The sequence below is a fragment of the Modestobacter lacusdianchii genome, assembly GCF_054177765.1.
In genome coordinates this window covers 56,064-112,162 of sequence record NZ_JBJJTJ010000004.1, presented here as the reverse complement: position 1 = coordinate 112,162, position 56,099 = coordinate 56,064, and the positions used below count along the sequence as shown (strand labels likewise).

Genomic DNA, 56,099 nt, shown 5'->3' with positions numbered 1-56,099 from the left:
CGGCCGGGTCAGGACGGGTCGGGCACCAGCGCGCCGGAGATCCGGTGCAGCACCCCGCAGACCGCGGCACCGTCGTGCGGCACCCCGGTCTCCGGGAGCCCGCTGAGCAGCTCCGTGGCCTCCCGGGCGGCGGTGGGGGCGTCCGGGGCCCCCGCGCTCACCGTGGCCAGCAGCGCGTCGTACCAGCCGTCCAACCGGTCGCCGCGGTCGTAGCCGCTGACGGCCACGACCTCGGTGTCGCCGGCCTCCCGGCGCGGCGGCCGGTCGGGCAGCGGGCCGGTCACCCGACCGGCGGTGCCCGGCGGCAGCGTGGAGCGCAGCTGCACGGCCAGCGCTGCCCGCGGCGCGGCCGGCTCGGTGCCCGGTCGGCTCCCGGCACCGGCCCCCACGGCACTGCGCAGGCTGAGCTCGACGGCGTCCACGCCGTGCGCGCGCTCGAGCACGGCCATGTCCAAGGAGAAGCCGGCGGCGACCTCGGCCAGCTCCCCCTCGGGGTCGATGCCCACGGTGACCAGCCCCCGCCACCCGACCTCGGGCAGCCGGCGGGCCGCGGCGGGGAGCGGGCCGAGCCCGGCGGGCGGCGTCCAGGAGACGCGTGGGGTGCCACCGGCACGGTCCCGCAGGACGGGGGTGACGTGGTGCAGGCCCTCGGCGGTGACCCAGGCGAGGAACCCGCGCTCGCTGGCCGGCTCCACCCCGTCACCACCCAGGCGCTCGAGCACGTCGGGGTCAGGCCCCACCCACGTCAGGCCCGCGGCGGCGACCGCCGCCGCCAGCCGGGCACTGCCGGCCAGCACCGGGGGCACCGGCAGGACCGCGTCGACGCGCGTGCGGCGAGCGGCCTCGACCAGGCGTCGCTCGTCCAGGTAGGACTCGGTGGCGGGCGCCGGGCCCAGCAGCACCGACTCGTCGGCCATCCGCACGTGCCGGGCGTCGCGCTCGGCCTCGGAGCAGACGGCCACCGACTTCACGCCCAGCCGCCCGCAGGCACGGATCACCGCGCAGGCCATCGGCCCCCGGCCGGCGACCAGCACGCTCTCCACTGCCTGGACCACGTCTCCCCCGTCCCCGGCTCCCGCCGGACCACCGCCCCTGCGCCGGCCCCGTGCACCCGCACGGACCCGTGCCGACCCGTGAGACCCTTGCAGGGTCAGCTTGGCCGGTCGAGGGGCACCCCGCATCCTGCAGGGGCCCCGCGCCGGCCCGATCAGCAGCTGGGCACGACCCCGGCGAGCACACGGCCCGCCGAGGAGCACGGCCCCGTCGAGAGCACGTGAGAGGAGGGCAGCGATGTCCAAGCGTGGACGCAAGCGGCGTGCCCGTAAGAAGAGCGGCGCCAACCACGGCAAGCGCCCCAACGCCTGACGACACCGACGAGGCCCCGTCCTCGGCACCCGCGACGTCTCGGGTGCCGAGGACGGGGCCTCGTCGTCGTCCTGGCCGGCGCCGGAGGGGCTAGGAGCGCTCCTCCGGGAGCCGCTCGGTGTAGGTCTCGACGCTGGCCCGCTCGACCCGCACCTGGGTGCCGTCCTCCTCGAAGGAGACGCTGGTCAGCTGGACCTTGATCCGGTCGCGCAGACCCACCGGGGTGGGGTCGCCGCCGCAGCGGCGCCGGACCAGCGCCTTGAACTCCTGCTCGATGCCGAACTGCCGCAGGCAGGGCGAGCAGTCCTCGAGGTGCTCGGCGATCACCGCGCGGCGGGCGTCGTCGGTCTCGTGGTCGAGGAACTCGAAGACGTGGGACAGCACGTCGTCGCAGGAGGAGATGTCGTCACCGTGGACGCCGTGCCCCTGGACGTCGTGCCGCGCGCCGTCGTGAGCGTCGGTGCTCATGAGCGGGTCGCCTCCTCCGCGGCCCCGGCGCGGACGAAGCCGCGCTCGCGGGCGTAGTCGGCCAACAGCTTCTGCAGACCGCGACGGCCGCGGTGCAGGCGGGACATCACCGTGCCGATGGGCGTGCCCATGATCTCGGCGATCTCCTTGTAGGCGAACCCCTCCACGTCGGCGAGGTAGACAGCCAGCCGGAAGTCCTCCGGCAGCTGCTGCAACGCCTCCTTGATGTCGGAGTCCGGCAGGTGGTCCAGCGCCTCGATCTCGGCCGACCGCAGCCCGCTGGAGGTGTGCTCCTCGGCGGCGTAGAGCTGCCAGTCCTGCACCTGCTCGGTGGGGTACTGCTGCGGCTGCCGCTGCTTCTTGCGGTAGCTGTTGATGTAGGTGTTCGTCAGGATCCGGTACAGCCACGCCTTGAGGTTGGTGCCCTCGGCGAACTGGTGGAAGGCCGAGTAGGCCTTGACGAACGTCTCCTGCACCAGGTCCTCGGCGTCGGAGGGGTTGCGGGTCATCCGCAGCGCTGCCGGGTACAGCTGGTCGAGGTAGGGCAGCGCGTCCCGCTCGAACCGGGCGTCGCGCTGGGCCCTGGTCTCGGCGAGCTCGGCGCGGCTGCCGTCGGCGCGCGCCTCGGGGGTCTGCTCGGGTGCCCCCGTCTCGACGACGGGGCTGTCGACAGCGGGATCTTCGGGCACCGACCGTCCTCTCTGCGGCGCCCGGGAACGGGCGACCACGTCGGTCGATCCTAGCCGGGAACGGGCCGGTCGGCCGGGGGGACGGCGGACGGGCGCGGAGCCGCGCGCTGTGCGCGCCGGGGCGCCCGGGACTGTGCTGCTCACGGTCGGTGCAACGGCGGCCGCCCGGGGTCGATTCCCCGATGCGCCCCTCGATCACGCGCGCCCACCTGCGGCCTAGGCTGCTGCGCCGTGGCGGCGACACCGGCGGTGCGGGCTCTGGAGAGGGCCCGTGTCCCGTTCTCCCTGCACGAGTACGACCCGGCCGACGGCGCCGACGGGCACGGCTGGGGCGGCGTCGCCGTGGCGGCTCTGGGGGCCGACCCGGCGCAGGTGTTCAAGACCCTGGTCACCCGGGTCGACGGCGCGCTCACCGTCGCCGTCGTCCCGGTCGGCGGCCAGCTGGACCTCAAGGCGCTGGCCGCCGCCGCGGGTGGGCGGAAGGCCGCCATGGCCGACCCGGGCGACGCCGAGCGGAGCAGCGGCTACGTGCGCGGCGGGATCAGCCCGCTGGGTCAGCGGAAGGCGTTGCCGACCGTGGTGGACGACAGCGCGCTGACCTTCGCCACGGTGCTGGTCAGCGCCGGGCGACGCGGGCTCCAGGTCGAGCTGCCGCCGGCGGACCTGGTGCGGCTGACCCGGGCACGCACCGCACCCGTCACCCGCTGGTGACGGCCCGGCGGTCAGCGGGCCGTGGTCGGGTAGGGGGTCAGCAGCTGGTCGACCGGCGCGAAGTCGTCGGTGAGCACGCCGGCGTCCCCGACGAACTCCTCCAGCTCGGCGCCCTCGGCGACCTGCCAGGCCAGCCCACGGTCGGCCATCGCCGCGGCGATCTCCGCCGCCGGCAGCGGGCGCTGGGAGGCCACCGCGACCACGTTGCCGCCGTCCTCCCCCGCCAGCACGGGCGCGCGGGCCAGCAGCAGCACGTGGTCGAACACCTGCCGCATGGTCGCGAGCTCGGCCCGGACGAACGACAGCGGCGGGTGGTCGATGAGGTTGACCGCGTAGACGCCGTCGGCGGTCAGCGCGTCGTCGACCAGGCGCAGCGCCTCGACCGTGGTGAGCTGCCACGGCACCGACAGCCCGCCGAAGGCGTCGCCGACGACGAGGTCGCGCTGGCCGGCGGGCTCGTCGTCCAGCCCCACCCGCGCGTCGCCGACCCGTACCTGCAGCTCCGTGGAGGTCTCCAGGCCCAGCTCCTGCTCGTCGATCGCGACGACGCCGGGGTCGACCTCCAGCACCAGGCTCTCGGTGCCCGGCCGCACCTCCGCCAGGTACCGGGGCAGGGTGAGCCCGCCGCCACCGACGTGCAGCGCCGAGAGCGGCTGACCGGCCGGTGCCATCGCGTCGGTGACCGAGGCGATCGCCTGGACGTAGGAGAACTCCAGGTGGGTCGGGTCGGCCAGGTCGAGGTAGGAGTGCCGCAGGGTGTCCAGCAGCAGCACCCGGCCGGTCTCGCGTTCGGGGTCGGCCACCACCCGGGCGCAGTGGTAGGCGGTCTCCCGCTCGCAGGGCGTCGGCGCGACGGCCGCCAGCACCGGCGCGGCCACGGCCAGGGCCAGCAGCCCGACCGGCAGCCGGCCGGTCACGCCCGGCGTCCGGCGTCGCAGCAGCACCGACAGCGCCACCCCGACCAGGACGACGAGCAGCCCGGTGCCGACCAGGATGACGCTGCTGGGCAGCACCGCGACCAGCACGAAGCCGGTGGCGAACGTGGCGACGATGCCGCCGATGGTGCCGATGCCCGACAGCCGCCCGACCACCGAGCCGGTCTGGGCCAGGCTGCCCAGCTGCAGCGCCACCACCATCGGCGGGACGGCGGACAGCAGCGCGGCCGGCACCACGACGGCGACCGCGGCCAGCAGCAGCACGTTGCCCGCGGCGGCGCCGGTGAGCAGCTCCCCGGCGAACCGGACCAGCGGCAGCACGGCGACCACCAGGGCGCCGCCGGCGACCATCAGCGGCGCGATCAGCCGGCGGGGGTCGGTGCGGTCGGCGGTCGCGCCACCGGCCCAGGCGCCGACCGCGATCGCGGCGAGGGCGAACCCGATGACCGCGGTGCTGGTCTGCAGGGTGATGCCGACGTAGGGCGCGATCAGCCGGAGACCGACGATCTCCAGCACCAGCACCGCCCCGGAGGACAGGAAGGTCACGCCGGCGGCGATCCAGCCGGGCAGCGCCCGGGACCCGGGCTCGGGCGACGGGGCGGGCGGGGCGGTCGGTTCGGGGTCCAGCGGGCTCACCTCGGGATCGGGGGGACTGTCAGAACAGGGCCGGCTGGTCGGCGGGCTCGCTGACCGACTCGACCCGGGCGGTCAGCTGCGGCCCGTTGTTGGTCACGTTGCCCACCGCCGGGCCGACCGGGCGGATCTCCAGCCGCTCGACGACGCCGGCCGGGGTGGGCTCGGCCAGCGCGGCGACGTCCTGCTGGGCCGGGTCGAGCCAGTCGGCCCAGCGGTCGCGGGGCAGCACGAGCGGCATCCGCGGGTGCACCTCGGCGAGCGCGCCGACGGCCGGTGCGGTGACCACGGTGCAGGTGTAGAGCCGCTCCTCACCACGGCCCCACACCTCCCAGAGACCGGCGAAGGCCAGCCCGGAGCCGTCCTCGGGCGTCACGTAGAAGGGCTGCTTGCCCGGCCGGTCCTGCCGGGGCGCCCACTCGTACCAGCCGTCGGCGGGCACCAGGCAGCGCCGGGTGGCCGCCGCGGTGCGGAACGCCGGCTTCTCGGTCAGCGACTCGACCCGGGCGTTGAGCATCCGGTTGCCGATCGACACGTCCTTGGCCCAGGAGGGCACCAGCCCCCAGCGGACCACCCGCAGCTCGCGGTGGCCACCGCCGGTGAGCGCGCCCTCGGCGTCCCGCTCCTTCTTGTGCCGGACGACGTACACGTCCTTGGTGGGCGCGACGTTGTGGTCGGCCGGCAGTGGGGGCTGCCCCTCGGCGACGACGGCCTCGAACTCCAGCACCAGGTCCTCCGGACGGCGGCTGGCGGCGTAGCGACCACACACGGCGCTCTCCTCCCCGGCCGCCCGCGGGGAGGGCGGCCCAGCTGCGAGCGTAGGTGCGCCCACCGACGTCCTGCGCCGGCAGCCGCCGGGAGCCCCGGGGTGCAGGCGGGCACCGGGGAGGGGTAGGACGGGGACAGCAGACCCGACGAACCGCGACGACGCACCACGGAGGGCACATCTCGTGACGACCACCCAGGCTCCCTCGACCGAGCAGCCGAAGACCGCGAGCGACGCAGGGGCACGCCCCTACGCCACGGTGAACCCCTACACCGGGGAGACCGAGCAGGAGTTCCCCTTCCTGGAGACCGACGCCATCGACGGTGTGGTCGCGCAGGCCCACGCGGCCTTCGGCGACTGGCGCCGCCGGTCGGTGGCCGAGCGCGCCGCCGTCGTCGGCCGGGCCGCGGAGCTGATGCGCGAGCGGCAGGACGAGCTCGCCGCGCTGATCACCCGGGAGATGGGCAAGCGGATCCAGGAGGCCGCCGGGGAGGTGCAGCTGGCCGCCAGCATCCTGGAGTACTACGCCACCAACGGCCCGCGCTTCCTCGAGCCCAGGCCGATCGACGTGATGGGCGGCGGCGAGGCCGAGGTGGTCAACGAGCCGATCGGCGTCCTGCTGGCCATCGAGCCGTGGAACTACCCGCTGTACCAGGTGGTGCGGGTGGCCGGCCCGAACCTGACGCTGGGCAACACCGTCCTGCTCAAGCACGCGGAGAACAACCCGCAGTGCGCGCTGGCGCTGGAGCAGCTGTTCCGCGACGCCGGGGCCCCCGAGGGGGTCTACACGAACCTGTTCCTGCGGATCGCCGACGTCGAGCAGGTCATCGCCGACCGGCGGGTGCAGGGCGTGACGCTGACCGGCAGCGAGCGGGCCGGGTCGAGCGTGGCCGCCCTCGCCGGCAAGCACCTGAAGAAGTCGGTGCTGGAGCTGGGCGGCAGCGACCCGTTCATCGTGCTCGACGCCCCGGACCTCGGCCGCACCGTGAAGGCCGCGACCATGGCCCGGATGGCCAACACCGGCCAGGCCTGCATCGCCGCCAAGCGGATCATCGTGCTCGACGACGTCTACGACGAGGTCGTCGCCGGGCTGCAGCAGGCCTTCGGCACCTTCACCCCCGGCGACCCGGCCGACCCGGCCACCACGCTGGGCCCGCTGTCGACCGAACGGGCCGCGCAGGACCTCGCCGCGCAGATCCAGGACGCCGTCGACAAGGGCGCCACCGTGCTCGCCGGCGGCAGCCGCCCCGAGCACGAGGGGGCCTTCGTCGAGGCGACGCTGCTGGCCGACGTCACCCCGGAGATGCGCGCCTACCACGAGGAGCTCTTCGGCCCGGCCGCCGTCGTCTACCGGGCCAAGGACGCCGACGAGGCCGTCGCGCTGGCCAACGACAGCGACTTCGGGCTGTCCGCGGCGGTCTACAGCGGCGACACCGAGCGGGCCCGCGAGGTGGCCGACCGGCTGGAGTCGGGGATGGTCTGGATCAACCAGCCCTCGGGCTCGTCGGCCGAGCTGCCCTTCGGCGGGGTGAAGCGGTCCGGTTACGGCCGGGAGCTCTCCGAGCTGGGCATGTTCGAGTTCGCCAACCGCCGGCTGGTGCGCACCATGCCGCCGAAGAAGCAGGCCCAGCCGGCCCAGCACACCGGCGGGTGAGCGCGCGCTCCGGGTGCTGTCGCCACAGCACCCGGAGCTGCCATCCTCACCGGCCATGAGGTTCTCCACGACCGTCGAGCTGCACGGGAAGACCGCCACCGGGATGGTCGTGCCCCCGGACGTCGTCGAGGCCCTGGGGGGCGGCCGGAAGCCGGCCGTCACCGTCCGGCTCAGTGCGCACACCTACCGGACGACGGTGGGCAGCATGGGCGGGCAGTTCCTCATCCCGGTCAGCGCCGAGAACCGCGCCGCGGCCGGGGTGTCCGCAGGCGACCCGGTCGAGGTCGACGTCGAGCTGGACACCGCCCCGCGGGTGGTCGAGGTGCCTGCCGACCTGGCCGCCGCGCTCGACACCGAGCCCGCGGCGCGGCAGCGCTTCGACGCGCTCTCCCACAGCGCGCAGCGCCGGCACGTGCTGGCCGTCGAGGGCGCCAGGACCGAGGCCACCCGGCAGCGGAGGGTGGCCGCCGCGGTCGGCACGCTCCTGGAGGAGGCCGGCAGGGCAGGATGAGCGGCATGGTCGAGGTCTGGCGGACGCCGTCGCGCGACGCCCCCGTGGACGCCGTCGTCACCCTGCCCGGCTCGAAGTCGATCACCGCCCGCGCGCTCGTGCTGGCCGCGGTCGCGGACGGACCGAGCCGGCTGGTCCGCCCGCTGCGCGCCCGGGACACCGAGCTGATGGCCGCCGGGCTCCGCGCGCTCGGCGTGCGCATCGACGCCGACGGCGACGACTGGCTGGTCACCCCGGGCGAACTGCGCGGCCCGGCCGAGGTCGACGCCGGCCTGGCCGGGACGGTGCTGCGCTTCCTCCCCCCGGTGGCGGCGCTGGCCACCGGCCCGGTGCGGCTGGACGGCGACCCGCGGCTGCGCGAGCGGCCGAACGCCGGGCTGATCGGCGGGCTCCGCGGCCTGGGCGTCGAGGTCGAGGACGGCGGCCTCGGCCGGGCACCGTTCACCGTGCACGGCACCGGGAGGGTCCGCGGCGGCGCGGTGACCGTCGACGCCAGCGAGTCCAGCCAGGTGGTGTCCGGGCTGCTGCTGGCCGCCGCGCGGTTCGACGCCGGGATCGACCTGACCGTGGCCGGCAGCCTCCCCTCGATGCCGCACGTGGCGATGACCGTGCGCACGCTGGCCGAGCACGGCGTGCAGGTCACCCGGACCGACGGCGGCTGGCGGGTGGCGCCCGGCCCGATCGCCGCGCTCGACCGCGTGGTGGAGCCGGACCTCTCCAACGCCGCGCCGTTCCTGGCCGCCGCGCTGGTCACCGGCGGGCGGGTGACCGTCCGCGACTGGCCGGGCGACACCACCCAGCCCGGGGCCCAGCTCGACCGGCTGCTCACCGCCATGGGCGCCCGGGTGCGGCGCACCGACGCGGGGCTCGAGGTCACCGGCGGCGCACGGATCGCCCCGCTGGCGGCCGACCTCGGCGAGGTGGGCGAGCTGACCCCGGTGCTGGCCGCGCTCTGCGCGCTGGCCGACGGCCCCTCCCGGCTGACCGGCATCGCGCACCTGCGCGGACACGAGACCGATCGGCTGCAGGCGCTGGACGAGGTGCTCAGCGCCGTCGGTGCCCGGGTCGAGCAGCTCCCCGACGGCCTGGTGATCACCCCCGGCCCGCGTCGTCCGGCCCGGCTGGACTCCTACGCCGACCACCGCATGGTGCACGCGGCGGCGCTGCTCGGGCTGGCCGTCGACGGCGTCGAGGTCACCGACCCGGCCGCGGTCGCCAAGACGCTGCCGGACTTCCGCGAGCGCTGGGCCGGGTTGCTCGGCGAACCGGCCGGGGTGGGCCGTTGACCGCCGGAGCCCGGCCGTGAACCACCGGACGGGCGTGCGATGAGCCGGCGGATGGACAAGCGGTCCGACGAGGACGACGTCCGGGTCCGGCCGACCCGGCACGGCTCGCGCCCGCGCACCCGCACCCGGCCCGCGCACGAGGACGCCGCCCCCGGCCTGGTGATCGCGGTCGACCGCGGCCGGATGCAGGTGCGGATCGCGGACCCCGACGGCGCCCCGGTCGAGGTGACCGCGATGCGCGCCCGCGAGCTGGGCCGGCACGGGGTGGTCGTCGGCGACCGGGTGCGCATCGTGGGCGACACCTCCGGCCGCCCGGACACCCTGGCCCGGATCGTGGTGATCGAGGACCGGGTGACGTCGCTGCGACGCACCGCCGACGACACCGACCCGACCGAGCGCATCGTGGTCGCCAACGCCGAGCTGCTGGTCGTCGTCACCTCGGTGACCGACCCCGACCCCGCGCTGGGCTTCCTGGACCGCTGCCTGGTGGCCGCCTACGCCGGTGGCCTGGCACCGCTGCTCTGCCTGACCAAGACCGACCTGGCCAGCCCCCAGCCGCTGCTGGACCGGTACGCCGGCCTGGAGGTCGAGGCGGTGCCGATGTCGCGCGAGGCGTCGCTGGACGAGCTGCTGGAGCGGCTGACCGGGCGGATGAGCGTGCTGGTCGGCCAGTCCGGCGTCGGCAAGTCGACGCTGGTCAACCGGCTGGTGCCCGACGCGTTCCGGGCCACCGGCGACGTCAGCAAGATCGGCAAGGGCCGGCACACGTCGTCCTCGGCGGTGCTGCTGGACCTCCCCGGCGGGGGCACCGTGATCGACACCCCCGGCATCCGCTCGCTGGGGCTGGCGCACGTGACCGCCCAGGACGTGCTCGCCGCCTTCGACGACCTGGCCGAGGCCGCCGTCGACTGCCCGCCCGGCTGCGGGCACACCGCCGAGGACCCGGACTGCGCGCTGGACGCCTGGGCCGCCGACGGCCCACCCGCCCGCGCCGAACGGCTGGGCAGCTTCCGCCGGCTGATCACCGCCGTCGGGCAGCTGGCCCCCGGTCACTGAGGAAGGACCCCCTCTCCCCCCACGCCTCGCACGCTCGGCGCGGGCCCCTGAGAGGGGGCCGGTCCAGCACGTCACCACACTCGCCGCGGGGCCCTGTGAGGGGGCCGAACCGCAGCGAGTACCGCGAGACGTCGTCAGATCCGCGATCGGCGGGTCGGTCAGATGGCCCGCGGGGTGATCGGGCGCTCGAGCACGCCGCCGGCGCCGTCCGGGTCGACCCGCCAGGCGCGGGCGCCCGGGCGGACGGTCACCGCCTCGGCCAGCTCGGTGCCCAGGTAGTGCAGGCCGACGCCGTCCTCGGTGGCCAGGCCACCGGGCAGCTCCCCCGCCGCCACCATCCGGCGGTACGCCGCCCGCCGCGGCTGCTCGGTCGAGTCGTCGTGCACCGCGTTGCTGTGCGGCAGCAGGGCCAGCCCCTCGGTGAACGGCGCCAACCGCTCCGACCAGGCGTCGGTCGGCCCACCCACGTGCCAGCACAGGCTGCCCGCGCTCGGTCCGGCCAGCAGGACGCCGGCCTCCCAGCACTCCCGGAGCACGTCGGGGAGACCGTGCGCCCGCCAGACCGCCATCAGGTTGACCACGCTGCCCCCCTCGACCAGGACGACGTCCTGGGTGAGCAGGTGGCTGCGCACGTCGGGCACGCTCGGCTGCGGGAAGAGGGTCAGCACGCTGAGCACGACGTCGTCCCGGCCGCCGAAGACCCGCTGGTACGCCGAGACCGCGGCCGGGTCGTCGCCCACCGCCGTCGGCACGTAGCAGAGCCGCACCGGGCCCGCCTCCTGCCGCCGTGCCGCACCGAGGGCGAGCACGTGCTCCAGCAGCGGCCGGTTCCCCCGCTCACCCGGCCGTGGCGTCAGCACGCCCGAGAAGGCGAACACCTGCCTGCGCACCCTGGTACCTCCCGTTCTCCGCCCGGTCACCCACGGTGCCGGCCGGACTCAGACCTCGACGTAGCCGCCGCTGCGCCAGTAGACCCCGGACCCACGGGTCAGCAGCCCCTCGTCCACCAGGTGTCGGCGGAGCGCGGCCACGTCGGGGTGCCAGGCCGCCAGCAGTGCGTTGACCTCCCGCTCGGGGTACCGGACGCCGGGCTCGAACACGTGCACCAGGTGCCCGAGCACCACGAGCCGCTTGCTGCGCTGGGCCGGGACGGAGACCAGCCGCCCGTCCCGCAGGAAGGCGCGCAGCACGGCGTCCTCCTCCGGGTCCGCCGACAGCGGCTCCACCGGCGGTGCGGTCGCGGCGGCGGCCCGCGCAGCGGCACCGAACTCGTCGGTGTGCAGCGCCAGGACGTGCCCGTCACGGTGCACCAGGCCGGCGCGGGCCAGCCGCCGGGCGGCCAGCGCGACGTCCTTGAGCGACAGGCCCGACAGCCCGGCGACGTCCTCGATCGAGCCCGCGCCCAGCGCCAGGGCCGCGACGACCTTCAGCCGCACCGGGTCCGCGAGCAGCCCGACGATCGTCCCCGCCTCCATCCCCCGACGGTATCCGGGCCCGGCCACGCATCGCCGCAGCGCCCGCGGGGTAGGTGCCCGGCATGGTGAGCCCGATCGACATCCAGAAGGCCCTGTCCGGCATCGACTACCCGGCGAAGAAGGACGACGTGGTCAAGCACGCGGAGTCCAACGGCGGCGGTGACGACGTCCTCGAGGCGCTCAAGGGCATCGACGACCAGGAGTACGACACCCCCGCCGCAGTGAGCAAGGCCGTCTTCGACTGAGGAAGGACCCCCTTCCTCCCCACCCTTCGCGAGCTCAGGGCGGGCCCCTGGAAGGGGGCCGGCCAGCACGTCACCACGCTGGGGGCGGACCCCTGGAAAGGGGGCCGTTCCAGCACGTCACCACGCTCGGGGCCGGCTCCGGAGCAGAGGCCGGTCCAGCACGTCACCGGTGGTGGTCGGGGGTCGGGCGGCCCCCGACCGCTAGGTTCGGGCCATGACGGCTGGCCAGCGGGGGTACAACGAGGACATGCGCCTGGCGCACGTACTGGCCGACCAGGCCGATGCGATCAGCCTGGACCGCTTCCGCGCGCAGGACCTCCGGGTCGAGACCAAGCCCGACCTGACGCCGGTCACCGACGCCGACCGCGCGGTCGAGGAGCAGCTGCGCAGCACGCTGGCCCGGGCGCGCACCCGGGACGCGGTGCTCGGCGAGGAGTTCGGCAGCACCGGCCGTGGTGACCGCCGGTGGGTCATCGACCCGATCGACGGCACGAAGAACTTCGTCCGCGGAGTGCCCGTGTGGGCCACGCTCATCGCGCTGCTCGACGGCGACGTCCCGGTGGCCGGGCTGGTCTCGGCCCCGGCGCTCAACCGGCGGTGGTGGGCCGCGGCCGGCACCGGGGCCTGGACCGGCCGCCGGCTGGAGAACGCCACCCGCTGCACCGTCTCGCGGGTCGGCAGCCTGGCCGACGCGAGCCTGTCCTACTCCAGCCTCTCCGGCTGGGAGGAACGCGGCCGGCTGGACCCGTTCCTGGACCTGACCCGGGCGGTCTGGCGCACCCGGGCCTATGGCGACTTCTGGAGCTACATGATGGTGGCCGAGGGCGCGGTGGACGTCGCCTGCGAGCCCGAGGTCTCGCTGTGGGACCTGGCCGCCCTCGACGTGATCGTCCGCGAGGCCGGCGGCACCTTCAGCGACCTGGACGGCAACGCCGGGCCGGCCGGCGGCAGCGCCGTGGCCAGCAACGGCGTCCTGCACCCCGAGGTGCTGACGGCGCTCGCCCCCCGGGAGGGACGAGCGCCGTCGGCGTGAACCGGACCGGTCAGCGCACCGGGCCCGAGCCGCCCCGGCCGCCCTGCAGCCGGCGCCGCACGTCGTCGATCCTCGCCCGGTTCTTCGGGTCGCTGGCCAGCTGCTGGGCCTTCTCCGTCGCCTGACGGATCACCTGCTTGCCCTTCGGGCTGTTCGCGAACTGCATGACCTTGCCCATCAGCGACGCCATGACGCGTCCACCCCCTCGTCTGCACGTGGGGCCCGGTGTGGGCCCCGCTCATCGCCGGACAACGGTGCCAGCGCCCCGGGCGTTCCGCACGGCGACACCGGTTCAGCCGGTCGCCCCGGCCCACCGCGCCCGGACCCCCTGCGCCGCCGGGTCGCGCGGCTCGACGACCGGTCCGGCCGCGCGCCGGGGAGCCAGGTGCTCCCCCACGCCGCGCGCCGCGAGCCCCGCGGCCCCGGCAGCGGAGGCGCTGCGCACCTGGACGTGCTGCACCGGCCGGCCCAGCACGTCGGCCAGCAACTGCTGGACGCCGGCGTCCCTGGCACCGCCGCCGGTGAGCACCACCAGCTCCTCGCCGGGTGGCTCCAGCAGGTCGAGGCCGGCGGCCACCGCGCAGGCCACGCCCTCCAGCGCGGCGCGGGCCAGGTCCGCCCGGGTCGTGTCGGACGACAGCCCGGTCCACCCGCCCCGGTCCTGCGGTCCGGCCACGCCCCCGCGCTCGCCGGTCAGGAAGGGGCGGAAGACCACGCCACCGGCCCCCGGCGGGGACGCGGCGAGGCTGCCGACGAACGTCGTCCAGTCCAGGCCGAGCACCGACTGCACCCAGCTCCAGGCCGTGCCCGCGTTCTGCAGCGCCGCCATCGCGTACCAGCCCTCCCCCGCGTCGGCGTAGCAGTGGACGACGGGGTCGAGCACCGGCCGCGGCGTCACCCCGGGCCGGATCACCTGGGCGCCGGAGCCGAGGTTGACCTGCACACCGGCGCGGGTGCCGGCGGCCAGCAGCGCGAGTGGGGTGTCCGCGCCACCGACCACCACCGGCACCTTGCCGACCGGCAGCCGCGCCGTACCGACCACCTCGTGCCCGGGGAGCACCGCCGGCAGGAGGGCGGCATCGACGCCGGCCGCCGCGACGGCCGCCGGCGACCAGCGCTCGCCGGGCACGTCCCACAGCAGGGTGGCCGTGGCGTCGCTGCGATCGGTGACCGCCGGGGCCGCGCCGGGCACCAGCGTGGCCCGCACCGCGTCCTTGGGCAGCAGCACCGCCGCGGCGCGGTGCACCAGGTCGGGCCGGTGCCGGGCCAGCCAGGCCAGCATCGGCCCGGTCATGCCCGGGGTCAGCGGGTTGGCCAGCGCCGCCCGGTCCGCCTCCGGGAGCTCCCGCCAGCGGTCGAGCTCGCTCACCGCCCGCTGGTCGGGCCACAGCAGGGCGGGGGCGAGCGCCGTCCCGGCCTCGTCGACCAGGACGGCGCCGTGCATCTGGCCGGACAGGCCCAGGGCGGCCACCGTCCGGCCGCCCAGCTGCCCGGACAGTGCGAGCAGGGCGTCGTCCAGGGCACGCCGCCAGCCGGCGACCTCGGCCTCCGCCCAGCCGGGCTGCGGGCGGTCGACCGGGTAGGCCGCCTCCACCTCGGCCACCGGCGCGCCGTCCGGGTCGAGCGCGGCGAGCTTCAGCCCACTGGTGCCCAGGTCGGCGCCGAGGACGACGGTCATCGTCTGCCGGGGCGCTGCGTCATGCCCCGATCCTGGCCTCGGCCCGAGGTCACCGCGCGCCGGCTCAGCTGCCGCGCAGCACGCCGGTGGCGGCCAGCTCCTCGGCGACGTCGCGCAACTTGACGTTGCTGCGCTGCGAGGCGTGGGTCAGCAGGGTGAACGCCTGCTCCGAGGTGACCTTGTAGCGCTCCATCAGGATGCCCTTGGCCTGCTCGATCACCGCGCGGGAGGCCATCGCCTGGCGCATGTTCGCCACGTCGTTGGTCGCCCGCGCGGCGGCCTCGGCGTTGCCGACGGCGATCGCGACGAAGGCCGCCACCTCCTCGCCGAGCGTCACGTCCTCCTCGCCGAAGGCCCCGGGGTGCCGGGCGTGGTTGTTCAGCGCGCCGATGGTGGCGCCCTGGAAGGGCAGCGGGACAGACAGCGAGCTGAGCACCCCCAGCCCCGCGACCTGCCGTGCGTAGTCGGGCCAGCGGTCCTCGTGCCGCATGTCCTGGATGCGGAAGACCTCCCCGGACCGCCCTGCGTCGAGACACGGGCCGTACCCGCGCTCGTACTGCAGCTCGTCGGCGTCCATCGCGATCTGCCCGTCGAAGGCAGCGGTGAAGGCGCGCTCGTCACGGATGAGCGTGATCGAGGTGGCCTCGGCACCGGGGATCGCACGGCGGGAGATCTGGACGATCTCGGTCAACACCTCGGGCAGCTCCCGCCCCGCGAGGACGACGCCGGCCAGCTCCTGGTGCAGTGCGCCAAGGCTCTCGGCCATCGTCCCGGGGGTCCCTCTCCACAGCGGCGGATCGGCCGTTGGTTCGACGTCCGCCTCGCCGGGGGCCGTGCCCGACCGGCCGGACGAGCGTATACGCCGTAAAGGGCCGGGCCGCACACCGAGCCGTCCCGGGCGCCACCTGCCACGGTGTCGCCACCGCGGGCGTCTGGTGGGATGGTCGGGTCAGCCGGTGGGCGCGATCCGCCGCCGGCCCACCCGCAGAGCAGGAGACCCCGTGCAGTACGCCGAGTCCGTCGTCGAGCTGATCGGCGACACACCGCTGGTCCGCCTGAACTCCGTGACCGCCCACCTGGGGCCGGACGCGCCGCTGGTGCTGGCCAAGGTCGAGTACGTCAACCCGGGCGGCTCGGTGAAGGACCGGATCGCCGTGCGGATGATCGAGGCCGCCGAGGCGTCGGGGGCGCTGCGACCAGGCGGCACCATCATCGAGCCGACCAGCGGCAACACCGGCATCGGCCTGGCCCTGGTCGCCCAGACGCGCGGTTACAAGTGCGTCTTCGTGTGCCCGGACAAGGTCGGCCAGGAGAAGATCAACGTGCTGCGGGCCTACGGCGCGGAGGTGCACGTCTGCCCCACCGCCGTCGACCCGGCCGACCCGCGCTCCTACTACTCGGTCTCCGACCGGCTGGCCCGGGAGACCGAGGGCGGCTGGAAGGCCGACCAGTACGCGAACCCGAACAACCCACGGTCGCACTACGAGACGACCGGGCCCGAGATCTGGGCGCAGACCGACGGGAAGATCACCCACTTCGTCACCGGAGCCGGCACCGGCGGCACCATCTCCGGCGTCGGCCGCTACCTCAAGGAGGCCAGCGGCGGCCGGGTGCAGGTGATCGGCGCCGACCCGGAGGGGTCGGTCTACTCCGGCGGCACGGGCCGGCCCTACCTGGTCGAGGGCGTCGGCGAGGACTTCTGGCCCGAGGCCTACGACAAGTCGATCGCCGACGAGATCGTCGCGGTCTCCGACGGTGACTCCTTCGCGATGACCCGGCGTCTCGCCCGCGAGGAGGGGCTGCTGGTCGGCGGCTCCTGCGGGATGGCCGTCGTGGCGGCGCTGCGGGTGGCCGAGCGGCTGACCAAGGACGACGTCCTGGTCGTGCTGCTGCCCGACGGCGGCCGCGGCTACCTGAACAAGATCTTCAACGACGAGTGGATGGCCGACTACGGCTTCCTCACCGAGGCCGGCGGGGAGACCGTCGGCGAGCTGCTGTCGGCCAAGGCACGGGGCGGGGCGGGCGAGACGCCGGACCTGGTGCACACCCACCCGACCGAGACGGTGCGCGATGCGATCGACATCCTGCGCGAGTACGGCGTGAGCCAGCTGCCGGTGGTCAAGGCCGAGCCCCCGGTGACCGCCGGGGAGGTGGTCGGTTCGGTCGCCGAGAAGACGCTGCTGGACGCGCTGTTCACCGGCCGCGCCACGCTGGCCGACCCGGTGGAGCGGCACATGTCCGCCCCGCTGCCGATCATCGGCTCCGGCGAGCCGGTGTCGGCCGCGGTCGGCGCGCTGGGCGACGCCGACGCCCTCCTGGTGCACGTGGACGGCAAGCCGGCCGGCGTGGTCACCCGCCAGGACGTGCTCGGCCACCTGGTCGACATCCCGGCCGCGGCGGGTCAGTCGTGACCGGCTTCAACACCCGGGCCATCCACGCCGGGCAGGAGCCCGACCCGGCCACCGGCGCGGTCATCCCACCGGTGCACCTGACCACCACCTACAAGCAGGACGGCGTCGGCGGGCTGCGCGGCGGCTACGAGTACAGCCGCAGCGCCAACCCCACCCGGGACACGCTGCAGACCGCGCTGGCCTCGCTGGAGCAGGGCACCCGCGGGATGACGTTCGCCTCCGGGCTGGCCGCCGAGGACACCCTGCTGCGCACCGTGTGCCGGCCGGGTGACCAGGTGGTGCTGGGCGGGGACGCCTACGGCGGCACCTACCGGCTGATCTCCCGGGTGCTCGAGCCGTGGGGCGTCACGCACACCCCGGTCGACCTCAACGACCTGGACGCCGTCCGGGCCGCCGTGGCTCCGGAGGCCGTCCGGGTGGTCTGGTGCGAGACGCCCAGCAACCCGCTGCTCAACGTCTCCGACATCGCCGCGCTGGCCGAGATCGCGCACGCCTCGAACACCCTGCTGGTCGTCGACAACACCTTCGCCAGCCCCTACCTGCAGCAGCCGCTGACCCTGGGCGCCGATGTCGTCGTCCACTCCACGACCAAGTACCTCGGCGGGCACTCCGACGTCGTGGGCGGGGCGCTGGTGGTCGCCGACGCCGACCTCGGCGAGCGGCTGGCCTACCACCAGAACGCGATGGGCGCGGTCAACGGCCCGTTCGACGCCTGGCTGGTGCTGCGCAGCCTCAAGACCCTCGGCGTCCGGATGGACCGGCACAGCGCCAACGCCGGCCGGATCGCCGAGTGGCTGCTGGAGCACCCTGCGGTGGGCGACGTGCTCTACCCGGGGCTGCCCCAGCACCGCAACCACGAGATCGCGGCCAGGCAGATGTCCGGCTTCGGCGGGATGATCTCGTTCCGGCTGAGGGCGGGCGAGGAGGCGGCCCTGCGGGTGTGCGAGCGCGCGCAGCTGTTCACCCTGGCCGAGTCGCTGGGCGGGGTGGAGTCGCTGATCGAGCACCCGCACCGGATGACCCACGCCAGCGCCGCCGGCTCGCCGTTGGAGGTGCCCGCCGACCTGGTCCGCCTGTCGGTCGGCATCGAGGACGTCGACGACCTCCTCGCCGACCTGGACCAGGCGCTGGCCTGACGCCGTCGTCCTTGGTCACCCAGTGCTGTCTCCCCGAGCGGGACACCGCACTGGGTGACCAACGACGGCTCACCGCGGGGCGGTGAGGATCCTCGGGCCGTCGGCGGTGACGGCCACCGTGTGCTCGACGTGGGCGGCGCGGCTGCCGTCGGCGCTGCGCAGCGTCCAGCCGTCGGCGTCCACGCGGTAGTCGTCGCTGCCACCTGCCAGGAACCACGGCTCGATGGCGATCACCAGCCCGGCGCGCAGCGGGACGCCGCGACCGGCCCGGCCCTCGTTGGGCACGCTCGGCGCCTCGTGCATGGACCGGCCGACGCCGTGGCCGCCCTGGTCGGTGTTGATGCCGCAGCCCCCGGCCCGGCCGACCGCGCCGATGGCGGCGGAGATGTCACCGATCCGGTTGCCGACCACGGCGGCGGCGATGCCGGCGGCCAGCGCTCGCTCGGTCGTCTCGACCAGCTGCAGGTCCTCCGGCCGCGGCGTGCCGACCGGGTAGGTGCGGGCGGCGTCGCCCACCCAGCCGTCGAGGGTGGCACCGGCGTCCACGCTGAGCAGGTCGCCGTCCTCGAGCTCCTGGGACGTCGGGGTGCCGTGCAGCGCGACGTCGTTGACCGACAGGCAGAGCACGCCGGGGAACGGCGGCGTGCTGCGCAGGGGCGCGTAGCCGAGGAACGGGGAGGTCGCGCCGGCGTCGGCGAGGACCTGGCGGGCGACGGCGTCCAGCTCGGTCAGCCGGACCCCTGGCGCGGCCAGGGCGTGCACCGCGGCGTGCATGTCGGCGACCACCGCACCGGCGGCGCGCATGGCGTCGATCTCCCCGGGTGTGCGCAGCTCGATCATCTGGAGTCCTTCCGGGATTGGTATCCCGGTATTACTATCACGGCCATGGTCCGACCGCCGCTGAGCCCCGAGGAACGCGAGCGCGGCCGTCGGCTCGGTGCGCTGCTCCGCGCCGCGCGCGGTGAGCGGTCCCCCGCCGAGGTCGCCGCCGCCTCGGGGGTGAGCCTGGAGGCGCTGCGCAAGATCGAGTCCGGCCGTGTGCCGACCCCGGCCTTCTTCACCGTCGCCGCCCTGGCCGGCGCGCTCGACCTGCCACTGGACTCCCTCGTCGCCGCCCTGCACGGCCCGGCCGAGGGCGCTGCGCTCACCGCCTGACGTGGCCGGTCGCACACCCCCGTTGCCCGCCTCCACGTGCGTCCGCCGGATGGACGGGTAGCTCGTCACCGTGGACCAGCAGCGGGTGAGCGTCGTCATCGCCACCATGGACCGGCGCGAGTCGCTGCTGCGCTCCCTCGACCGGCTCGACGCCCCCGGCGGCCCACCGGTGATCGTGGTCGACAACGCCTCCGCCGACGGCACCGCCGATGCCGTACGGGCCACCCACCCCCGGGTCGACGTGCTCGAGCTCCCGGCCAACGCCGGCGCGGTGGCGCGCAACCGCGGCGTGGAGCGGGCCGGCACCCGCTACGTGGCCTTCGCCGACGACGACTCCTGGTGGGAGCCGGGCTCCCTCGATGCGGCCGCCGACCTGCTCGACGCCCACCCGGAGGTGGCCGTGGTCGTCGGGCGGGTGCGGATGGCGGCCGACGACACCGAGGACGCCGTCACCCGCAAGCACCGTGCCGAGCCGCTGGGCCGCTCCCCCGCCGGCCCGCTGGTGCTGAGCTTCCCGGCGTTCGCCGCCGTCGTCCGCCGGGACGCCCACCTGGCCGTCGGCGGCTTCTCCCCCTTCCTCTTCTTCGGCGGCGAGGAGCACCTGCTCGCCCTCGACCTCGCCGCCGCGGGATGGCAGCTGGTGTTCGCCGAGGACGTCGTCGCCTGGCACGACCCGGCGGGCCCGGACCGGCCGAGCCCCGCCCGCTGGGCGTTGCAGACCCGCAACGACGTCCTGGTCGACTGGCTGCGCCGCCCCCTCCCGGTGGCCCTGGCCGCCACCGGCCGGCTCGCCTCCAGCGCCGTGCGCGACCGGGGGGCCCGCACCGCGCTGGCCGGGGTGCTCCGCCGGCTCCCGGCCGCGCTGCGCCGCCGGCGCCCGGTGCCCGCGGAGGTGGAGCTCGGCTTCGCCACCGCCCTGCGGCCGCTGGCTCAGTCGAGCAGCTGAAGGGCCCCGGTCGGGCAGGCGCGCACCGCCGTCTCGACCGCGGCCAGGTCGGTGGGCTCGCCGACCTGGAGCCGACCGTCCGCGTCCAGCTCGAACACCTCGGGCGCCTCCAGCTCGCACACCCCCGCGCTCATGCAGACCTCGCGGTCGACCACCACCCGGGTCATCCCGCCTCCGTCAGCCGCGCCGGCAGCCGCTTGAGCCCGTTGACGAACGAGGACTGCAGCCGGGCCGGCGGCCCGATCACCTCCAGGTCGGGGAGCTGGTCGGCGAAGGCCCGGAAGGCGACACCGATCTCGCGCCGGGCCAGGTGCGCGCCGAGGCAGAAGTGCGGGCCGCGCGAGCCGAACCCGACGTGCGGGTTGGGGTCACGCGAGAGGTCGAAGCGGTGCGGGTCGGGGAAGACCGCCGGGTCGCGGTTGGCCGCCCCGTAGAACAGCAGGAACTTCGACCCGGCCGGGAACCGCTGGCCGGACAGCTCGACGTCCTGGGTCGCCGTGCGGCGCATCCAGGTGATCGGGCTGGTCCAGCGAACCACCTCCTCCACGGCGGTGCGGGTCAGGCCCGGGTCGGCGGCCCACCGGTCCCGCTCGGCCGGGTGCTCGGACAGCGCGAGCACGCCCTGGGAGATCGCGTTGCGGGTGGTCTCGTTGCCGGCGACCAGCAGCAGGATGAAGAAGGAGGCGATCTCCTGGCGGGTAAGCCGCTCGCCGTCGACCTCCGTGCTGACCAGCGCGGTGGTCAGGTCGTCGGCCGGGTGCGCGTGCCGCTGCGCGGCCAGCCGGGCCATCAGGCCGGCCAGCTCCTCCCCCGCCCGCAGGAAGGCGGTGACCATGAGCGTCTCGTCCTGCACCAGCTCCGGGTCGCCGCCGGAGAGGATGACGGTGGAGTGCTCCAGCACCATCGCCCGGTCGCCCTCCGGGATGCCCATCATGTCGCAGATGACCCGCAGTGGGATCGGCGCGGCGAGGTCCCGGACCACGTCGATGGTGCCGTCCCCGTCCGCCGCGGTGCGCCGCGCCCGGGTCACCACGTCGTCGACCACCGCCTGCACCGAGCCGACCAGCTGCTCCAGCACCCGCGGGGTGAACGCCTTGGCCACGATCCGCCGGATCTTGCCGTGCCGCGGGTCGTCCATGCTGATCAGCGAGCCGTAGAACTCGTTGAGGTCCGGGGGCATGTCCGCGATCGACACCGCGCCGGCGCCCGAGGAGAACAGCGCCGGCTGGCTGCTGATCGCCGCGACGTCGGCGTACCGGGTCACCGCGTGGTAACCGGCACCGGGCTCGATGAAGGGGACGACGGGTTCGGCGAAGAAGGCGAACGGGCGCTCCCGGCGCAGCCGGTCGAAGACCGCGTGCCGCACCTCGGGCGGTTCACCCCAGAACACCCGCTCGGACAGGTCGACGGCGTCGAGGTCGACGGCGTCCGGGTCGGGGCGCAGGGTGGGAGTCGACACGGGGGCCTCCCGAGAGCGACGGTCGTGACGCGCCGACGCTAGCCCAGTAGTGGCACAGGTCACAGTCCCCCGTGCAGCGGGGTCAGCCGGCGAGCAGGCCGGTGAACCACTCGCGCGCCCGGGCGTTGCCCGCCGCGCCACGCTCCCGGGCCCCGGCCAGCTCCTCGGCCAGCGTGCCCGACAGCGCGTGCTCCAGGGCGGCGTCCAGGGTGGTCGGGTCGACCTCACCGGCCCGCAGCACGATCGGCCAGCCCAGCACCGCCGCCTGTGCGCTCACCTTCGCCCCACCGGCGATGGCGTCGCAGGCGATCACCGGCTTGCCGTGCGCCAGCCCGAGCACGAGGGCGTGCAGCCGCATGCTGACCACCACGTCCGCCCGGCGGATCAGCGCCTCCACCTGCAGCGGGAAGCGCTCGTGCGGCTTCTCGAACAGGTCCATGGTCAGCTCGAACCACGGGATCGCCCGGGCGCCCAACCACCCCTCGATCGCCGCCCGCACCTGGGCGGCCTGGCTGCGGTCGCCGTACTCCTCCTGCGGCGGGGCGAAGGCGACGGCCACCACGGGCACGTCCGGCGTCGTGGTGCCGATCGCCAGGTCCGGCCGGGAGACGCCCGGGGCGTCCCGCTCCCAGACCTGGTCGAACAGCGCCCGGCCGGCCTCGGAGACCACCGAGACGTTGACCGCCCAGCGCTGCGCACCGGCGAAGGCGGTGGTCAGCTCGCGCAGCAGCGGGGTGTCCGAGAGCGGACCGCTGACGAAGACGAGGTGGGTGTAGTCGGCCGGGTCGAGCTCCCGCCAGTCCGGGCCGCGCTGCAGGTAGGGCGCCCAGGCCACGTCGTGCTCGACGCCGGCCTCGGTGAGCCAGTCGACGACGACGTCGGCCCCCAGCTCGTCGCCGATGGTGGCGATCACCTCGTCGAAGCTGAACCAACCGGTGACCAGGACGCGCATGCCCCCAGCCTCTCAGGCGCCTTCCGCGCACCTGCAGCTGCCTCAGGCCCCCCGGCGACCTGTCGCCTCACGACCCAGCGGCGCCCCTGTCGCCTCACGACCCAGCGGCGGCCGTGCCCGCCTCAGGACTCGGCGGCGACCAGGTCCCGGTACTCCGGGTGCCGCTCGATCCAGCCGCGCACGAACGAGCACATCGGGACGACGGAGCCACCCTGCGCGCGGACGTCGTCCAGGGCGCTGCGGACCAGCGTGCTGCCCAGCCCGGAGTGCCCCTCGCCGCCGTCGACCTCGGTGTGGGTGAACACCACCTGGTCACCGCGGCGCTGGTAGGCGGCGACACCGAGCAGGCGGTCGCCGTCCCGGATCTCGTAGCGGCTGTCCTCGGGGGCGTTGGTGACCGTCGGCTCCATGCCCCTCCCGAACTCCCGTCCCCGCCGGGGTGTTCCCCCCGGGACGGCCCGCCGCGAGCTCGCGAACGGTGGTCCGAGGCCCCCTCGCAGGTCCCCGCCGCGAGGCGTGAGCGGCGGGGGGCGCGGGGCCCCTGCTCAGGACAGCCGGCGGGCCGCCGGCCCCGAGGTGACCGTGAGGATGCCCGGGAGGGTCAGCTCCCGCTCGCGGCAGGCCGCCACCACGGCGTCCCCGACGGCCTCGGCGTCGACGGAGCGGATCAGTGCGATGGCCGAACCGCCGAACCCGCCGCCGGTCATCCGCGCGCCCAGGGCACCGGCGGCACGGGCGGCCTCGACGACGACGTCCAGCTCCACGGCCGACACCTCGTAGTCGTCGCGCAGCGAGGTGTGCGAGCCGTCGAGCAGCGGGCCGATCTCGGCGACCCGGCCGGCCCGGACCAGCTCGACGACCTCGTCGACCCGCTGGTTCTCGGTGACCACGTGCCGGGTGCGCGCCTGCAGTCGCGGGTCGCTCAACCGCTCGACGTCGGCCGGGGTGGCGTCGCTGAGCCACTCCAGGCCGAGCTGGCGGGCCGCCTCGTCGCAGTCGGCGCGGCGCTTGGCGTACTGCCCGTCGGCCAGCGTGTGCTTGACCCGGGTGTCGATGACCATCAGCTCCAGGCCGGCCTCGGCCAGCCCGAGCTGCACCGGCTCGGTGCGGAAGTCACGGGTGTGGATGAGCAGGGCCGAGCCCTCCTCGGCCAGCAGGGCGACGGTCTGGTCCATCCCCCCGGTGCCGGCGCCGACGACCTCGTTCTCCGCCCGGATCGCGGCCTGGATCAGCAGGTGCCGCAGCTCGTCGTCGTCGGCCCGGCCGGCGAGCTCGGCGGCCGACAGCGCCACCGCCGCCTCCAGCGAGGCCGAGCTGGACAGGCCCGCACCCAGCGGCACGTCGCTGCTGACGGCCATGTCCAGGCCCGGCACGTCGACCCCGGCCTGCTGCAGCGACCACAGCGTGCCGGCGGCGTAGCCGGCCCAGCCGGACACCTGGCCGGGCCCGAGCTCGGCCAGCGCGCCCTCGAACGGCTCGGCGTCGGGGTCGGTGCTGGTGATCCGGACCCGGTCGTCGTCCCGCCGGCGCACCGCCGCCGCGGTCACCCGGGTCAGCGCCATCGGCAGGCAGCGCCCGCCGTTGTAGTCGACGTGCTCACCGATCAGGTTGACCCGCCCGGGCGCGGCCCAGACGCCGTCCGGCTCGACGCCGAAGGCGCTGCGCAACTCGGCGACCGCGAGGTCGGCCTGGTCCCGGGCGGTCACGACGCCACCTCGCGCAGCCGCTCGGCGATCCGCTCCGGGGTCGTGTCGTTGATCCAGGCGCCCATGCCCGACTCCGAGCCGGCCAGGTACTTGAGCTTGCCCGGCGCCCGCAGCAGCGAGAACAGCTGCAGGTGCAGCCGGCCCAGCTCCCGCTCCTCGCCGGTGGGCGCCTGGTGCCAGCCGGAGATGTAGGGCACCCGCTCGACACCGGGGTGGAAGCGGTTCACCCGCCGCAGCAGCTCCTGGTAGACGACGGCGAGCTCGGCCTTCTCCGCGTCGTCCAGCGCGGCGAGGTCGGGGACGTCCCGGTGCGGGGCCAGGTGCACCTCGACCGGCCAGCGGGCCGCGCGGGGCACGTAGGCGGTGAAGTGCTCACCGTCCAGCACCACCCGGGTGCCCTCGGCCCGCTCGGCGGCGAGCACGTCGGCCAGCAGGTCGCCGCCGGTCGCCTGGCGGTGCCGGCGCGCCTGCTCGAGCAGCTGCCCGGAGCGCGGCGGCACGACCGGGTAGGCGTAGACCTGCCCGTGCGGGTGGGTGAGCGTCACCCCGATCTCCTGGCCGCTGTTCTCGAACACGAACACCTCGGCCACGCCCGGCTCGGCCGAGTGCGCCGCCGTCCGCTGCGCCCATGCCTCGACGATGGTGCGCATCCGCTCGGCCGGCAGGTCGGCGACGGCGGCGTCGTGGTCGCTGGAGAAGACGACGACGTCGCAGTGCCCGTAGGCGGGCCGGTCGGCGGGGCCGAACGGCGCCGCGGGGCCGTCCTCGGCCGGGCCGACGGTCAGCGGGGCGAAGCTCGGGAACCGGTTGGCGAAGACGGCGACGTCGTACTCGCCGTCCGGCACCTCGGTGGGCCGCTCGGGGTCCCGCGTCGGGTCCAGCGGGCAGTCGGCGGCGCTGGGCAGGAACGTGCGGTTCATCCGGTGGCCGGCGATGGTCACCCACTCACCGGTCAGCACGTCGTAGCGGATCTCCCCGGCGTGCGGCGGCTCCGGCAGGGGCCGGACGTCGACGGTCTCGTGCACCGGCCCGGTGGTGGCCCGGTCGTCGAAGTAGAGGATCGGCCGGCCGTCGGCCAGGGTGCGCTCGGTGACCCGGCCGGGCCACTGCTGCGACCCGCCGCTGGCCTGTCCCGCCGTCGGTCCCGCGTCCATCCCTGTCGGTCCTCCTGTCGCCCTGCGCTGGCCGGTGCGGCCGCAGGGAGAGTCTGCACAGCCCGCCCGCACACACGGACGGAGGGCCCGGTCACCTTGACGGTGACCGGGCCCTCCGGTTGGTAGCGGGGACAGGATTTGAACCTGTGACCTCTGGGTTATGAGCCCAGCGAGCTACCGAGCTGCTCCACCCCGCGTCGCAGGGAGAACGTTACCCCACGCCTCGGACGGCGTGCAGCCGGCCCCGGACGGGTGGTGTCCCGGACCCGGTCAGAGGGCCACCGGCGGGCCCTGCCGGGCGGCCAGTGCGTCGGTCAGCAACGCGACGAGCGCCTCCAGCTGGACGTCGGCCGACGGCGAGAGCTCCTCGTCCGACCCGTCCAGGGCCCGGGCCGCCAGCCCCGCCTTGCTGTCGATCAGCTCGGCGATGCGGGCGTCCATCGTCTGGGCGGCGATGATCCGCCACGCGGTCACGGGCTCGGTCTGCCCGATCCGGTGGCTGCGGTCGATGGCCTGGGTCTGCTCGGCGTCGGTCCAGGAGAGCTCGGCCAGCACCAGGTCGGAGGCGACCTGGAGGTTCAGCCCGACACCGGCCGAGGTCAGCGAGCAGACGGCGACGGCCACCTCGGGGTCGTTGACGAAGGCGTCGATGTTCCGCTGCCGCGCCCCGGGCGTCTGGTCACCGCGGATGGAGGCGAACCGCACGCCCTGCTTGGTGAAGGTCGCCTCGGCGGTGTCCATGACGTCGATGTGCTTGGCGAAGAAGACGACCTTGCCGGCGCTGCGGGCCAGCTGCGCCGCGTAGTCGGCGGCCAGTCCGGCCTTCGCCTCACCGATGCGCCGCATCATGCTGAAGACGTTCTCCCCCGCCTTCGTCGAGGTCGAGTCCTTCAGCTCCACCCGGGCCACCCGGCGCACCAGGTCGGCGTCGATGCCCTCGACCCGCTCGTCGGCCGGGCGGTTGGCCAGCGCGGTCTCGTAGCGCTCCACCATGCGCCGGGCGAGGTCGCGCTCGGCGGCGCGGATCGACCGGCCGGCCGGGCCGTCCAGCTCGACCGGGAGGTCGGCGATGCGGCGGGCCGGGATGTCGGCGGCCACGTCCACCTTGCGGCGGCGGACGATGCCCAGGTCGATCACGCTCTGCCGCGCGGCGGGGTAGAAGCCGGGGTCGGCGGGGGTCAGCCCGGTCTCCTCGAGCGCCTCGATCAGCGCACCGAGCGGCTTGCTGTCGTCGATCCAGCCGAGGAACTGCCAGATGGCCCGGAAGTCGTCGATGTCGTTGATCAGCGGGGTGCCGGTCAGCGCCATCAGCAGCGGATCCGCGCCGCGGGCCCGGATGCGCTCGGAGAGCTCGAGGACGTGCTGCGAGCGCTGCGACGTCCGGTTCTTGATGAAGTGCGCCTCGTCGACCACCATGCCGCGGAAGCCGAAGTCGCCCAGCCACCCCACATGCCGGTCCAGCACCTCGTAGTTGACGACCACGATGTCGGCGAAGCCGTCGATCGTCTCCCCGTCACCCTGGATCACGGTGGCCCGGCGGTGCGGGGTCCACTGGCCGGCCTCGCGCGCCCAGTTGGTCTTGACCACGTTCGGCACCACGACGAGCAGCGGGTACGCCCCTGCCGCCTCGGCGGCCAGCAGTGACTGCGCCGTCTTGCCCAGGCCCGGCTCGTCGGCGAGCAGGAAGGTCCGGTGGCCCTCCGCGGCAGCCGCGACGACCTGCCCCTGGTGCGGCATCAGCTCCCGGCCCATCGGGGTGAACCGGTCGGACGGCGCCGGGAGGGCCATGCACGCCGGCGCACCGCCCCCGGCACGCTCGAAGGAGCTCAGCAGCGGGCCCAGCAGCTCCCAGCCGGCCAGCCGGCGCGGGCGGGGGGCGTCCTGCCGGGCGGCGGAGAAGTCCGGTGCCAGGAAGGGGTTCGCCATCTGCCGGGAGATCACCGACTGCGGCACCACCTGGCGCTCCGGGGCGACCGGGGCGGCGACGGGCTGCGGGGCGACGACCTCCTCGGCCGGCGCCTCCAGACCGATGTCGGCCAGCAGCTCCCGCTTCAGCGATCGTGCCGCAGCGGAGACGACGGCGTCCTCGGACAGCAGCGCGAGGAGAGCGGGGTGCCGCACGGCGGTCTTGGCGAGGATCGTCCCGATCCCGTCGAGGCGCTTGAGCTGCTCGCCCCGGCGGGCCTCGCTGAGCGTCCCGTCGGCGCGGACCCGGGTGTGCTCCTCGCGCGCCAGCAGCGCCACGACCTCGAACTTCGCGCGCACCCCGGGCGTGACCCGGCCCCGCTGGACGGCCGCCTCCACCTCACGGACCATCCGGGCGAGCGCCGAGACGACGTCGCCGTCCCGGACCCGCCGCTGGTTCCGCGGGGCGCCACGGCGAGTGGCCGTCGGGGACTGGCCTCGTCGAGCCACAGACTCCTCCTCTGAGATGCCCCGGCACGGTGGCCGTGGCGGCGATGCCGCACACGCCACCGCGACCGGGCGGTGACCGCCGCCCGGAACGGGTGACGACCCTCGCCGGAGCAGGCCTGGCTGGCCGCTCCGAGGAACTGCGCCGACCTCGGCTCCGCAAGGACCGAGCGCGCCGGGCCGATGCCCGTCCGCGCCCCGGACCGCACGCCGATGAGATCGGTCGCACCAACGGAAGCGGCCCCCACAGGTGCTGTGGGGGCCGCTTCGTCGTGGTAGCGGGGGCAGGATTTGAACCTGCGACCTCTGGGTTATGAGCCCAGCGAGCTACCGAGCTGCTCCACCCCGCGTCGGTAGGACAACCATACCGCACTCCGGAGCAGTGCCGCCGAGGGGGGGGTCACGTGCGCCACGGCGCCCGTGACCACCGCCCCGGTCAGCCGGTGGGCGACGCCGGGGCCGCCTGCCCGGTGGCGGCCTGGTACGCGTCCACCGCCGCCTGCAGGTCCTCCAGCGCCTGCCCCTGCCCGCTGAAGTCGCCGTTGCGCTGCGCCTCCGCCAGCGCCGCCAGGGCGTCGTTGATCTGGGCGACGGCCTGGTCCGCGGTGGTACCGCCACCGGCTGCGGCACCGTCGTCGGCCGGCGGCGCCGTCGGCGGGATGCTCTCGCCGGGCGTGTCGTCGGCTCCGTCGTCCTCGACGTTCTCGCTGTCCGGTGCCGCCTGCCCGGCCCCGGCACCGAAGACCTGCTCCAGTGCCTCGGCCAGGGTGTTGGCGTAGCCGATCCGGTCCTGGTAATTGACCAGCACCTTCTGCAGCAGTGGGAAGCCCCCGTCGCCGGTGCCCTGTACGTACAGCGGCTCTACATACAGCAACCCGGCATCCCCGATCGGCAAGGTCAACAGGTTGCCGTAAACCGGTTCGGAGTTGTCGCTGTCGAACAGCGTCAGGTCCGGGCGCACCTGGTTGTTCGATCGGAAGGCGTTCTGCACCTGCTGCGGCCCGCGGTACGGGGTGTTGCCCGGCAGCCGCAGCACCTGGAGCTCCCCGTAGCTCTCCGGCGCCGAGGAGGCGGAGATGAACGAGGACAGGTTGTCCCGCTGGAACGCGTTGAGCGCGCTGGTGAGCTGGAACGTCGCGTCCTCGTCACCGGGCCGCTGCGCCAGGATGTAGTACGGCGGCTGCGCCTCGTCGACGTCCTGGGTCGGGTCGTTCGGCACCTGCCACCGGTCGTTCTGGTTGTAGAAGTCGACCGGGTCGGACACGTGGTACCGGGTCAGCACGTCGCGCTGCAGCTTGAACAGGTCCTCCGGGTAGCGCACGTGGCTGATGAGCTCCTCGCTCATCTCGCTCTGCGGCTGGACCACGTCCGGGAAGGCCTTCATGTACGTCTGCAGGACCGGGTCGGGGTTGGCCTCCTGGTCCCAGGCGTACATCGTCACCGTGCCGTCGTAGGCGTCGACCGTCGCCTTGACCGAGTTCCGGATGTAGTTGAACTGGTCGTTGGGCAGCGCGGTGGTGCCGGTGCCGGTGAGCGCATCGGCAGCCGCCTCGCCCAGCTCCATCTGCTCGGCGTAGGGGTAGGCGTCGGAGGTGGTGTAGCCGTCGAGGATCCACTGCACCCGGCCGTCGATCACCGCGGGATAGGGGTCGCCGTCGACCGTGAGGAAGGGCGCGGCCTTCTCGACCCGCTCCAGCGGGTCGCGGACGTAGAGCACCTTCGACTGGTCGTTGACCGCGCCGGAGAGCAGGAAGTTCCGCTCCCGGTAGTAGATGGCGTAGGTCAGCTGCCGGAAGAAGCTGCCGATCGACACACCACCCTCGCCGTCGTAGGTCGAGTTGATCTGCCCCTCGCCCGACCCGCCCTCGGGCTGGTCGAACTCGCGCGGCGCGGTGCCCTCGGGGGCGCCGACGACGGAGTAGACGTCCTGACCGCCGACGTTGAGCAGCTCGCCGTAGTAGATGCGCGCCTGGTCGACGTCGATGTCACCGGTGGTCGGCAGGTTGCCGGTGGTGAAGTCCGGCTCGCCGCCCTCCTGGCCGGCGACCACCTGGTTGGCCGGGGCGGCGACGAACCCGTTGCCGTGGGTGTAGACGGTGTGCCGGTTGATCCAGCTGCTCTGGTTCTCGCTCAGCCCGGTCTGGTCGAGCTCGCGGACGGCGACCACGTAGTCCTGCAGCTGCCCGTCGATCTCGTACCGGTCGATGTCCAGCTTCTCCGGGAAGCCGTAGACGTTGCGGATCTGCTGGCGGGCGGTGAACGTCGCCGAGAGCACGTTCGGGTCCAGCAGCCGGGCGTTGGAGATGGTCGGCGAGTCGGCCAGCTCGGCCAGCGCCGCCTCGGTGTCCACGCTGTTGCCGGCCACGTCGCCCTCGTCGTCGGCCTGCCCCTCGGTGGTCTGCCCCTGGGCGTAGTCGACGTACTGCACGTCGGAGAGCCCGTAGGCGTCGAGGGTGGAGCTGATCGCCCGCTCGATGTAGGCCTGCTCCCGCTGGTCGGCCGAGGGCCGGACGACGAACTGCTGCACGATCGCCGGGTAGGCGACCCCGATCACCAGGCTCGAGGCGAGCAGCAGCACCAGCGCAGCCGCCGGCAGCAGGGTGTTGCGCACCAGGATGTTGGCGAAGAACGCGACCGCACAGATCGCGGCCACGACCACCAGGATGTTCTTGGCCGGCAGCAGCGCGTTGACGTCGGTGTAGGAGGCGCCGGTGAAGACGTCGCCGCGGTCGGAGTAGACGAGGGCGTACCGGTCCAGCCAGTAGGCGATCGCCTTGAGCCCGACGAACAGCCCGAGCAGCACCGACAGCTGGACCCGGGCCGCGCCGGTCAGCTTCTGCCCCGGGGTCTGCAGCCGCAGCCCGCCGAAGACGTAGTGCGTGAGCACCGACCCGATCAGGGCCAGCAGCACGATGGCGAAGCCGAAGCCCAGCGCCAGCCGGTAGAAGGGGTAGTCGAAGACGAAGAACGAGACGTCCAGCCCGAACTGCGGGTCGGTGCGCCCGAAGTCGGTGGAGTTGCGGAACTCCAGCCAGGTCTGCCAGCTGCCCTGCGCGGTGAAGCCGGCGAACAGCCCGAGCACCACGCCGATGGCGGTGAGCACCAGCTTGCGGCGGGGCTCGACCGACTGCCGGTAGCGCTCGAGGTTCTGCTGCTCCAGCGACATCGGCCGGAACGCCGGGCGGAAGCGGTACGCCAGGTACACCGCGAGGGCGACCAGCCCGCCCATGGCCAGCGCGGCGACCGCGAACAGGAGCGCGCGGGTCTGGATCTCGGTCCAGAAGACCTCGGTGAAGCCGGTCTCGTCGAACCAGAGGTAGTCGACGTAGACGTTGGTCAGTGTGCCGATGACGGTGAAGAGCACCAGCAGCGCGGCGACGACGCCGATGACCAGCTTGGCGCGCCGGGACAACGTCGGCACCGGCACGGGGGGCCGCATGGCCACGGTCGGTCTCCTGTCTTCTTGCGACTTCGAGGTGGCGCGGGCTCGGGCCCGGCCGGGGAACACGATCTCAGCGGCCCGGGGACCGCCGGTGGCGGAGGGCAGGAGCTGGGGTCCGATCTTCCAACTGTTGTCGACCGCGACGGGTTCCCAGCGCGGTCACGAGCAGGTCACGGCCGGCGGACAGCCCGGTCAGCACAGCTCCGGGGTGCGACCGGCGCGGAGGTCGGCCAGCGCCTCCAGCGCGTCGTCCAGCGTGGCCACCTCGGCCAGCGGCAGACCCGGCTGGGCGTTGGCCACCGCCTCGGCGCAGTTGTCCGCCGGCACGAGGAACAGCTCGGCGCCGATCTCCCGGGCCGAGACGAGCTTGAGCGGGATGCCGCCGATCGGGCCGACGGCGCCCTCCCCGTCGATCGTCCCGGTGCCGGCGACGACCGCGCCCGCGGTCAGGTCGGTGTCCCCGACCATGTCGATCACGCCCAGGGCGAGCATCAGCCCGGCCGAGGGGCCACCGACGTCGTCCACCTCGATGTCGACGTCGAAGGGCGCGTACGGCGTCTCGAGGATCAGCACACCCAGCGCCGACCCCTGCCCCTCGGCGGCGGCCGCCGTGGTGACGGTGGCGACGCCGGGGGTGCCCTGCCGGGTGTAGCCCACCTCCACGGGGGTGCCGGGCGGGATGCCGGCGAGCACCTCGGTGAGCGCCGCCTGGTCGGGGGTGGCGGTGCCGCCCACCGACTCCAGCGCGTCGCCGGCCTGCAGCTGCCCCTCGGCGGCCGACTCCTCGGCCAGGCCCTGGACGACGACCTTCTCCGGGTAGCCCAGCTCCGCGAACGCCGCGCCCCGCGCCGCCTGCTCGGAGGTCAGGAACGCCTGCCGGTTCGCCGCCTGCGTCTCCTCGACCGACCGGTCGGAGGGGTAGACCTGCTCGCGCGGGACGACGGTGACCTCGCTGTCGAACCATCCCTGGACCGCGCCGACGAGGGTGAGCCGGCCCTGCGGGATGCCGACGGTGGTCAAGTTGAGGTTGCCGGAGGTCTCGTTGGGCTCCCGGCCGGAGACCGTGATGATCGGCGTGCCGTCGATGTCACCCAGGGTGTTGTAGGTGGGGCCGGGCACCTGCGCGACGTAGGGGACCGGGAGCAGCGCGCCCAGCACGCCGAAGACGAGCAGCAGCACCGTCCCGGCGGCCAGGACGGTGGTCCGACGGTTCACGTTCCCTCCTCGGTGGCGGCTGGCCCCCGTCGGCCCCGCGGCCGCGGCGGGTGCACCCGTCGAACGGCGAGAGTAGGTGACCGGCGCCGGTGGCCGGTCGCCGTCGCGTTCGCCCTGGGCAGAGCCCCGGTGCCCGAACGGGCCGGTCGGAGGGCGGTCGACCCGGTCCTCCGCGTCTACGGTGGACCCATGAGCGATCTCCCCTTCGGCTTCGGCGTCCCCGACCGCGACCCGGAACGCCGCGGCGAGCCCGGCGGCCAGGGCGGCAGCGGCGCGGGCGGCACCGGACCGGGCGGCACCGGTCCCGGCGGTGCCGACCCGTTCGGCCTCGGGGCCCTCTTCGGTGCCGTCGGTGGTCCCGGTGGCGCCGGTGGCGACCCCTCGGACCTGCTGGGCAAGATGCCGCTCTTCGCCGAGCTGCAGAAGCTGATGAGCTGGTCCGGTGGCCCGGTCAACTGGGACCTCGCCCGCCAGGGTGCGATCAGCGCCCTCGCCCCGGGGCACCAGCCGACCTCGGCCGGGGAGCAGGCCGCCACCGCGGAGGCGCTGCGGCTGGCCGACCTGTGGCTGGACCAGGTGACCGAGCTGCCCTCGGGCATCGACCGCGGGCTCGCCTGGTCGCGGGTGGAGTGGGTGGAGCAGACCCTGCCGGCGTGGGCCGCCCTGATCGACCCGCTCGCCGAGCGGGTGGTCGCGGCGATGACCGGCGCGCTGCCCGCCGAGGCGGCCGCCATCGCCGGCCCGCTCGCCGGGATCATGGGCCAGATGGGCGGCGTCATGTTCGGCGCCCAGGTCGGCCAGGCGCTGGCCCGGCTCGCCGACGAGGTCGCCACCAGCACCGACGTCGGCCTCCCGCTGGGCCCGAAGGGCGCCGGCGTCCTGGTGCCGCAGAACGTCGCCGCGTTCGGGGAGGGCCTGGACCGACCCGAGGACGAGGTGCGGCTCTTCCTGGCGCTGCGCGAGGCCGCCCACCAGCGGCTGTTCGCGCACGTGCCGTGGCTGCGCCAGCAGCTCACCGACGCCGTCCACGCCTACGCCCGCGGCATCCACGTCGACCGCGAGGCGATCGAGCGGGGCCTGCAGGACGCGATGAGCGGCATGGAGGGCGGGGTCGACCCGAGCGACCCGGAGAGCATCCAGCGGCTGCTCGGCAGCGGCGTGCTGGAGCCGGAGGAGACCCCCGAGCAGCAGATGGCGCTGCGCCGGCTGGAGACGCTGCTGGCGCTGGTCGAGGGCTGGGTGGACAGCATCGTGGCGGCCGCCGCGGCCGAGCGGCTGCCCGGGCACTCCGCGCTGGCCGAGACGATGCGCCGGCGGCGGGCCTCCGGCGGCCCGGCCGAGCAGACCTTCGCCACCCTCGTGGGGCTGCAGCTGCGCCCGCGCCGGCTGCGCGACGCGAGCACGGTCTGGGGCGCGATGACCCAGCAGCACGGCGCGACCGAGCGTGACCGGCTCTGGTCGCACCCGGACCTGCTGCCCACCTCCGACGACCTGGACGAGCCGATGGACTTCGTCGCCCGACAGGGTGCGGCCGACCCGTTCGCGGAGCTGACCGACGGCCTGGAGGCACGACCGGAGGAGAGCTCGCCGGAGCAGGGCGAGGGCTCACCGGAGGACGACGGCGGCACCGCGCCCCGCGCCTGACCGCACCCCTGCAGCGGGGCCGTCACGGCCCCGCTGCAGGGTCCCGCCGCGAGCTCGCGAGTGGTGGGGAGCAGCGGAGCCCTCCTTCAGTCGACGGCGCCGGGCTCCAGGTCCGTGTCGTCCGGCCGGTCGCCCGTGGAGCCGAACTCGAACCCCTCGAGGAAGCCCAGCGCGCGCTCGGCCCGCGGGTAGGCGTGCACGAGGGCCCAGAACCGCTCGTCGTGGCTGGCCTCGAGCAGGTGGGCCAGCTCGTGCACCAGCACGTAGTCGACGACGAACTCGGGCATGCCGCGGAGCCGGCTGGACAACCGGATCGACCGGTCGGCCGGCGTGCACGAGCCCCACCGGCGGTGCTGGTTGTCGACCCACCGCACGCTGGCCGGCACGGCCCGGCCGTCGAGGTACGCCGCGGACAGCTCGCGCGCCCGGGCCATCAGGTGCTCGTCGGAGCCCAGGTTGCGCCGGCGGCGCTCCTCGCGGGTCTGCAGTTTGGCGACCATCTGGTCGACCCACCGTCGTTCCTCGGCCGGGCTGAACGCCGCCGGGATCAGGACGATGGTGCGGCCGTTCTCCCGGTAGGCCGTGACCGTCCGACGGCGACGGGCGCTGCGGCGGACCTCCACCTCCGGGGCAGGGCGGGGGGCCGTGCGCGCGGCGGGGACGGCCGTCGACGCAGCCGGCTGGCGGCGGTCAGGTCGCTGGTGCACGTGCGCACGGTAACCGGCCGCGGCACCGGCGCCCAGCGTGAGGACACCCGGTCGTGGCAGGTGCACACGGAGGGTGGACAGCGCGCCCGGCGGTGTACCCCGAACGGTGGACCGACTCCACCTCCTCCACAGGGCCAGCGGCGCGTCGGTGCAGGTCGAGGGCCCGTCGGCGACTGTCTCCGCACCGTCGTCACCAGCCGCTCCCCCGGCCGTGCACAGCGACACCCCGAGCGTTCCCCACGTGCTCCACAGGGCCGTCCACAGGGTGTGGGCGCGCGGCCGGGCGCCTGTGGACGACGCACCCGGCCGGCGGGCCGCACTGGCACGCTCCCAACGGTGACCGAGAGCCTCCACCCGCTGCTGCCCGCCGCCACCCCGGTGCTCCGGCTGGACGACGACCTCCTGCAGGTCGGCGGCGTGGACGGCGGGGCCGGGTTGCGCGTGCACCCGGCCGGCACCGACGTCGCTGCGCTGCTCCGCCGGCTCGACGGGCAGCGCCCCGAACGGGCGGTGCGGGCGCACGCGGTCGCCGACGGGCTGCCCGCGGCCGTCGTCGACGACCTGCTCGCCGGGCTGCGGGGTGCCGGGTTGCTGCACGACCTCGCCGCCGGCGACCTGCTGGCCGCCGACCCGGGCCCGGCGGCCAGGGCCCGGGCGGCGGTGGAGCTGCCGGCCGCCGTCCCTGCCCCCGGCGCAGGCGGCCGGTGGCGGGCCCGCCGGCAGAGTGCGGTCGTCGTCGAGGGCGCCACGCGGGTGGGCACCCCCCTGGCGGCCGTGCTGGCGGCCAGCGGCGTCGGCCGGGTGCACGTCCGCGACCGCGGGCCGACCCGCGCCGGCGACGCGGTGGTCGGAGGCGCCGCCGCCGGCGACGAGGGCCGCCCGCGGGCCCTGGCCGCAGCCGACGCCGTCCGCCGGGCGAGCCCGCTGACCGACCTCCGCCCACTGCCCGCCGGCGCGACCGTCGACCTGGTGGTGCTGTGCCGGCCGTGGGCGGCCGCCGACCCGCTCACCGCCGCGCTGCACCAGGACGGGACCCCGCACCTGGTGGCCACGGTGCGCGGGGAGACCGGGATCGTCGGCCCGCTCGTGGTGCCCGGTGGCGAGGGCGGCTGCCTGCGGTGCGCCGACGCCTGGCGGCGGGACGACGACCCGGCCTGGCCCCGGCTGGCGGCCCAGCTCGCCGCAGCCGACCCGGCGCCCTCCGGCTCCACCCTCACCGCGCTGTTCACCGCCCTCACCGCGGCGGTGCAGGTGCTCGCCCACCTGGACGGCGACGACGGCCCGGTGACCGTGGGCGGCACCCTCGAGCTGCGCTCCCCCGAGTTCCTCCCCCGGCTCCGCCGCTGGCCGGCCCACCCGGACTGCGCCTGCGGTGCCGCCCGGCGGGCCACCCCCGGTCCGGAGGCCCACCCGTGACCGCCCGGGCGAGACCTGCTGGGTTCGTCCGGGGCGCCCGGCGCCCGCAGAGGGGACAATGGGGTGGTGAGTGACACCGGGCGGGACATCCCACGGGGGGCGGTGTCCCGAACGGCCCGGCTGGCCGCCCTGCCGTTGGGCGCCGCGGGGCGGGCCACCCTCGGCATCGGCAAGCGGCTGTCCGGCCGGCCGGCCGAGGAGGTCGACGCCGAGCTCCAGCAGCGCACCGCCGAGCAGCTCTTCGCCGTCCTCGGGCAGCTGAAGGGCGGGGCGATGAAGCTCGGCCAGCAACTGTCGATCTTCGAGGCCGCGGTACCCGAGGAGGTCGCCGGCCCGTACCGCGAGGCACTGGTCAAGCTGCAGGAGGCCGCGCCACCGATGCCGGTGCGCACCGTGCACGCGGTGCTCGCCCAGCAGCTGGGCGGCCGGTGGCGGGAGCGGTTCCGGGAGTTCGACGACACACCCGCCGCAGCGGCCAGCATCGGCCAGGTGCACCGGGCGACCTGGCGGGACGGCCGGGACGTGGCGGTCAAGATCCAGTACCCGGGTGCCGGCACCGCGCTGATGGCCGACCTCAACCAGCTCGCCCGGTTCGCTCGGATGTTCGCGGTGCTCTTCCCGGGCATGGAGGTCAAGCCGCTGATCGCCGAGCTCAAGGCCCGGGCGGAGGAGGAGCTGGACTACGGGCTGGAGGCCGACGCCCAGCGGGGCTTCGCGGCCGCCTACGCCGACGACGACCAGATCGTCGTCCCGCGCGTGGTGGCCAGCGCACCGAAGGTCATCGTCTCGGAGTGGCTGGAGGGCACGCCACTGTCGCGGGTCATCGCCTCGGGCAGCCGGGAGCAGCGCGACCGGGCCGGGCTGCTGATGGCGGTGCTGCACTTCTCCGGCCCCCAGCGCGCCGGGCTGCTGCACGCCGACCCGCACCCCGGCAACTTCCGCCTGCTGCCCGACGGCCGGCTGGGGGTCATCGACTTCGGCGCCACCGCGCGGTTGCCCGACGGCCTCCCGGAGCCGATCGGGCGGCTGGTGAACTGGGCGCTGGACGGCCGGGCGGAAGACGTGCTCACCGACCTGCGCGCCGAGGGCTTCGTCCGCCGGTCGGTCGAGGTGGACGCCCAGGCGGTGCTGGACTTCCTGCTGCCCTTCCTCGCCCCGGTCGCCGCGCCCGCGTTCCGGTTCACGCGGGCCTGGATGCAGGAGCAGGCCAACCGGCTCGGCGACCCGCGCAGCGAGGCCAGCCAGCTGGGCCGGCAGCTCAACCTGCCGCCGTCCTACCTGTTGATCCACCGGGTGACCATCGGGTCGATCGGTGTGCTCTGCCAGCTCGACGCCGAGGCGCCCTACCGGGGCGTCTGCGAGGAGTGGCTGCCGGGCTTCGCCGGCTGACCGGCGGCCGGCTGCCGGCCAGCCGTGGTGTCCGCTCCGACCGGGCGCCGGTGGCGCCGCGGTCGGAGCGGGGTGCGGCCGGAGCCGCAGGGTGCTGCTGTCCGGTGCGGACGGCTCACGCCGCGCTCACCAGACGGCGGAGCTGGCGCGAGCGGCACGCTGCGACGCCCGCTCGGCCCGGCGGGCCCAGCGCCGGGCGCTGATCAGCCGCCGGGCCCGGGCGGCCGCGTCGGCCTCCGCCATCCGTCGGGACATGTGGGCGTGGGCCAGGTCCTGGTCCAACAGGTTCATCGCGGTTCCTCCGGGGTCGGCGGCACCGGGTGGTGGTGCCGACTGGTGGTGCATCGGGTGGTGGGGCGTCCGGCGCCTCGCCGTCGGGTGGTGGGGCGCCGGACGCCGGTCCTGCTCGGGCGGGGTCTCATGCCGCCTCCTCGGTGCGGACCTTCGGCGGCCGCCCCCGGGGGCGCTTGCGGGCGATCACGACGCCGCGGTCGAAGATCTCCCCGCCCCAGACGCCCCAGGGCTCGGCGCGGTCGAGCGCCCCGGCCAGGCAGGCCGACCGGACGGGGCACTCGGCGCAGTGCGCCTTGGCCTGCTCGAGCTGAGCCGGGCTCTCGGCGAACCACAGGTCCGGGTCCTGGACCCGGCAGGGCAGCGCACGCCGGACGACCGCCTGCGCCGCCGGCTGGTGGGACACGTGCGTGCGGTCGAACCCGACGCGACGCGACGTCGCGGGGTCGATCGTGGTCTGCACGGCCGCTCCTCCTCTTCCTTCGTCTCTTCGACCGGTCGACGGGGGGCCCGCCGACCGGGTGGTCGGGGTGGGTCCGCAGAGTCAGGCCGGAAAAGACTGAGGCCGCGGTTCCCGGTGTCCGGGTTCCGCGGCCTCGAGGAGGACCAGCTGAGCTGTGGCTAGCTCAGTGGGTCTTCCGGGGGCAGGTCACCCGGGGTGGTGCTGGTGTGCCGAGCAGGGGCGCCGGCGAAGGCGTTGCCCTTCAGGGCGGTGGTCTGGACGGACGGCTGGGCATCGGTGCCGATGGGCGCACCGGTGGCGAGGAAGCCGGTCGTGCCGGCGGCGGCGGTCAGGCCGCGCAGACGGACGGTGGTGGCCGACCCGGCGATGGACAGACCGGTGCCGTTCCACGGAGCGGCGTAGGGCGCCATCAGGGCGACCCGGTCGGCCGGGAGGGAGCAGCGCAGGCCGACGGCCGGCGAGGTCACGGTGCTCACGCCGGCGATGGTCATGTCGGTGCTGTTCACGGAGCCCCTCCTTCCGGGGTCGGAGCCCGGCCTGCCGGCCGGTCTCCCTGCGAGTGCTGCTCGGGACGTGCGGTCGTGCTGCAGTGCGGGACGTGCTGACTGCTCACGGTCCGTGCTGCGTCCTGGGTCACCCCCAGGCGGTGATGCGAAGGCTAGGGGGTGCGCCGGAGGGGGGTCAAACGAATTAGCAGACTTTCCTGAGAAAGTGTGTCTGCGCTGGTCGACGGCCCGTCAGGCCTCGATGGTCGCGATGACCTCGGCCCCGTACAGCTCGAGCTTGCGGGCACCCACCCCGGGCAGCGCCGAGAGCTCACGCACCGTCGTCGGGCGCGCCTCGGCGATCGACTGCAGGGTGGCGTCGGTGAAGACGACGTAGGCCGGCACGGACGCCGCCTGCGCGGTCGCGCTCCGCCAGGCGCGCAGCCGGTCGAAGAGCTCGCCCGCCTCCCCCTCCAGGACCACCTTCGGGCGCTGGGCCGGGCGGCGGGGAGCCGCGGCGGCGTCCGGGGCGAGGCCGTCGAGGAACCGGCTGCGGGGGCGGGAGCGCCGCCCACCGGGGCTGCGGGCCAGCGACCAGGACAGCGTGAGCTGCTCGCGGGCGCGGGTGACCGCCACGTACAGCAGTCGGCGCTCCTCCTCGACCGCCTCCGGCCGGGACTGTGACTGGGCGATCGGCACGACCCCGTCGACCAGGCCGACGACGAAGACCGCGTCCCACTCGAGGCCCTTCGCCGCGTGCATGGAGGCCAGGGTGACGCCCTGCACGGTCGGGGCGTGCTGCGCGTTGGCCCGCTCGGCCAGGTGGGCGACGAACCCCGTCAGGTCGAGGGTGGGCTGCTCGGCGACCAGGTCGACCGCGAGGTCGACCAGCGCGGCCAGCGACTGCCAGCGGTCGCGGGCCGCCCCACCCGGCGGCGGCCGGTGCTCGACCCAGCCGGTCGAGGCGAGCACGTCCCGGACCGCGGGCACCAGCGCACCCGGGTCGTTGCCACCGGCGGCCGCGCCCCGCAGCAGCAGCACCGCCTCGCGCACCTCGGGCCGCTCGAAGAACCGCTCCCCGCCCTTGAGGACGTAGGGCACGCCGGCGTCGGCCAGCGCCGACTCGTAGACCTGGGACTGGGCGTTGATCCGGAACAGCACGGCGATCTCGCTCGCCGGGAGGCCGCCGTCGATCAGCTCCCGGCAGGCGCGGGCGACCGCCGCCGCCTCGGCCGGCTCGTCGGGGTGCTCCACGAACCGGGGCGCCGGCCCCTCGGCCCGCTGACCGAGCAGCCGCAGGCCGGGCAGGCCCCTGCGTGGTGGCGCCTGCCCGATCAGCTTGTTGGCCAGGCCGACCACCTGCGGGGTGGACCGGTAGTCGCGCTCGAGCTTGACCACCTCCGCGTCGCCGTAGCGGTCGGCGAAGCCCAGCAGGTACTCGGGATCGGCACCGGTGAAGGAGTAGATGGTCTGGTTCGGGTCGCCGACCACGCAGACCTCGGCGCGGCCGCCGAGCCAGGCGTCGAGCAGCCGCTGCTGCAGGGGGTTGACGTCCTGGTACTCGTCGACGACGAAGTGCCGGTACTGCGCGCGCACCTCGCGGGCCACGTCGGGGTGCTCCTCGATGGCGTAGGCGGTGACCAGCAGCAGGTCCTCGAAGTCCAGCGCACCGTCGCGGGACTTGGCCTCCTCGTAGCTCTGGTAGACCGCCGCGACCGCGCTGGCGTCGAAGGGCAGGTCCCGGCCGGCCCGGGCGGCGCGGGCCGGGTACTCCTCCGGGGTGGCCAGCGTGGTCTTGGCCCACTCGATCTCGCTGGCCAGGTCGCGCAGGCTGGTGCGGTCGGTGGTCAGCCGGTTGCGGGTGGCGGCACCGGCGACGACCCGCAGCTTGTTCTCGATCAGCTCGGGCATCGGACCGCCCAGCACCCGGGGGGCGAAGTAGCGCAGCTGCCGCATCGCCGCGGCGTGGAAGGTGCGGGCCTGCACGCCGCCGACGCCCAGCGCCGACAGCCGCCCGCGCAGCTCACCCGCCGCCCGTGCCGTGAAGGTCACCGCGAGCACCTGCTCGGGCACGTACTCCCCCACGTGCACGCCGTAGGCGATCCGGTGGGTGATGGTGCGGGTCTTGCCGGTGCCGGCGCCGGCGAGGATGCAGACCGGCCCGCGCACCGCCTCCGCGGCGGCCCGCTGCTGCTCGTCCAGCCCGGCGAGCACGGCCTCGGCCCCCGCCGCCCCCTCGACACCGGACTGCTCCACGACCCGCGACGTCCCCACGTCGAGGAGTCTCCCAGCCCGCGCCGACAGGACGGGGAAGGATCCCCAGGGGCACGGCGTTGGCCCTCCGGCACCCCCGGACGACGGGCCGCCCCTCCCCGGGTGGCCCACCCGGGGACGGACGAGAGAGGATCCCCCCGATGAGCGCTCCAGCACCCGCAGTGACGATGTACACCACCAACTGGTGTGGCTACTGCAACCGGCTCAAGAAGCTGATGCAGCGTGACGGCATCGACTACGCCGAGGTCAACATCGAGGTCGAGGAGGGTGCTGCCGAGGTGGTCATGAAGGCCAACGGCGGCAACCGCACGGTGCCCACGCTGGTCTTCGCCGACGGCAGCGCGCTCACCAACCCCAGCATCGACCAGGTCAAGGCCCAGCTCGCGCAGCTCCCGGGCGCGTGATCCCGGGTCCGCGGCCCCCGGCGGGCGGTTCCTGCCCACCGGGCGGCTGCGGCGACCCTCCCGGCGACGCCCCACCGGTCTCCGGGGAGGGTGCGATGGGCCCCGCCGACGACGACGAGTCCGGCCCGGCCGCCCGGCCGGTCGTCGTCCGGTTGCCCACCGGCGTGCTGCGCGGCCCTTCCGGCGACAGCGCGGTCGTGGTCGCCCGCACGGCGGGCGGGTGGACGGTGCTGGCCGTCGGACCGGAGGAGACCTCGGGCCGCCTCCCCGAGGGGGGCGCGCTGCCCCTGGTCGAGGCGTTGTCGCTGGCCGACCTCGTGGCCGGTGAGCTGGGGGCCACCCCCGAACCGGACCGCCAGGCCCGCCGGGCAGCCCGCAACGGCACCCCCGCTGCTCCCGACGAGCCGGCACCCGATCCGCGGGACGCCGAGCTGGCGGCGCTGCGCCGCACCGTGGCCCAGCTCGAGCACGCGCTCGCCGCCCGGGTGTCCATCGAGCGCGCCATCGGGGTGCTCGCCGAGCGGCACGGCCGCACACCGCGTGAGGCCTTCGAGGAGCTGCGCAGACAGGCCAGGTCGCAGGGACGCCCGGCCGCCGACCTGGCCGCCGAGGTGCTCGACGGGCTGAGCAGCTCCACCGCCCTGCCGGACCGGCGCACGGCACCGGGAGCAGCCGACGAGCCGACGTCCGCCCCCCGGGCCACCGGCCAACCCGGGGCCCGCCGGGTCCAGCGCGCCCCGCGGCACCCGTCCAGCGAGGACACCGCCCCCGAGGTGCACCGCTGACCTCCCCGCTCCCGCTCTCCCCCGCCGCGCTCGCCGACCGGCTGGCCGAGCTGATCGCCGCCGTCCCGGCCGAACCCGGAGCCGCCGCGCTGCGGGTGGCCGTGGACGGCCCGGAGCTGCCCGGGGCGCCAGGGGCGACCGGGCCGCTCACCGTGGCACGGGCGCTGGCCGAGCGGCTGCCCGCGCTGAGCCGCCCGGCGGTCGTCGTCCCGGCCGAGGGCTTCTACCGTCCGGCGTCCCTGCGCCTGGAGCACGGGCGCACCGACCCCGACGCCCGGTACACCGACTGGCTGGACGCCGGCGCGCTCGCCCGCGAGGTGCTCGACCGCTGCGGCCCCCGGGGGACGGGTGAGTACCTGCCGGCGCTGTGGGACCTCGAACGGGACCGCGCTGCCCGCCTGCCGCACCGTCCCGCCCCGGCCGGTGGGGTGCTGCTGGTGCCCGGCTCGCTGCTGCAGGGGCTGGGCCTGGCCTTCGACGTCGTCGTCCACCTGCGGGTGAGCCCGGCTGCGCGCCGGCGCCGGGTGCCCGCGGACCGGGCGTGGGAGCTGCCGGCCTTCGACCGCTACGACGACGAGGTCGACCCGACCGCCCTGGCCGACGCGGTGGTGCTCGCCGACCACGCCGACCGCCCGGCCCTCGTGCTGCAGGGCCGCTGGGCCTGAGCGCCGCTCAGGAGAACTCGCCGGCCACCCAGCGGTCGATGATGTGCCGGGCGATGGAGACCGTCGGCGGCAGCGCCTGCGGCCCGGTGCCCGAGCGCAGCTCGTCCCGGGTGAACCAGCGGGCCTCCTCGATCTCGTCGTGGTCGATCCGGAGCTCCTCGCTGGTCGCCCGGGCCACGAAGCCGAGCATCAGCGACTGCGGGAACGGCCACGGCTGGCTGGAGACGTACCGGACGTCGGTCACCGGGAGGCCGACCTCCTCGGCGACCTCGCGGGCCACCGCCGCCTCCGCGGACTCTCCCGGCTCGACGAAGCCGGCCAGGATGGAGAACCGGCCTGCCGGCCACACCGCCTGCCGCCCGAGCACGCAGCGGTCGCCGCCGTCGTGCACGAGCATGATCACCGCCGGGTCGGTGCGCGGGAAGACCTCGCGGTCGCTCTCCGGGTCGTGCTGCACCCAGCCGGCGCGGGCCATCGTGGTGGCCGCGCCGGTGATCGGGGAGAACCGGTTGCGCTCGTGCCACTCGATGATGCCGACGGCCTGCACCAGCAGCCCGGCGTCCAGGTCGTCGAGGTCGGCGCCCAGCTCGCGCAGGCCGGCCCAGGTGTCGACCGGCCGGCCGCCCACGGTGAGCGTCCGCGGGGCGCGCAGCGCGGCGTAGGGCACGCCGTCGGCCTCGCCGAGGTAGATGCCGCCGTCGGGGAACGACGGCTGCTCGTCGTACTGCAGCCGCGGACCGTCGGGCGCCTCGTGCACCGGCACGGTGCGCCGCTCGTCGACCAGCAGCACCCGCACCGGCCGGCCCTGCGCCGGGTCGGGCAGCGAACGGGCCAGGTGCCCGCGGTCGTGTGCGGTGCGCGACAGCAGCGGGACGTCGGTGACGGCACCGGCCTGCCGGTCCTCGGGCCAGTCGCCCCGGGCGGGGGGCGGCGGGTTGTCGGCCGGGGTGCTGCCGCCGGGCGGGACGGTCACGCCTGCTCGGCGGCGGACGCGGTGACCTCGACCGGCCCGAGCACCCGGAGCTGGTCGGCGACCTCCTCGGCGTCGCCGACGACGACCGCGGTGAGCCCGGAGGGCGCCAGCCAGCGGCGCGACGCCTCGGTGACCTCGTCGACGGTCACGGTGGCCAGGGCGCGCTGGTGGTCGGCGAGCCAGTCGGCCTGCAGCCCGGCGCCGAACAGCGCGGAGAGGGTGCTGGCCAGGCCGGCGTGCGTCGACGTCCCGAGGGCCATGGTGCCCAGCAGGTAGCGCCGGGCCGAGTCGAGCTCGGCCTCGGTCACCGGGGTGAGCGCCATCCGGCCGAGCTCGTACACCGTCTCCAGCAGCGCCGGCCCGGTCACGCCGGTGGCGACGTCGGCCTCGACGGTGAACGAGGAGCCGGCCATCAGGTGCTCGACCGAGCTGCGCGGGCTGTAGGTGTAACCGCGGCGCTCGCGGATGTTCTCCACCAGCCGGGAGGAGAAGTAGCCACCGAAGACCATGCTGGCCAGCCGCAACGCCGGCAGCTGGGGGTCGGTGCGCCCGGGCGCCGGGCCGCCGAGCCGCACGTTGGACTGCACCGCGCCGGCCCGGTGCACCAGTTCCAGCGGGCCGGGCACCAGGGTCGGCACCGGCGCGGCGCTGACCGCCTTGCCCTCCGCGACCCAGCCGGCCAGTGCGGCGCCGACCACGTCGGTCGCGGCGGCCGGGTCGACGTCGCCGACCAGCACCAGCGTGCTGCCGGCGGGCAGCACCCGGTCGCGGTGCAGCTTGCGGAGAGCAGCCGGGGTGACCGCGGCGACCAGCTCGGCGGCGGGGAGCTGCTGGGCGTAGGGGTGCGCACCGAAGCGGCGGGCGGCCAGCGCCGACCGGGCGATCACGCCGGGCTGGGACCGGGCGATGCCGATCCGCTCGACCACCCGCGCCCGCTCGGCGTCCACCGGCCCGGCCGGGTAGGTCGCCGCGGTGAGCAGCTCGGCGACGAGGTCGAGCACGGGGGCGAGACCGCCGGGCAGCAGCGTGGTGGACAGCAGCATCCGGTCGGCGTCGGCGGAGACCGACAGCTCGCCGCCGTGGGTCTGCAGCAGCTGCGCGATCTCCAGCTGGTCGCGCCCGGCGGTGCCCAGCAGCAGACCGCCGGTCAGCACGCTGGTCCGCGCGGCGTGCACGGCGGCCTGCCGCGGGGTGGCCGCGGCGAAGGGCACCCGCAGCCGCAACTCCACCAACGGCACCCCGGGACGGGGCACCACCACCAGGCGCAGCCCGTTGGGCAGCGTCGTCTGGTGCACCTCCGGGACGGGCATCGGCCGCGGCTCGCCCAGCGGCGGGACCAGGGAGAGGTCGAGCACGGGGGCACTCATCGGGCAGCTCCGGTCGCGCGCAGTTCGAGGATGGCGGCGGTGTCCGGCGAGAGCCCGCGGGCCGCCGTCTGCACCTGCTCGGGGGTGACCGCGGCCAGCCGGGCGGCGAGCTCGCCGGCCAGCTCGGCCCGGCCGTGGATCAGCTCGGCGGAGGCGAAGCCCAGGGTGCGGCCGAGCACGGAGTCGGCCTGCTGCAGCAGCTGCGCCTCGGTGCGTGCGGTGACCCGGGCCAGTTCCTCGGCGGGGACGCCGTCGGTGGCGACCTTGTCGACCTCCTCGTGCACCGCGGCCAGCACCTGGTCGACCGGCACGTCGGCCGGGTGGTGCACCTGGCTGACCAGCAGCGTGGCGTCCCGGACGTCGAAGGGGTCGCCGAACAGGCCGAGGTAGCTGCTCTGCGCCACGGCCAGCCGGTCGGTGTGCAGCAGCCGGCGCTCGAGCCGGGAGGCGTCACCCTCGCTGAGCAGCTCGGCCAGGAGCACGGTGCCCAGGTAGGTGTCCAGGTCGCCGACCGGGTCGGGCACCCGCCAGCCGATCGCGACGGCGGGGGCCGGGGCCAGCCGGTCCTCGACCACGCCGCGACGCACCGTGGTGGGCGAGGGCTCGCCGACGGCGGGGGCGGGCGGGGCCGGGCGGGCCGGCACCTGGTCGAACCAGCGCCGCACCAGCGTCTCGGTCTCGGCGACGTCCAGGTCACCGCCGATGCAGAGCACCGCGTTGGCCGGGGCGTAGTAGCGGGAGAAGAAGTCGGTGGCGTCCTCGACGGTGGAGGACTCCAGGTCGACGAAGGAGCCGTAGCCGTCGTGGGTGTTGGCGAAGCTCTCGAAGGCGATCGGCGGGAGCTGCAGCCACGGGAAGGCGCCGTAGGGCCGGTTGAGCACGTTGACCCGGATCTCCTCCTTCACCACGTCGATCTGGTTGCGGAGGTTCTCCTCGGTGATCGCCGGTGCGGCCATCCGGTCGGCCTCGAGGAAGATCGCGCGCTCCAGCGCCTCGGCGGGCAGCGCCTGGAAGTAGTTCGTGTAGTCCTGGTGGGTCGACCCGTTGAAGGTGCCGCCGGCGGCCTGCACGAGGCGGGCGTGCTCCATCTTCGGGACGTTCGCCGACCCCTGGAACATCATGTGCTCGAAGAGGTGCGCGAAGCCGGTGCGGCCCGGCGGCTCGGAGCGCATGCCGACGTCGTAGAAGACGCTGACGGCGACGACGGGGACACTCCGGTCGGGCGCCAGGACCACGCGCAACCCGTTGTCGAGCGTGAACCGCTCCACCGGGTGCCGCAGGACCAGGTCACCCTGAGCTGCTGTCACGCGACCGACCCTAACCGCGCCCCACGACACGCCGCGGAGCGGTTCCCCCGGAGGAGCGACCGACCTCCCGAGCACAGGCAGGGTCCGGACGGCGAGTGACGCCCGCAGGGTGCGCGCGGGGGACGGTGAGCGGGCAGCCGTCGCGCTAGGACCTCCCGAGCGACAGCGAGGTCGGGTCGACGAGTGGGGCCCGGAGGGCTTCGCGCAGGAGGCCCAGGAACGGCTCAGCGCGACCGGGGCACGGCAGGTGGCCGCGGTGCGATCCGGAGGATCGCCATGTCACAGCACGTCGACGTCGGCCAGCACGCGCTCGATGACGCCGTACAGCTCGGCGTGGGTGTTCGGGATGGACAGGTAGAGCAGCGCCGGCGCCGGCCGGCCGACGTCGATGAGCAGCAGCGCGGCCCGTTCGCCGGTCGCGTCGTAGCCGGCGGCGTCCCAGGTGAGGTCGAACTCGTAGACCCACGCCGCGGCCCCGTCGACGGTCAGCGGCTCGTCGCGGCGCACCGTGCGCTCGTTGGGCTGCGGGTAGTAGAGCTGCCGCACGGAGTCGGCCAGCGCCTGCGTCGTCCCCTCGAGGGTGCCCGCACCGCCCCAGCCGTAGCCCTCGACCAGCGGGCCGGAGGTGCACTGGGCGATGAAGACGTCGACGGCGCCGGGCAGGTCCTCCTGGGTGACGAAGTACTGCCCGGCGGTCTCGGTGGTCTCCCACTGGACGCCGCGGTCCCACTCGAACCAGCCGTCGCCGAGGAAGGGGTAGGAGATGCCGGCGGCCTCGTCGATGATCCGCACGGTGCCCGGCGGGAAGGTGCTCCGCGGTTGCGCGGGCGCCGCGATCGGCGGGTCGTCGTCCTCCGCCGCCGTCGTCGCCGCGTCGTCCCCGCCGGTCAGCACGGCGACCAGGGCGAGGACGGCGATGACGGCCAGGGCCCCCAGCCCGAGGAGCAGGCCGGTGCGCCGGCGGGGTCGCCGCGGCGCGGGGTCTCCCCAGGTGTCCCAGGCCGTCGACGTCCGCGGGGTGGCCGACGGCTCGAAGGACCGGCCGACCGACACGCCCGGCCCGGCCGGGGTGGTGACGTCGGACCAGACCTGCCCGTTCCACCAGCGGACCAGGCCGGGGGCCCCGTCGGGGTCGGGGTACCAGCCGGGCGCCGGCATGGCCTGCTCCCCCGGCGTCCCCCAGCCCGGTCCGCTCATGTCGTCGACCCGGGCCGGCTCAGCCGGCGGTGCGGCGGACGGCGGCCAGCTCACGCCACAGGTGCGCGGTGGCCTCGGCGCCCCGGTGGAGCATCGGCAGCAGCACCCGCTCGTTCGGGGAGTGGATGCGGTCGGTGGGCAGGCCGGCACCGAGGAAGACCAGCGGCGCGCCGAGCTGCTCGGCGAGGTCGGCCTCGGGTCCGCTGCCGCCCTCCTTCATGAACAGCACCTGGTCGGCCTGGCTGTCCCAGGCCTGGGCGATGGCGGCGAGCAACGCGTCCATGTACGGGGAGTCCAGGTCGCTGGCGCACGGGGCGACACCACCGGCGGGCACGTGCACGTCGGCCTCGATGCCCGCGGGCAGGTTGGTCTCGACCCAGGCCTGCACCATCGGGCCGATCTCCTCCGGCCGCTGGTCGGCGACCAGCCGGAAGGTGATCTTGGCGTGCGCCTCGGCCGGGATGATCGTCTTGTGGCCGGGGCCCTGGTAGCCGCCCCACATGCCGTTGACCTCGGCGGTCGGGCGGGCCCCGATCCGCTCCTGGGTGGAGAACCCGGCCTCACCGGCGGTGGTGCGGGACGCGGCCGGGCCGGCGAGCCACGCGGCCTCGTCGAACGGGATGCGGCCCATCAGGTCGCGCTCGCGATCCGACAGCGGACGGACCGCGTCGTAGAAGCCGGGCAGGGTGACCTTGCCGTCGGCGTCGTGCAGGGACGCGACCAGCTCGGCGAGGGCGTGCAGCGGGTTGGGGACGGCGCCGCCGAAGGAGCCGGAGTGCAGGTCGACCGCCGGGCCGCGCAGGGTGATCTCCGCGTCGGCGAGGCCGCGCATGCTCGTCACCGCGCTGGGCAGGTCGGGGGCGGCCATGCCGGTGTCGCTGACCACGACGACGTCGCAGTCGAGCCGGTCGCGGTGCTGGCGCAGCAGCTCGGCGAAGAACGGCGAGCCGGACTCCTCCTCGCCCTCGATGACCATCTTGACCGTGACGGCGGGGGTGTCGCGGCCGGTGGCGGCCAGGTGGGCGCGCATGCCGAGCAGGTGGAAGGCGACGTTGCCCTTGTCGTCGATGGCGCCGCGGGCGTGCAGCTCGGGGCCGTCGGGGGTCTCGACCCGGGTGGGCTCGAACGGCGGGTGCTCCCACAGCTCCAGCGGGTCGACCGGCTGGACGTCGTGGTGCCCGTAGACCAGCGCCACCGGGGCGTCGGCGTCGGCCGACGGCCACTCGGCGAAGACCGCCGGGGCGCCCTCGGTCTCCCAGATCTCCACGGTCGGGAAGCCGGTGCGGCGCAGCGCCTCGGCCAGCCACTCGGCGCTGGCCCGGACGTCGGCGGCGTGCGCCGGGTCGGCGGAGATCGACGGGATGCGCAACCAGGCGTCCAGATCGGCGTGCAGGTCGTCGAGGTGGGCGGTGACGAAGTCGCGTTCGGCGGAGCTGCTCACGGTGCGAACGGTAACTCGCGCTGCTGGGCGGGCCCGGCGGGGCGCGGGCTAGGTTGCCTGCATGGCCGTGGGGATGCTGCAGGTGGACGTCGGCGACCTGACCTTCGACGTCCGGACCGACGGACCGGAGGACGGCCCGCCCGTGCTGCTGCTGCACGGCTTCCCGGAGACGTCGCTGAGCTGGTCGGCGGTGACGCCGCTGCTGGCCGAGGCCGGGCTGCGCACCTACGCCCCCGACCAGCTGGGCTACTCCCCCGGCGCCCGGCCCGGTGAGGTGGACGCCTACGCGCTGACCAACCTGGTGCAGGTGACGGCCGACCTGATGACCGCGCTGGACGTGCCGGTCGCCGACGTGGTCGGGCACGACTGGGGCGCCAACGTCGCCTGGGGCCTGGCCGCCTGGCACCCCGACCGGGTGCGCACGCTGACCGCCGTCTCGGTGCCGCACCCGACCGCCTACACGCTGGCCTTCCGGGCGGATCCGGAGCAGAAGGAGCGCTCGGCCTACATCAAGCTCTTCTGGCAGGCCGGCAAGGCCGAGGAGGTGCTGCTGGCCGACGGCGCCCGGCGGCTGCGGCGGATGCTGGACGCGCCGGGGGTGCCGGCCGAGGCGGTGGACGTCTACGTGGAGCAGCTGTCCGCGCCCGGCGCGCTGACCGCGGCGCTGAACTGGTACCGGGCGATGAGCTCGGCCACGCCGCTCGACCCGGTCGGGGTGCCGACGACCTACGTGTGGAGCGACGGCGACGTGGCGGTCGGCCGGACCGCCGCGGAGGCGTGCGCGGACCAGGTGACCGGCGACTACCGCTTCGTCGAGCTGGCCGGCATCACCCACTGGGTGCCGGAGCAGGCACCGGAGCAGGTGGTGCGGGCCGTGCTCGACCGGGTCGCCCGCGGCCCCGAGCTGCACCCGCGTGCCGGAGTGCACGCCCCACCCAGCTGACGGCCTCGCCGCCCGGTCGCCGAGATCTGCGATCTCGTGGCCATCGGGCGGTCGACCCCGAGAAGGCAGCATCCGCGGTGCCGCTCACCGGCGGCTCCGCGGAACAGGCCGGGTGACCAGTCGGCGGCGCGTGATGTGCACTGGCGGCGGGTTCTCCGCCCGGAACCCGCCGCCAACGCACATCGCCGGTCGGGCCGTCAGTCGGCGCCGGTCACCAAGGCCAGCAGGCCGGCTTCGTCGAGGAGGTCGACCGGGCGCAGGGTGACCCCGGCGGCGACGTGGTGGAAGCCGGCGCTGACCCGCTCGACCGGCACGCCGGTCAGCCGGGACCAGCCCAGCCGGTAGGCGGCCAGCTGCACCCCCGCCGCGGCCAGCTCGGCCGCGCCCGGCACCGGGCCGGTCTTCCAGTCGATCACCTCGTAGCCGCCGTCGGGGGTGGCGTAGACGGCGTCGATCCGGCCGCGCAGGGTCAGCGGGCCCAGCGGCGTCTCGAACGGGGCCTCCACGTCGACCGGCTGGCGGTCGGCCCACTCGCTGGCCAGGAACGCCGCCTGCAGCGCGGTGAGCGCCTCGTCGGGAGCAGCCGCGGCGTCGCCGCTGCCGGGCAGCTCGTCGAGGTCGATCAGTCGGGAGACGCCGAAGCGTTCCTCCAGCCAGGCGTGGAACGCGGTGCCCCGCCGGGCCAGCGGGGCGGGCGCGGCGGGCATCGGACGGCGAAGCCGGCGGGCCAGCTCACCGGGGTCGCGGCGCAGCGCCACCAGCGCCGACACCGACAGGTGCGCAGGCAGTGGGACGTCGACGGTGCCGCGGGAGTGCTCGGCCCGCTCGCGCAGCAGCAGGTCGGCGTCGCGCAGCCAGTCGGCGACCAGCGGGTCGTCGGTGGCGCCCAGCGCCTCGGCGGTGAGCGGGTGCGGCCGGCTGGCGGTGACCAGCTCGGCGGCGGCGGTCAGCGCCCGCCGCCGCCCGGAGGACAGCGGGTCGGTCGGCCAGACACCGACCGGCCACTCGGCCAGCGCGGGGTTCTCCGCGTCGTCGGCGGGCGGGTCGGCCCAGGCGTCGACGACCCCGGCGCCGTCCTCGCAGGCCTGCTTGACCGCCAGCAGCAGGGACGACGGCCCGCAGACCGTCTTGCCGTCGCGCCACCAGCTGCCCGAGCAGAGCAGCAGGTGCTTGGCCCGGGTCACCGCGACGTAGCCGAGCCGGATCTCCTCGGCCAGGCCGAAGTCCTTCCACTCGGCGACGTAGTCCTCCAGCGCGTCCCGGACCGCGGCCTGGTCGCCGGAGCCGGGCACCGGCAGGTGCAGCCGCGGCAGCTCGGCCCGGTCGGTGGTGCGCAGGTCGACCGGGACGGCGCCCGGGTCGCGGATCCAGGAGTCGGAGGCGTCGCCCTTGGCGGGGAACTGCCCGACGGTCATGCCGGGGACGGCGACGACGTCCCACTCCAGGCCCTTGGCCGAGTGCCCGGTGAGCAGCTGCACCGCCTCGGGGTTGACCGCCACCTCGCCGGGTTCCAGGCCGCGCTCGCGCACCTCGGCGTCGGCCAGGTAGCCCAGGAACGCCGGCAGGGACGGCAGCTCGGCCAGCTCGCTGAACTGGGCGGCGACCTCGTGCAGCGCGTCCAGGTGGGTGCGGGCGCCGCCCGGGGTGACGTCGGGGTGGCTGGCCAGCTCGGTCTCCAGGCCCAGGCTGCGCACCACCTCGTCGACCAGGTCGGGCAGCGACTCACCGAGCCGGGTGCGCAGGGCGGCGAGCTCCCGGCCCAGCCGGCGCAGCCGCTGGTGCCCCTCGGCCGAGTAGGCCTCGGGCCGGCCGAGGTCGTCGAGGGCCTCGACGATGCTGCCGCGCTCCCGGGGTGGGGTGGGGGCCGCCGGCGCGCCGGGCTCCGGTGGGGTGGCGTCCTCGACCGGTGCGGGGGCGGACCGCTCGCGGACCAGCGCCCGCGACCGGGCCTCCAGGGCGGCGAGGTCACGGGGTCCGATCCGCCAGCGGGCGCCGGTGAGCAGCCGGCCGAGCGCGTCGCCGGCGGTCGGGTCGACCAGCACCCGCAGGGTGGCGACCACGTCGGAGACCTCGGGCACGTCGAGCAGGCCGCCCAGCCCCACGACCTCGACCGGCAGCCCGCGGGCGCGCAGCGCGGCGGCGATGCCGGGCAGCTGCGCCCGCCGCCGGGCCAGCACGGCGATCGTCGGCCGCTTGGCCGGCGCGCCGGGCGCGGCGTCCTCGTCGCCCTTCCAGCAGCGCTCGAGCCGGTCGGCGAGCGCCTCGGTCTCCTCGGCGACGGTGTCGTAGAGGCCCACGTGCACCGCACCGGGGCCGGCGACCGGCGCGGGCTGCAGGTCCGGCAACGGCTGCTCGGGCTCGGGCAGCGCGGCGGCGACGGCGTTGGCGACGGCCAGCACCGCCCGGTCGTTGCGCCAGCTGGTCGACAGGGTCAGCCGCTCCGCCGGTCGCTCCGGGGTGCCGGGGAAGGTGCGGGCGAAGCGCTCGATGGTGCCGGCCGATGCGCCGCGCCAGCCGTAGATCGACTGCCGCGGGTCGCCGACGGCGAGCACCGGGTGCCCGCCCGGCCCGCCGAAGAGGGCCTCCAGCATCCGCAGCTGCCCGACGCTGGTGTCCTGGTACTCGTCGAGCAGCACGACCCGCCAGCGGGCCCGCTCCCGCCGCCCGACCTCGGCGGAGCTGACCGCCACCCGGGCCGCGTAGGCGACCTGGTCGGCGTAGTCGATGGCGCCGGCCGCACGCTTGCGGGCCTCGAACGCCTCGACCATCGGCAGCAGGGCGACCCGGGCCCGCTGCCGGCCCAGCACCTTGAGCACCTCGGCGTACGGGCCCTTCTTCCGGCCCGCGTCGGGGTAGCCGGTCAGCTGGGCCTCGAAGCGCGCCGTCCAGGCACGCAGCGCCGCCGGGGTGACGTCGTGCTCGCCGAGCTCGGCGGCCAGCTGGAGCACGTCCTCGGTGGTGGTGACCAGGCCCAGGGCCACGTCGCTCATGTCGCCGGTGTGCGCGGCGACGGCGGTGGCCGCCTGCCCCCAGCACATCGCCGGCCCGAGCACCCCGGAGCCGGGCTCCACCCCGATCCGCAGCCCGTGCTCGGCGACGATGCCGGCCGCGTAGCCGTGGTAGGTCGCCACCGTGGGTGCGGCGACCGCGAGCCGCTCGCGCAGCGCCGGGTCGGTGTCGGGGTGCTCGGCCAGCGCGCCCAGGCGCAGCCGCACCCGGGCGTTCAGCTCGCTGGCGGCCTTGCGGGTGAAGGTCAGCCCGAGCACCGCCTCCGGGGCGACCAGCTGGTTGGCGACCAGCCAGGCGACCCGCGCGGCCATCGTCTCGGTCTTGCCCGACCCGGCGCCGGCGACGACGACCAGCGGCCGGTCGACCGGCGCGGACACCACGCCGGCCTGCTCCTCGGACGGGGCGTAGGACAACCCGCAGCGGGCAGCGACCTCGGCCGGGGTGAGCAGCCGCGGCGGCTCGGGTGCCACGATCGGCACCATCCCGGGCAGGTCGAAGCTCAGCTGTTCAGGGACCCCGTCCTCCCCTCCGCTCGCGAGCTCGCGAGGGAACCCGGGACGGGGCCGGGAAGAGCCGGCAGGAGGCGTCACCGGGTCACCTGCCGGCCGGACTCCTGCATCGGGCAGCTGCGGCGGAACGCGCACCGCTCGCAGTCGGTGTCGGTGCGGGCCACGAACGACGCCCCGCCCATCCCCTCCCCCACCTCGGCGATCAGCTCCCCGGCCCAGCTCTCCCGCGGGTCGACGTCGGCCGGCAGCGGCGACTGCGCGTGCTCCTTGGCCGCCTTCTGCGCGCCGCCGACCTGCAGCAGCGCCGCCCCGCCGGTCGCCGTCCCGTGGTCGGCGAAGGCGCCCTCGGTGACCGCGAGCTGGTAGGCGGCGAGCTGGCCGTGCTCCTCCACCGCCCGGGGCGCGGTCTTGCCGGTCTTGAGGTCGACGACGACCAGCCGGCCCTCGGCGTCGCGCTCCAGCCGGTCGACCTGGCCGCGCAGCCGGGCCCGGCCGACGGTCACGTCGAAGTCCTCCTCCGCGGCGACCAGCTCCCGGTCGGCCCGGGCGTGCCAGGCGAGGAACTTGGTCAGCATCTCCTGGGCGCGGTCACGCTGCCGCTGGTCGAACCAGCCCGGCCCCAGGTCGAGGCCGTCGAGCTCGGCGTCCAGGACGGCGGGGGCGTCGGCGGGCGGCAGCCCCTCGGCCACCTGCTGGGCAACGTCGTGCACCGCCGAGCCGACCGTGCGGGTGGCCTCGGGAGCCGCCTCCGCCCCGACCGCGCCGAGCACCCAGCGCAGCGGGCACCGCTGGAAGGTGTCGATCGCCGAGGGACGCACCGGCACCACCTCGGCCGGGTCGACCAGCGGCGCGTCGTCGGAGAGCGGCGCCAGCCCCCACCAGCCGGCCGGGTCGGCGCCGGGCACCCGCTCCTCGGCCAGCCGGCGCAGCACCGCGGCCGCGCTGGACCGCCGGGCCGGCGGGGTCTGCGGGTCGGTGAGGTGGCGGCGCAGCTCGGCGACCAGGGCGGGGAGGGTCAGCTGGCGGGGCAACGGGGTGTGCGGCCGGACGCCGTTCCCGTCGGCCGGCGGTGCGGCGACCAGGTCGAGGAAGCGGGAGGCGGTGGCGCCGGCGTCCCCGCCGTCCAGCGCACCGTCGACGGCGGTGACCAGCAGCCGGCGGCGGGCCCGGGTGCAGGCCACGTAGAACAGCCGCCGCTCCTCGGCCAGCGCGTGGGTGCGCCGGTCCAACGTCGCCGGGTCGGTGCCGCCGGCGGCGTCGACGAGGTCCTCGGCGCCGAGCAGGCTGGCCCGGCTGCGCAGGTCGGGCCACACGCCCTCCTGCACGCCGGCGACGCAGACCAGGTCCCACTCCAGGCCCTTGCTCGCGTGCGCGGTCAGCAGCCGCACCGTCTCGCCCACCTGCGCGCGGGCCGCACCGCTGTCACCGGGCAGCTGCTGCGCGCCCAGGTGCTGCACGAACGCGGCGACGCCGGCGTGCGGGAGCCGGTCGACGAACCCGGCGGCGGCGTCGAACAGCGAGACGACGGCGTCGAGGTCGCGGTCGGCGACCGCGCCGGTGGGCCCGCCGGCCGCACTCGCCCGCGCCCAGCGGTTCGCCAGCCCGCTGGCCTGCCACATCGCCCACAGCACGTCCTCCGCGGTGCCGTCGGTGGCCAGCGCCAGCCGGCCGGCGGCCAGCACCGCGGACACCCGCAGCGCCGGGCGGGCGACGTGCTCGGGCACCGCGTCCAGCAGGGTGCGGTCGGCGAGCAGGGTGGCCAGCGGGGCGCCCCGCACCGCGGCGTCCTCGCCCCGTTCGGCCATCGCCCGCCGCGCGGCCCGCCGCAGCCGGCGCAGGTCGAGCACGGTCGCGTTGCCCAGGGGGGAGGCGAGCAGCGCCTCGGCACCCGCTTCGTCGAGACCGGCCTCGCTCCTCTCGCCGGCGGCGGCGCCGGCGGCCGGCGGCAGCAGTGCGGTGAGCGCGGCCAGCAGCGGCTGGACGGCCGGCTGGGCGGCCAGCGCGACGTCGTCGGCGGAGACCGCGACCGGCACCCCGGCCTGGGTGAGCGCCCGCCGCACCGGGCCGAGGCTCGCCGCGGCCGATCGCACGACCACGGCCATCTGCGACCACGGGATGCCCTCGAGCAGGTGCGCCCGGCGCATCGTGTCGGCGAGGAAGGCCGCCTCCACCGCCGGGGAGTCGAAGACGTGCACCTCGGCCGCACCCGGGTCGATGCCCTCGCCGGGCACCAGCCGGCGGTGCTCCCACGGCCCGGGCAGGCCCTCGGCGACCCGGCGGCTGACGGTCAGCAGCTCCGCACCCGAGCGGCGGCACACCCCCAGCGACAGCCGGGGC

The 56,099-nt window shown here is 75.5% G+C and carries 51 protein-coding genes and 2 tRNA genes (1 of these 53 only partly in view); 19 read left to right on the top strand and 34 right to left on the bottom strand.

The features are described from left to right. Positions 1-8 precede the first annotated feature (8 nt). The gene (locus tag ACJTNH_RS04200) at positions 9-1,055 is read right to left on the bottom strand and encodes a biotin carboxylase N-terminal domain-containing protein (protein ID WP_458173017.1); all 1,047 of its coding nucleotides are present in this window, start codon (positions 1,053-1,055) and stop codon (positions 9-11) included. Positions 1,056-1,290: 235 nt separating this feature from the next. On the opposite strand from ACJTNH_RS04200, the gene ACJTNH_RS04195 reads away from it, so the two are divergent. Continuing rightward, positions 1,291-1,365: a 50S ribosomal protein bL37 gene (locus ACJTNH_RS04195; protein ID WP_014742531.1), complete on the top strand. Its 75-nt coding sequence runs from the start codon at positions 1,291-1,293 to the stop codon at positions 1,363-1,365. A 90-nt stretch (positions 1,366-1,455) separates the two neighbouring features. Here ACJTNH_RS04195 and rsrA read toward each other — a convergent pair whose 3' ends face one another. Further along, positions 1,456-1,833, bottom strand: a complete 378-nt coding sequence (gene rsrA, locus ACJTNH_RS04190; protein ID WP_458173016.1) for a mycothiol system anti-sigma-R factor — start codon at positions 1,831-1,833, stop codon at positions 1,456-1,458. After that, positions 1,830-2,522, bottom strand: a complete 693-nt coding sequence (locus ACJTNH_RS04185; RefSeq protein ID WP_458173015.1) for a sigma-70 family RNA polymerase sigma factor — start codon at positions 2,520-2,522, stop codon at positions 1,830-1,832. The genes rsrA and ACJTNH_RS04185 overlap by 4 nt, the downstream gene beginning before the upstream one ends. A 231-nt stretch (positions 2,523-2,753) precedes the next feature. On the opposite strand from ACJTNH_RS04185, the gene ybaK reads away from it, so the two are divergent. Then, positions 2,754-3,233, top strand: a complete 480-nt coding sequence (gene ybaK / locus ACJTNH_RS04180; protein WP_458173014.1) for a Cys-tRNA(Pro) deacylase — start codon at positions 2,754-2,756, stop codon at positions 3,231-3,233. Between the two features lie 11 nt (positions 3,234-3,244). Here the strand turns inward: ybaK and ACJTNH_RS04175 are convergent, their stop codons facing one another. Together ACJTNH_RS04175 and ACJTNH_RS04170 are read right to left on the bottom strand one after the other, a co-directional pair. Next, complete coding sequence (locus ACJTNH_RS04175; RefSeq protein ID WP_458173013.1) at positions 3,245-4,804, bottom strand: fused MFS/spermidine synthase; 1,560 nt, start codon at positions 4,802-4,804, stop codon at positions 3,245-3,247. 19 nt (positions 4,805-4,823) lie between these two features. Beyond that, on the bottom strand, positions 4,824-5,570 hold the full coding sequence (locus tag ACJTNH_RS04170; protein WP_458173012.1) for an SOS response-associated peptidase: 747 nt from the start codon (positions 5,568-5,570) through the stop codon (positions 4,824-4,826). 181 nt (positions 5,571-5,751) lie between these two features. Between ACJTNH_RS04170 and ACJTNH_RS04165 the strand changes: the two genes are divergently transcribed. Genes ACJTNH_RS04165 through rsgA form a run of 4 tightly spaced genes read left to right on the top strand, consistent with a single transcriptional unit; the run spans position 5,752 to position 10,074 of the window. Beyond that, on the top strand, positions 5,752-7,221 hold the full coding sequence (locus ACJTNH_RS04165; RefSeq protein ID WP_458173011.1) for an NAD-dependent succinate-semialdehyde dehydrogenase: 1,470 nt from the start codon (positions 5,752-5,754) through the stop codon (positions 7,219-7,221). A gap of 55 nt (positions 7,222-7,276) precedes the next feature. Further along, positions 7,277-7,732 carry a YdeI/OmpD-associated family protein gene (locus tag ACJTNH_RS04160; RefSeq protein WP_458173010.1) on the top strand — a complete coding sequence of 152 codons (456 nt, stop codon included), beginning with the start codon at positions 7,277-7,279 and terminating at the stop codon, positions 7,730-7,732. After that, on the top strand, positions 7,729-9,018 hold the full coding sequence (aroA, locus tag ACJTNH_RS04155; protein WP_458173009.1) for a 3-phosphoshikimate 1-carboxyvinyltransferase: 1,290 nt from the start codon (positions 7,729-7,731) through the stop codon (positions 9,016-9,018). The genes ACJTNH_RS04160 and aroA overlap by 4 nt, the downstream gene beginning before the upstream one ends. 51 nt (positions 9,019-9,069) lie before the next feature. After that, positions 9,070-10,074 (top strand): ribosome small subunit-dependent GTPase A, encoded by a 1,005-nt coding sequence (rsgA, locus tag ACJTNH_RS04150; RefSeq protein WP_458173008.1) that lies wholly within the window; start codon positions 9,070-9,072, stop codon positions 10,072-10,074. A 158-nt stretch (positions 10,075-10,232) separates the two neighbouring features. On the opposite strand, the gene ACJTNH_RS04145 is transcribed toward rsgA, so the two are convergent. Next, positions 10,233-10,952, bottom strand: a complete 720-nt coding sequence (locus ACJTNH_RS04145; RefSeq protein WP_458173007.1) for a Type 1 glutamine amidotransferase-like domain-containing protein — start codon at positions 10,950-10,952, stop codon at positions 10,233-10,235. Between the two features lie 60 nt (positions 10,953-11,012). Beyond that, entirely contained in the window at positions 11,013-11,549 is a 537-nt protein-coding gene (locus ACJTNH_RS04140) for a DUF2087 domain-containing protein (RefSeq protein ID WP_458173006.1), read from the bottom strand. 62 nt (positions 11,550-11,611) lie between these two features. Here ACJTNH_RS04140 and ACJTNH_RS04135 point away from each other — a divergent pair, with 62 nt between their 5' ends. Together ACJTNH_RS04135 and hisN are read left to right on the top strand one after the other, a co-directional pair. After that, positions 11,612-11,794 (top strand): DUF2795 domain-containing protein, encoded by a 183-nt coding sequence (locus tag ACJTNH_RS04135; RefSeq protein ID WP_458173005.1) that lies wholly within the window; start codon positions 11,612-11,614, stop codon positions 11,792-11,794. Positions 11,795-12,008: 214 nt separating this feature from the next. Then, positions 12,009-12,827 carry a histidinol-phosphatase gene (gene hisN / locus ACJTNH_RS04130; RefSeq protein ID WP_458173004.1) on the top strand — a complete coding sequence of 273 codons (819 nt, stop codon included), beginning with the start codon at positions 12,009-12,011 and terminating at the stop codon, positions 12,825-12,827. A gap of 10 nt (positions 12,828-12,837) precedes the next feature. Here hisN and ACJTNH_RS04125 read toward each other — a convergent pair whose 3' ends face one another. From ACJTNH_RS04125 to ACJTNH_RS04115, 3 genes are all read right to left on the bottom strand, one after another. Then, positions 12,838-13,017 (bottom strand): hypothetical protein, encoded by a 180-nt coding sequence (locus tag ACJTNH_RS04125; RefSeq protein WP_458173003.1) that lies wholly within the window; start codon positions 13,015-13,017, stop codon positions 12,838-12,840. Positions 13,018-13,119: 102 nt separating this feature from the next. Next, positions 13,120-14,505, bottom strand: coding sequence for an FGGY family carbohydrate kinase (locus tag ACJTNH_RS04120; RefSeq protein WP_458173002.1), 1,386 nt, complete (start codon positions 14,503-14,505; stop codon positions 13,120-13,122). A gap of 64 nt (positions 14,506-14,569) precedes the next feature. After that, entirely contained in the window at positions 14,570-15,271 is a 702-nt protein-coding gene (locus tag ACJTNH_RS04115) for a GAF and ANTAR domain-containing protein (RefSeq protein ID WP_458173001.1), read from the bottom strand. Between the two features lie 235 nt (positions 15,272-15,506). Here ACJTNH_RS04115 and ACJTNH_RS04110 point away from each other — a divergent pair, with 235 nt between their 5' ends. Together ACJTNH_RS04110 and ACJTNH_RS04105 are read left to right on the top strand one after the other, a co-directional pair. Then, complete coding sequence (locus ACJTNH_RS04110; RefSeq protein ID WP_458173000.1) at positions 15,507-16,916, top strand: cystathionine beta-synthase; 1,410 nt, start codon at positions 15,507-15,509, stop codon at positions 16,914-16,916. Beyond that, a complete protein-coding gene (locus ACJTNH_RS04105) occupies positions 16,913-18,052 on the top strand; it encodes a cystathionine gamma-synthase (RefSeq protein WP_458172999.1) in 1,140 nt (379 codons plus the stop codon). The genes ACJTNH_RS04110 and ACJTNH_RS04105 overlap by 4 nt, the downstream gene beginning before the upstream one ends. A 69-nt stretch (positions 18,053-18,121) precedes the next feature. Here ACJTNH_RS04105 and map read toward each other — a convergent pair whose 3' ends face one another. Beyond that, complete coding sequence (gene map / locus ACJTNH_RS04100) at positions 18,122-18,892, bottom strand: type I methionyl aminopeptidase (RefSeq protein ID WP_458172998.1); 771 nt, start codon at positions 18,890-18,892, stop codon at positions 18,122-18,124. A 45-nt stretch (positions 18,893-18,937) separates the two neighbouring features. On the opposite strand from map, the gene ACJTNH_RS04095 reads away from it, so the two are divergent. Both ACJTNH_RS04095 and ACJTNH_RS04090 read left to right on the top strand, forming a co-directional pair. After that, positions 18,938-19,207 (top strand): helix-turn-helix domain-containing protein, encoded by a 270-nt coding sequence (locus tag ACJTNH_RS04095; protein WP_458172997.1) that lies wholly within the window; start codon positions 18,938-18,940, stop codon positions 19,205-19,207. 70 nt (positions 19,208-19,277) lie between these two features. Further along, the gene (locus ACJTNH_RS04090; protein WP_458172996.1) at positions 19,278-20,153 is read left to right on the top strand and encodes a glycosyltransferase family 2 protein; all 876 of its coding nucleotides are present in this window, start codon (positions 19,278-19,280) and stop codon (positions 20,151-20,153) included. On the opposite strand, the gene ACJTNH_RS04085 is transcribed toward ACJTNH_RS04090, so the two are convergent. The 11 genes from ACJTNH_RS04085 to ACJTNH_RS04035 form a co-directional block, all read right to left on the bottom strand. Next, positions 20,138-20,320, bottom strand: a complete 183-nt coding sequence (locus ACJTNH_RS04085) for a ferredoxin (RefSeq protein WP_458172995.1) — start codon at positions 20,318-20,320, stop codon at positions 20,138-20,140. The genes ACJTNH_RS04090 and ACJTNH_RS04085 overlap by 16 nt on opposite strands. Beyond that, positions 20,317-21,612, bottom strand: coding sequence for a cytochrome P450 (locus tag ACJTNH_RS04080; RefSeq protein ID WP_458172994.1), 1,296 nt, complete (start codon positions 21,610-21,612; stop codon positions 20,317-20,319). Before ACJTNH_RS04080 ends, ACJTNH_RS04085 begins: the two co-directional genes overlap by 4 nt. 82 nt (positions 21,613-21,694) lie before the next feature. Further along, on the bottom strand, positions 21,695-22,564 hold the full coding sequence (locus ACJTNH_RS04075; protein ID WP_458172993.1) for a polysaccharide pyruvyl transferase family protein: 870 nt from the start codon (positions 22,562-22,564) through the stop codon (positions 21,695-21,697). A gap of 122 nt (positions 22,565-22,686) precedes the next feature. Then, a complete protein-coding gene (locus tag ACJTNH_RS04070) occupies positions 22,687-22,974 on the bottom strand; it encodes a GNAT family N-acetyltransferase (RefSeq protein ID WP_458172992.1) in 288 nt (95 codons plus the stop codon). A 135-nt stretch (positions 22,975-23,109) separates the two neighbouring features. Next, positions 23,110-24,270, bottom strand: a complete 1,161-nt coding sequence (gene galK / locus ACJTNH_RS04065) for a galactokinase (RefSeq protein ID WP_458172991.1) — start codon at positions 24,268-24,270, stop codon at positions 23,110-23,112. Continuing rightward, positions 24,267-25,424: a galactose-1-phosphate uridylyltransferase gene (galT, locus tag ACJTNH_RS04060; RefSeq protein WP_458172990.1), complete on the bottom strand. Its 1,158-nt coding sequence runs from the start codon at positions 25,422-25,424 to the stop codon at positions 24,267-24,269. The genes galK and galT overlap by 4 nt, the downstream gene beginning before the upstream one ends. Before the next feature lie 120 nt (positions 25,425-25,544). After that, positions 25,545-25,621, bottom strand: a tRNA-Met gene (locus ACJTNH_RS04055). A 73-nt stretch (positions 25,622-25,694) separates the two neighbouring features. Next, positions 25,695-27,839 carry a DEAD/DEAH box helicase gene (locus ACJTNH_RS04050; RefSeq protein ID WP_458172989.1) on the bottom strand — a complete coding sequence of 715 codons (2,145 nt, stop codon included), beginning with the start codon at positions 27,837-27,839 and terminating at the stop codon, positions 25,695-25,697. A gap of 270 nt (positions 27,840-28,109) precedes the next feature. Further along, positions 28,110-28,186: transfer RNA gene (locus ACJTNH_RS04045), tRNA-Met, on the bottom strand. 86 nt (positions 28,187-28,272) lie between these two features. Next, positions 28,273-31,275, bottom strand: a complete 3,003-nt coding sequence (locus ACJTNH_RS04040; RefSeq protein ID WP_458173103.1) for a UPF0182 family membrane protein — start codon at positions 31,273-31,275, stop codon at positions 28,273-28,275. A 195-nt stretch (positions 31,276-31,470) separates the two neighbouring features. Then, the gene (locus ACJTNH_RS04035) at positions 31,471-32,493 is read right to left on the bottom strand and encodes a YlbL family protein (protein ID WP_458172988.1); all 1,023 of its coding nucleotides are present in this window, start codon (positions 32,491-32,493) and stop codon (positions 31,471-31,473) included. A 189-nt stretch (positions 32,494-32,682) separates the two neighbouring features. On the opposite strand from ACJTNH_RS04035, the gene ACJTNH_RS04030 reads away from it, so the two are divergent. Beyond that, entirely contained in the window at positions 32,683-34,137 is a 1,455-nt protein-coding gene (locus tag ACJTNH_RS04030) for a zinc-dependent metalloprotease (protein ID WP_458172987.1), read from the top strand. Between the two features lie 86 nt (positions 34,138-34,223). On the opposite strand, the gene ACJTNH_RS04025 is transcribed toward ACJTNH_RS04030, so the two are convergent. Continuing rightward, positions 34,224-34,844 (bottom strand): M48 metallopeptidase family protein, encoded by a 621-nt coding sequence (locus ACJTNH_RS04025; protein ID WP_458172986.1) that lies wholly within the window; start codon positions 34,842-34,844, stop codon positions 34,224-34,226. Between the two features lie 336 nt (positions 34,845-35,180). Here ACJTNH_RS04025 and ACJTNH_RS04020 point away from each other — a divergent pair, with 336 nt between their 5' ends. Together ACJTNH_RS04020 and ACJTNH_RS04015 are read left to right on the top strand one after the other, a co-directional pair. Then, complete coding sequence (locus tag ACJTNH_RS04020) at positions 35,181-36,260, top strand: ThiF family adenylyltransferase (RefSeq protein WP_458172985.1); 1,080 nt, start codon at positions 35,181-35,183, stop codon at positions 36,258-36,260. A 66-nt stretch (positions 36,261-36,326) separates the two neighbouring features. Continuing rightward, complete coding sequence (locus tag ACJTNH_RS04015) at positions 36,327-37,649, top strand: ABC1 kinase family protein (RefSeq protein ID WP_458172984.1); 1,323 nt, start codon at positions 36,327-36,329, stop codon at positions 37,647-37,649. A 126-nt stretch (positions 37,650-37,775) separates the two neighbouring features. Here the strand turns inward: ACJTNH_RS04015 and ACJTNH_RS04010 are convergent, their stop codons facing one another. From ACJTNH_RS04010 to ACJTNH_RS03995, 4 genes are all read right to left on the bottom strand, one after another. After that, positions 37,776-37,940, bottom strand: coding sequence for a hypothetical protein (locus tag ACJTNH_RS04010; RefSeq protein WP_222194043.1), 165 nt, complete (start codon positions 37,938-37,940; stop codon positions 37,776-37,778). Positions 37,941-38,067: 127 nt separating this feature from the next. Beyond that, positions 38,068-38,403, bottom strand: coding sequence for a WhiB family transcriptional regulator (locus ACJTNH_RS04005; RefSeq protein ID WP_458172983.1), 336 nt, complete (start codon positions 38,401-38,403; stop codon positions 38,068-38,070). A gap of 158 nt (positions 38,404-38,561) precedes the next feature. Next, entirely contained in the window at positions 38,562-38,909 is a 348-nt protein-coding gene (locus tag ACJTNH_RS04000) for a hypothetical protein (protein ID WP_458172982.1), read from the bottom strand. A 231-nt stretch (positions 38,910-39,140) separates the two neighbouring features. Continuing rightward, positions 39,141-41,162 carry an ATP-dependent DNA helicase UvrD2 gene (locus tag ACJTNH_RS03995; protein WP_458172981.1) on the bottom strand — a complete coding sequence of 674 codons (2,022 nt, stop codon included), beginning with the start codon at positions 41,160-41,162 and terminating at the stop codon, positions 39,141-39,143. A gap of 140 nt (positions 41,163-41,302) precedes the next feature. Between ACJTNH_RS03995 and ACJTNH_RS03990 the strand changes: the two genes are divergently transcribed. From ACJTNH_RS03990 to ACJTNH_RS03980, 3 genes are all read left to right on the top strand, one after another. Continuing rightward, positions 41,303-41,566, top strand: a complete 264-nt coding sequence (locus tag ACJTNH_RS03990) for a mycoredoxin (protein ID WP_458172980.1) — start codon at positions 41,303-41,305, stop codon at positions 41,564-41,566. A gap of 95 nt (positions 41,567-41,661) precedes the next feature. Continuing rightward, complete coding sequence (locus ACJTNH_RS03985) at positions 41,662-42,351, top strand: ANTAR domain-containing protein (RefSeq protein WP_458172979.1); 690 nt, start codon at positions 41,662-41,664, stop codon at positions 42,349-42,351. Positions 42,352-42,452: 101 nt separating this feature from the next. Further along, positions 42,453-43,016, top strand: a complete 564-nt coding sequence (locus ACJTNH_RS03980; protein ID WP_458172978.1) for a uridine kinase — start codon at positions 42,453-42,455, stop codon at positions 43,014-43,016. A 7-nt stretch (positions 43,017-43,023) separates the two neighbouring features. On the opposite strand, the gene nudC is transcribed toward ACJTNH_RS03980, so the two are convergent. From nudC to ACJTNH_RS03955, 5 genes are all read right to left on the bottom strand, one after another. After that, positions 43,024-43,989, bottom strand: a complete 966-nt coding sequence (nudC, locus tag ACJTNH_RS03975; RefSeq protein ID WP_458172977.1) for an NAD(+) diphosphatase — start codon at positions 43,987-43,989, stop codon at positions 43,024-43,026. Then, positions 43,986-45,356, bottom strand: coding sequence for a M16 family metallopeptidase (locus ACJTNH_RS03970; protein WP_458172976.1), 1,371 nt, complete (start codon positions 45,354-45,356; stop codon positions 43,986-43,988). The genes nudC and ACJTNH_RS03970 overlap by 4 nt, the downstream gene beginning before the upstream one ends. Continuing rightward, complete coding sequence (locus ACJTNH_RS03965) at positions 45,353-46,663, bottom strand: M16 family metallopeptidase (protein WP_458172975.1); 1,311 nt, start codon at positions 46,661-46,663, stop codon at positions 45,353-45,355. The genes ACJTNH_RS03970 and ACJTNH_RS03965 overlap by 4 nt, the downstream gene beginning before the upstream one ends. 279 nt (positions 46,664-46,942) lie before the next feature. Beyond that, complete coding sequence (locus ACJTNH_RS03960; protein ID WP_458172974.1) at positions 46,943-47,860, bottom strand: DUF2510 domain-containing protein; 918 nt, start codon at positions 47,858-47,860, stop codon at positions 46,943-46,945. A 19-nt stretch (positions 47,861-47,879) separates the two neighbouring features. Further along, positions 47,880-49,301: a M20/M25/M40 family metallo-hydrolase gene (locus tag ACJTNH_RS03955; RefSeq protein ID WP_458172973.1), complete on the bottom strand. Its 1,422-nt coding sequence runs from the start codon at positions 49,299-49,301 to the stop codon at positions 47,880-47,882. Between the two features lie 61 nt (positions 49,302-49,362). Here ACJTNH_RS03955 and ACJTNH_RS03950 point away from each other — a divergent pair, with 61 nt between their 5' ends. After that, positions 49,363-50,244, top strand: coding sequence for an alpha/beta fold hydrolase (locus ACJTNH_RS03950; RefSeq protein WP_458172972.1), 882 nt, complete (start codon positions 49,363-49,365; stop codon positions 50,242-50,244). A gap of 197 nt (positions 50,245-50,441) precedes the next feature. Here ACJTNH_RS03950 and ACJTNH_RS03945 read toward each other — a convergent pair whose 3' ends face one another. Both ACJTNH_RS03945 and ACJTNH_RS03940 read right to left on the bottom strand, forming a co-directional pair. Next, on the bottom strand, positions 50,442-53,723 hold the full coding sequence (locus tag ACJTNH_RS03945; protein ID WP_458172971.1) for an ATP-dependent helicase: 3,282 nt from the start codon (positions 53,721-53,723) through the stop codon (positions 50,442-50,444). Between the two features lie 116 nt (positions 53,724-53,839). After that, positions 53,840-56,099, bottom strand: partial view of an ATP-dependent helicase gene (locus ACJTNH_RS03940; protein WP_458172970.1) — the 3' portion only. Its footprint extends 968 nt past the window's final position; the window shows 2,260 of its 3,228 coding nt (coding positions 969-3,228); its start codon lies off the right edge, out of view; it ends in the stop codon at positions 53,840-53,842.

Bases quoted from the DNA above. Each gene is read 5' to 3' on its own strand.
- ACJTNH_RS03960 (WP_458172974.1), bottom strand. From the start codon at position 47,860: ATGAGCGGACCGGGCTGGGGGACGCCGGGGGAGCAGGCCATGCCGGCG.
- ACJTNH_RS04135 (WP_458173005.1), top strand. From the start codon at position 11,612: ATGGTGAGCCCGATCGACATCCAGAAGGCCCTGTCCGGCATCGACTAC.
- rsrA (WP_458173016.1), bottom strand. From the start codon at position 1,833: ATGAGCACCGACGCTCACGACGGCGCGCGGCACGACGTCCAGGGGCAC.
- ACJTNH_RS03985 (WP_458172979.1), top strand. From the start codon at position 41,662: ATGGGCCCCGCCGACGACGACGAGTCCGGCCCGGCCGCCCGGCCGGTC.
- ACJTNH_RS04085 (WP_458172995.1), bottom strand. From the start codon at position 20,320: ATGACCCGGGTGGTGGTCGACCGCGAGGTCTGCATGAGCGCGGGGGTG.
- ACJTNH_RS03950 (WP_458172972.1), top strand. From the start codon at position 49,363: ATGGCCGTGGGGATGCTGCAGGTGGACGTCGGCGACCTGACCTTCGAC.
- ACJTNH_RS04075 (WP_458172993.1), bottom strand. From the start codon at position 22,564: ATGCGCGTCCTGGTCACCGGTTGGTTCAGCTTCGACGAGGTGATCGCC.
- ACJTNH_RS03990 (WP_458172980.1), top strand. From the start codon at position 41,303: ATGAGCGCTCCAGCACCCGCAGTGACGATGTACACCACCAACTGGTGT.
- ACJTNH_RS04040 (WP_458173103.1), bottom strand. From the start codon at position 31,275: ATGCGGCCCCCCGTGCCGGTGCCGACGTTGTCCCGGCGCGCCAAGCTG.
- ACJTNH_RS04115 (WP_458173001.1), bottom strand. From the start codon at position 15,271: ATGGCCGAGAGCCTTGGCGCACTGCACCAGGAGCTGGCCGGCGTCGTC.
- ACJTNH_RS04070 (WP_458172992.1), bottom strand. From the start codon at position 22,974: ATGGAGCCGACGGTCACCAACGCCCCCGAGGACAGCCGCTACGAGATC.
- aroA (WP_458173009.1), top strand. From the start codon at position 7,729: ATGAGCGGCATGGTCGAGGTCTGGCGGACGCCGTCGCGCGACGCCCCC.
- ACJTNH_RS04095 (WP_458172997.1), top strand. From the start codon at position 18,938: ATGGTCCGACCGCCGCTGAGCCCCGAGGAACGCGAGCGCGGCCGTCGG.
- map (WP_458172998.1), bottom strand. From the start codon at position 18,892: ATGATCGAGCTGCGCACACCCGGGGAGATCGACGCCATGCGCGCCGCC.
- ACJTNH_RS04120 (WP_458173002.1), bottom strand. From the start codon at position 14,505: ATGACCGTCGTCCTCGGCGCCGACCTGGGCACCAGTGGGCTGAAGCTC.
- ACJTNH_RS04160 (WP_458173010.1), top strand. From the start codon at position 7,277: ATGAGGTTCTCCACGACCGTCGAGCTGCACGGGAAGACCGCCACCGGG.
- ACJTNH_RS04125 (WP_458173003.1), bottom strand. From the start codon at position 13,017: ATGGCGTCGCTGATGGGCAAGGTCATGCAGTTCGCGAACAGCCCGAAG.
- ACJTNH_RS03970 (WP_458172976.1), bottom strand. From the start codon at position 45,356: ATGAGTGCCCCCGTGCTCGACCTCTCCCTGGTCCCGCCGCTGGGCGAG.
- ACJTNH_RS04010 (WP_222194043.1), bottom strand. From the start codon at position 37,940: ATGAACCTGTTGGACCAGGACCTGGCCCACGCCCACATGTCCCGACGG.
- rsgA (WP_458173008.1), top strand. From the start codon at position 9,070: ATGGACAAGCGGTCCGACGAGGACGACGTCCGGGTCCGGCCGACCCGG.
- ACJTNH_RS04030 (WP_458172987.1), top strand. From the start codon at position 32,683: ATGAGCGATCTCCCCTTCGGCTTCGGCGTCCCCGACCGCGACCCGGAA.
- ACJTNH_RS04140 (WP_458173006.1), bottom strand. From the start codon at position 11,549: ATGGAGGCGGGGACGATCGTCGGGCTGCTCGCGGACCCGGTGCGGCTG.
- hisN (WP_458173004.1), top strand. From the start codon at position 12,009: ATGACGGCTGGCCAGCGGGGGTACAACGAGGACATGCGCCTGGCGCAC.
- galT (WP_458172990.1), bottom strand. From the start codon at position 25,424: ATGGACGCGGGACCGACGGCGGGACAGGCCAGCGGCGGGTCGCAGCAG.